At 47.4% G+C, this 57,671-nt stretch carries 54 protein-coding genes (1 of these 54 running past the window's edge); 40 read left to right on the top strand and 14 right to left on the bottom strand.

Features of this window, described 5'->3' with window-relative positions; translation table 11 throughout:
* The first annotated feature begins 308 nt into the window (after positions 1 to 308).
* From trkA to larAH10 (ACZOWY_RS05760), 6 genes are all read left to right on the top strand, one after another.
* Positions 309 to 1,658 carry a Trk system potassium transporter TrkA gene (gene trkA / locus ACZOWY_RS05735; protein WP_484393717.1) on the top strand — a complete coding sequence of 450 codons (1,350 nt, stop codon included), beginning with the start codon at positions 309 to 311 and terminating at the stop codon, positions 1,656 to 1,658.
* A gap of 33 nt (positions 1,659 to 1,691) precedes the next feature.
* Positions 1,692 to 3,149: a TrkH family potassium uptake protein gene (locus tag ACZOWY_RS05740; RefSeq protein WP_484393718.1), complete on the top strand. Its 1,458-nt coding sequence runs from the start codon at positions 1,692 to 1,694 to the stop codon at positions 3,147 to 3,149.
* A gap of 11 nt (positions 3,150 to 3,160) precedes the next feature.
* Entirely contained in the window at positions 3,161 to 4,621 is a 1,461-nt protein-coding gene (locus ACZOWY_RS05745) for a TrkH family potassium uptake protein (protein WP_484393719.1), read from the top strand.
* 51 nt (positions 4,622 to 4,672) lie between these two features.
* On the top strand, positions 4,673 to 6,133 hold the full coding sequence (locus tag ACZOWY_RS05750) for a TrkH family potassium uptake protein (RefSeq protein WP_484393720.1): 1,461 nt from the start codon (positions 4,673 to 4,675) through the stop codon (positions 6,131 to 6,133).
* 180 nt (positions 6,134 to 6,313) lie between these two features.
* A complete protein-coding gene (gene larAH10 / locus ACZOWY_RS05755; RefSeq protein WP_484393721.1) occupies positions 6,314 to 7,612 on the top strand; it encodes an NPN-dependent 2-hydroxyacid racemase, LarAH10 family in 1,299 nt (432 codons plus the stop codon).
* A gap of 19 nt (positions 7,613 to 7,631) precedes the next feature.
* Positions 7,632 to 8,933 (top strand): NPN-dependent 2-hydroxyacid racemase, LarAH10 family, encoded by a 1,302-nt coding sequence (larAH10, locus tag ACZOWY_RS05760; protein WP_484393722.1) that lies wholly within the window; start codon positions 7,632 to 7,634, stop codon positions 8,931 to 8,933.
* Positions 8,934 to 9,082: 149 nt separating this feature from the next.
* Here larAH10 (ACZOWY_RS05760) and rarD read toward each other — a convergent pair whose 3' ends face one another.
* Positions 9,083 to 9,973, bottom strand: a complete 891-nt coding sequence (gene rarD, locus ACZOWY_RS05765) for an EamA family transporter RarD (RefSeq protein ID WP_484393723.1) — start codon at positions 9,971 to 9,973, stop codon at positions 9,083 to 9,085.
* A gap of 174 nt (positions 9,974 to 10,147) precedes the next feature.
* On the opposite strand from rarD, the gene trpS reads away from it, so the two are divergent.
* Positions 10,148 to 11,182 carry a tryptophan--tRNA ligase gene (trpS, locus tag ACZOWY_RS05770; protein ID WP_484393724.1) on the top strand — a complete coding sequence of 345 codons (1,035 nt, stop codon included), beginning with the start codon at positions 10,148 to 10,150 and terminating at the stop codon, positions 11,180 to 11,182.
* A gap of 243 nt (positions 11,183 to 11,425) precedes the next feature.
* On the opposite strand, the gene ACZOWY_RS05775 is transcribed toward trpS, so the two are convergent.
* From ACZOWY_RS05775 to ACZOWY_RS05785, 3 genes are read right to left on the bottom strand one after another with little or no spacing between them, the layout of a single operon-like run.
* Positions 11,426 to 13,399: a TRAP transporter permease gene (locus tag ACZOWY_RS05775; protein ID WP_484393809.1), complete on the bottom strand. Its 1,974-nt coding sequence runs from the start codon at positions 13,397 to 13,399 to the stop codon at positions 11,426 to 11,428.
* Positions 13,400 to 13,409: 10 nt separating this feature from the next.
* Positions 13,410 to 13,913: a DUF1850 domain-containing protein gene (locus tag ACZOWY_RS05780; protein ID WP_484393725.1), complete on the bottom strand. Its 504-nt coding sequence runs from the start codon at positions 13,911 to 13,913 to the stop codon at positions 13,410 to 13,412.
* Between the two features lie 8 nt (positions 13,914 to 13,921).
* A complete protein-coding gene (locus tag ACZOWY_RS05785) occupies positions 13,922 to 14,962 on the bottom strand; it encodes a TAXI family TRAP transporter solute-binding subunit (RefSeq protein ID WP_484393810.1) in 1,041 nt (346 codons plus the stop codon).
* 348 nt (positions 14,963 to 15,310) lie between these two features.
* Here ACZOWY_RS05785 and ACZOWY_RS05790 point away from each other — a divergent pair, with 348 nt between their 5' ends.
* From ACZOWY_RS05790 to ACZOWY_RS05800, 3 genes are all read left to right on the top strand, one after another.
* Positions 15,311 to 16,177, top strand: coding sequence for a hypothetical protein (locus ACZOWY_RS05790; protein WP_484393726.1), 867 nt, complete (start codon positions 15,311 to 15,313; stop codon positions 16,175 to 16,177).
* Between the two features lie 95 nt (positions 16,178 to 16,272).
* Positions 16,273 to 17,649: a sodium:solute symporter family protein gene (locus ACZOWY_RS05795; RefSeq protein ID WP_484393727.1), complete on the top strand. Its 1,377-nt coding sequence runs from the start codon at positions 16,273 to 16,275 to the stop codon at positions 17,647 to 17,649.
* Between the two features lie 6 nt (positions 17,650 to 17,655).
* Entirely contained in the window at positions 17,656 to 18,858 is a 1,203-nt protein-coding gene (locus ACZOWY_RS05800; RefSeq protein WP_484393728.1) for a CapA family protein, read from the top strand.
* An 83-nt stretch (positions 18,859 to 18,941) separates the two neighbouring features.
* Here ACZOWY_RS05800 and ACZOWY_RS05805 read toward each other — a convergent pair whose 3' ends face one another.
* Together ACZOWY_RS05805 and ACZOWY_RS05810 are read right to left on the bottom strand one after the other, a co-directional pair.
* On the bottom strand, positions 18,942 to 20,228 hold the full coding sequence (locus ACZOWY_RS05805; RefSeq protein WP_484393729.1) for a secretin N-terminal domain-containing protein: 1,287 nt from the start codon (positions 20,226 to 20,228) through the stop codon (positions 18,942 to 18,944).
* Positions 20,229 to 20,246: 18 nt separating this feature from the next.
* A complete protein-coding gene (locus tag ACZOWY_RS05810) occupies positions 20,247 to 20,939 on the bottom strand; it encodes a hypothetical protein (RefSeq protein WP_484393730.1) in 693 nt (230 codons plus the stop codon).
* Between the two features lie 271 nt (positions 20,940 to 21,210).
* Here ACZOWY_RS05810 and ACZOWY_RS05815 point away from each other — a divergent pair, with 271 nt between their 5' ends.
* The gene (locus tag ACZOWY_RS05815; protein WP_484393731.1) at positions 21,211 to 21,885 is read left to right on the top strand and encodes a GspE/PulE family protein; all 675 of its coding nucleotides are present in this window, start codon (positions 21,211 to 21,213) and stop codon (positions 21,883 to 21,885) included.
* A gap of 277 nt (positions 21,886 to 22,162) precedes the next feature.
* Positions 22,163 to 22,846, top strand: a complete 684-nt coding sequence (locus ACZOWY_RS05820; RefSeq protein ID WP_484393732.1) for a hypothetical protein — start codon at positions 22,163 to 22,165, stop codon at positions 22,844 to 22,846.
* A 263-nt stretch (positions 22,847 to 23,109) separates the two neighbouring features.
* Here the strand turns inward: ACZOWY_RS05820 and ACZOWY_RS05825 are convergent, their stop codons facing one another.
* The gene (locus ACZOWY_RS05825; protein WP_484393733.1) at positions 23,110 to 24,405 is read right to left on the bottom strand and encodes an ISL3 family transposase; all 1,296 of its coding nucleotides are present in this window, start codon (positions 24,403 to 24,405) and stop codon (positions 23,110 to 23,112) included.
* 278 nt (positions 24,406 to 24,683) lie between these two features.
* On the opposite strand from ACZOWY_RS05825, the gene ACZOWY_RS05830 reads away from it, so the two are divergent.
* The 6 genes from ACZOWY_RS05830 (at position 24,684) to ACZOWY_RS05855 (ending at position 30,186) form a co-directional block, all read left to right on the top strand.
* Positions 24,684 to 25,541, top strand: coding sequence for a hypothetical protein (locus ACZOWY_RS05830; protein ID WP_484393734.1), 858 nt, complete (start codon positions 24,684 to 24,686; stop codon positions 25,539 to 25,541).
* Between the two features lie 607 nt (positions 25,542 to 26,148).
* Entirely contained in the window at positions 26,149 to 26,511 is a 363-nt protein-coding gene (locus ACZOWY_RS05835) for a hypothetical protein (RefSeq protein WP_484393735.1), read from the top strand.
* A 247-nt stretch (positions 26,512 to 26,758) separates the two neighbouring features.
* Positions 26,759 to 27,223: a hypothetical protein gene (locus tag ACZOWY_RS05840; RefSeq protein ID WP_484393736.1), complete on the top strand. Its 465-nt coding sequence runs from the start codon at positions 26,759 to 26,761 to the stop codon at positions 27,221 to 27,223.
* Positions 27,224 to 27,931: 708 nt separating this feature from the next.
* Positions 27,932 to 28,201, top strand: a complete 270-nt coding sequence (locus ACZOWY_RS05845) for a hypothetical protein (protein WP_484393737.1) — start codon at positions 27,932 to 27,934, stop codon at positions 28,199 to 28,201.
* Between the two features lie 175 nt (positions 28,202 to 28,376).
* On the top strand, positions 28,377 to 29,483 hold the full coding sequence (locus tag ACZOWY_RS05850; RefSeq protein WP_484393738.1) for a hypothetical protein: 1,107 nt from the start codon (positions 28,377 to 28,379) through the stop codon (positions 29,481 to 29,483).
* Between the two features lies 1 nt (position 29,484).
* Positions 29,485 to 30,186 carry a metallophosphoesterase family protein gene (locus tag ACZOWY_RS05855; RefSeq protein ID WP_484393739.1) on the top strand — a complete coding sequence of 234 codons (702 nt, stop codon included), beginning with the start codon at positions 29,485 to 29,487 and terminating at the stop codon, positions 30,184 to 30,186.
* Between the two features lie 92 nt (positions 30,187 to 30,278).
* Here the strand turns inward: ACZOWY_RS05855 and ACZOWY_RS05860 are convergent, their stop codons facing one another.
* Positions 30,279 to 30,923 carry a hypothetical protein gene (locus ACZOWY_RS05860; RefSeq protein ID WP_484393740.1) on the bottom strand — a complete coding sequence of 215 codons (645 nt, stop codon included), beginning with the start codon at positions 30,921 to 30,923 and terminating at the stop codon, positions 30,279 to 30,281.
* 491 nt (positions 30,924 to 31,414) lie between these two features.
* On the opposite strand from ACZOWY_RS05860, the gene ACZOWY_RS05865 reads away from it, so the two are divergent.
* The 5 genes from ACZOWY_RS05865 to ACZOWY_RS05885 are packed head-to-tail and all read left to right on the top strand — an operon-like array spanning position 31,415 to position 39,571.
* Positions 31,415 to 31,624: a type II toxin-antitoxin system Phd/YefM family antitoxin gene (locus ACZOWY_RS05865; RefSeq protein WP_484393741.1), complete on the top strand. Its 210-nt coding sequence runs from the start codon at positions 31,415 to 31,417 to the stop codon at positions 31,622 to 31,624.
* 20 nt (positions 31,625 to 31,644) lie between these two features.
* Positions 31,645 to 33,825 carry a type I restriction-modification system subunit M gene (locus ACZOWY_RS05870; protein ID WP_484393742.1) on the top strand — a complete coding sequence of 727 codons (2,181 nt, stop codon included), beginning with the start codon at positions 31,645 to 31,647 and terminating at the stop codon, positions 33,823 to 33,825.
* Positions 33,822 to 35,018: a restriction endonuclease subunit S gene (locus ACZOWY_RS05875; protein ID WP_484393743.1), complete on the top strand. Its 1,197-nt coding sequence runs from the start codon at positions 33,822 to 33,824 to the stop codon at positions 35,016 to 35,018. The genes ACZOWY_RS05870 and ACZOWY_RS05875 overlap by 4 nt, the downstream gene beginning before the upstream one ends.
* Position 35,019: 1 nt before the next feature.
* Entirely contained in the window at positions 35,020 to 38,049 is a 3,030-nt protein-coding gene (locus tag ACZOWY_RS05880) for a type I restriction endonuclease subunit R (protein WP_484393744.1), read from the top strand.
* Positions 38,050 to 38,068: 19 nt separating this feature from the next.
* Positions 38,069 to 39,571: an ImmA/IrrE family metallo-endopeptidase gene (locus ACZOWY_RS05885; protein WP_484393745.1), complete on the top strand. Its 1,503-nt coding sequence runs from the start codon at positions 38,069 to 38,071 to the stop codon at positions 39,569 to 39,571.
* Between the two features lie 55 nt (positions 39,572 to 39,626).
* On the opposite strand, the gene ACZOWY_RS05890 is transcribed toward ACZOWY_RS05885, so the two are convergent.
* Genes ACZOWY_RS05890 through ACZOWY_RS05905 form a run of 4 tightly spaced genes read right to left on the bottom strand, consistent with a single transcriptional unit; the run spans position 39,627 to position 43,647 of the window.
* Positions 39,627 to 41,570, bottom strand: coding sequence for a DNA polymerase (locus ACZOWY_RS05890; RefSeq protein ID WP_484393811.1), 1,944 nt, complete (start codon positions 41,568 to 41,570; stop codon positions 39,627 to 39,629).
* Between the two features lie 53 nt (positions 41,571 to 41,623).
* Positions 41,624 to 42,184, bottom strand: a complete 561-nt coding sequence (locus tag ACZOWY_RS05895; RefSeq protein ID WP_484393746.1) for a DUF2815 family protein — start codon at positions 42,182 to 42,184, stop codon at positions 41,624 to 41,626.
* Positions 42,185 to 42,188: 4 nt separating this feature from the next.
* Entirely contained in the window at positions 42,189 to 43,310 is a 1,122-nt protein-coding gene (locus ACZOWY_RS05900; RefSeq protein ID WP_484393747.1) for a DUF2800 domain-containing protein, read from the bottom strand.
* Complete coding sequence (locus tag ACZOWY_RS05905; protein ID WP_484393748.1) at positions 43,303 to 43,647, bottom strand: rRNA biogenesis protein rrp5; 345 nt, start codon at positions 43,645 to 43,647, stop codon at positions 43,303 to 43,305. Before ACZOWY_RS05905 ends, ACZOWY_RS05900 begins: the two co-directional genes overlap by 8 nt.
* Positions 43,648 to 43,877: 230 nt before the next feature.
* Here ACZOWY_RS05905 and ACZOWY_RS05910 point away from each other — a divergent pair, with 230 nt between their 5' ends.
* From ACZOWY_RS05910 to ACZOWY_RS05985, 16 genes are all read left to right on the top strand, one after another.
* Positions 43,878 to 44,219: a DUF7768 domain-containing protein gene (locus ACZOWY_RS05910; RefSeq protein ID WP_484393749.1), complete on the top strand. Its 342-nt coding sequence runs from the start codon at positions 43,878 to 43,880 to the stop codon at positions 44,217 to 44,219.
* Positions 44,206 to 44,538 (top strand): hypothetical protein, encoded by a 333-nt coding sequence (locus tag ACZOWY_RS05915; RefSeq protein WP_484393750.1) that lies wholly within the window; start codon positions 44,206 to 44,208, stop codon positions 44,536 to 44,538. Before ACZOWY_RS05910 ends, ACZOWY_RS05915 begins: the two co-directional genes overlap by 14 nt.
* A gap of 15 nt (positions 44,539 to 44,553) precedes the next feature.
* On the top strand, positions 44,554 to 46,884 hold the full coding sequence (locus tag ACZOWY_RS05920; RefSeq protein WP_484393751.1) for a virulence-associated E family protein: 2,331 nt from the start codon (positions 44,554 to 44,556) through the stop codon (positions 46,882 to 46,884).
* A 238-nt stretch (positions 46,885 to 47,122) separates the two neighbouring features.
* On the top strand, positions 47,123 to 47,413 hold the full coding sequence (locus ACZOWY_RS05925) for a PDDEXK family nuclease (protein WP_484393752.1): 291 nt from the start codon (positions 47,123 to 47,125) through the stop codon (positions 47,411 to 47,413).
* Positions 47,403 to 48,758 (top strand): SNF2-related protein, encoded by a 1,356-nt coding sequence (locus tag ACZOWY_RS05930; RefSeq protein ID WP_484393753.1) that lies wholly within the window; start codon positions 47,403 to 47,405, stop codon positions 48,756 to 48,758. The genes ACZOWY_RS05925 and ACZOWY_RS05930 overlap by 11 nt, the downstream gene beginning before the upstream one ends.
* Positions 48,755 to 48,985 carry a hypothetical protein gene (locus ACZOWY_RS05935; protein ID WP_484393754.1) on the top strand — a complete coding sequence of 77 codons (231 nt, stop codon included), beginning with the start codon at positions 48,755 to 48,757 and terminating at the stop codon, positions 48,983 to 48,985. The genes ACZOWY_RS05930 and ACZOWY_RS05935 overlap by 4 nt, the downstream gene beginning before the upstream one ends.
* Positions 48,973 to 49,404 carry a DUF1492 domain-containing protein gene (locus ACZOWY_RS05940; RefSeq protein ID WP_484393755.1) on the top strand — a complete coding sequence of 144 codons (432 nt, stop codon included), beginning with the start codon at positions 48,973 to 48,975 and terminating at the stop codon, positions 49,402 to 49,404. The genes ACZOWY_RS05935 and ACZOWY_RS05940 overlap by 13 nt, the downstream gene beginning before the upstream one ends.
* A gap of 173 nt (positions 49,405 to 49,577) precedes the next feature.
* Positions 49,578 to 50,387, top strand: coding sequence for a peptidoglycan-binding domain-containing protein (locus ACZOWY_RS05945; RefSeq protein WP_484393756.1), 810 nt, complete (start codon positions 49,578 to 49,580; stop codon positions 50,385 to 50,387).
* Between the two features lie 584 nt (positions 50,388 to 50,971).
* A complete protein-coding gene (locus ACZOWY_RS05950) occupies positions 50,972 to 51,349 on the top strand; it encodes an HNH endonuclease (protein WP_484393812.1) in 378 nt (125 codons plus the stop codon).
* 156 nt (positions 51,350 to 51,505) lie between these two features.
* Positions 51,506 to 52,063, top strand: coding sequence for a P27 family phage terminase small subunit (locus tag ACZOWY_RS05955; RefSeq protein WP_484393757.1), 558 nt, complete (start codon positions 51,506 to 51,508; stop codon positions 52,061 to 52,063).
* Positions 52,060 to 52,236, top strand: a complete 177-nt coding sequence (locus ACZOWY_RS05960; protein WP_484393758.1) for a hypothetical protein — start codon at positions 52,060 to 52,062, stop codon at positions 52,234 to 52,236. The genes ACZOWY_RS05955 and ACZOWY_RS05960 overlap by 4 nt, the downstream gene beginning before the upstream one ends.
* On the top strand, positions 52,208 to 53,449 hold the full coding sequence (locus ACZOWY_RS05965; protein WP_484393759.1) for a site-specific DNA-methyltransferase: 1,242 nt from the start codon (positions 52,208 to 52,210) through the stop codon (positions 53,447 to 53,449). The genes ACZOWY_RS05960 and ACZOWY_RS05965 overlap by 29 nt, the downstream gene beginning before the upstream one ends.
* 116 nt (positions 53,450 to 53,565) lie before the next feature.
* Positions 53,566 to 54,285, top strand: coding sequence for a virulence protein (locus ACZOWY_RS05970; RefSeq protein WP_484393760.1), 720 nt, complete (start codon positions 53,566 to 53,568; stop codon positions 54,283 to 54,285).
* A 1-nt stretch (position 54,286) separates the two neighbouring features.
* On the top strand, positions 54,287 to 54,529 hold the full coding sequence (locus ACZOWY_RS05975; RefSeq protein WP_484393761.1) for a DUF4314 domain-containing protein: 243 nt from the start codon (positions 54,287 to 54,289) through the stop codon (positions 54,527 to 54,529).
* Positions 54,519 to 54,914, top strand: coding sequence for a DUF5049 domain-containing protein (locus ACZOWY_RS05980; protein ID WP_484393762.1), 396 nt, complete (start codon positions 54,519 to 54,521; stop codon positions 54,912 to 54,914). Before ACZOWY_RS05975 ends, ACZOWY_RS05980 begins: the two co-directional genes overlap by 11 nt.
* 58 nt (positions 54,915 to 54,972) lie before the next feature.
* Complete coding sequence (locus tag ACZOWY_RS05985; RefSeq protein WP_484393813.1) at positions 54,973 to 56,574, top strand: terminase large subunit; 1,602 nt, start codon at positions 54,973 to 54,975, stop codon at positions 56,572 to 56,574.
* Positions 56,575 to 56,604: 30 nt separating this feature from the next.
* Here ACZOWY_RS05985 and ACZOWY_RS05990 read toward each other — a convergent pair whose 3' ends face one another.
* Entirely contained in the window at positions 56,605 to 57,240 is a 636-nt protein-coding gene (locus tag ACZOWY_RS05990) for a hypothetical protein (protein WP_484393763.1), read from the bottom strand.
* Positions 57,241 to 57,273: 33 nt separating this feature from the next.
* Positions 57,274 to 57,537 (bottom strand): hypothetical protein, encoded by a 264-nt coding sequence (locus ACZOWY_RS05995; RefSeq protein WP_484393764.1) that lies wholly within the window; start codon positions 57,535 to 57,537, stop codon positions 57,274 to 57,276.
* A gap of 111 nt (positions 57,538 to 57,648) precedes the next feature.
* Between ACZOWY_RS05995 and ACZOWY_RS06000 the strand changes: the two genes are divergently transcribed.
* Positions 57,649 to 57,671 carry the 5' portion of a phage portal protein gene (locus ACZOWY_RS06000; RefSeq protein WP_484393765.1) on the top strand. Its footprint extends 1,240 nt past the window's final position, so only the first 23 of its 1,263 coding nucleotides appear in the window; it begins with the start codon at positions 57,649 to 57,651; the stop codon falls past the right edge of the window.

Raw genomic sequence — 57,671 nt, forward strand, 5'->3', positions numbered from 1 at the left:
CAGTTAAGCTCTCACGCGTCGAAAGTACTTGGCTGGAAGCGGCCCGGGAGGATAGATTGTTGCCGGTTAAGACAGAAGCCCCCGCACAACACGTGCGGGGGCTTTTTGCGTAAGTAAAAGTAAGTGAATATGTATGAATCCGTTTTATAGTTAAAAATTCAGCTTTGATCTGGAATCTTTATTTGTAGTTATTTCTTTTATCATCCAAATGTTGTATAATTATCATGTATATTTGTGTCCATTTTTCTTCTAAATTATTAAATCTATTTTGATTTTCAAAGGATTATAGTAAGTAAGCAGGTGATTTTATGCGTATTGTAGTAGTTGGTGCCGGTAAGATGGGCTATAGTATTGCCAAGCTGCTGGCTGACGGTTCGTACGATGTTGTGGTGGTGGAACAGGATGATGAGCGCCGTCAGGTAGTAAAAGACTCCTTGGACGTTCTGACTATTCAGGGTAACGGGTGTACGCCGGATATCCTTGATATGCCGGAGGTGCGAGGTGCAGATTTTTTCATTGCCGTAACTGACAGCGATGAGGTAAACCTGGTAGCCTGCCGCATGGCGAAAGCGTTTGGCGCCCGGCATACGGTTGCCCGTGTGCGTAACGAAGAGTATACGAATTCGGAGCCGCTGTTATTGAATGAAACGCTGGGCGTGGATTTGAATTTAAATCCGGAACGAATCACGGCCAATGAAATCAGTCATATATTGATGACGCCTGCTGCGTTGGATGTGGATGATTTTGCAGATGGCAAGGTAAGAATGTTCGGTGCCAGACTTCCTAATGATTTTAAGTTCCTGGGTGTTCCGTTGAAGAATGTGAGACTGCCCGGCGGCATTCTGATTGCAATGATCTTCCGCAAGAATAAGATGATTATCCCCCACGGTGACGATATCCTGGAACCGGGTGATAACGTCTATTTTGTCGGCAGCCAGGAGGTTATTAAAAAGTTTGAAGTTAATTTTGAGGCACGTTATGATAAGCTGGAGCGCGTACTTCTGATTGGTGCGGGCCGTGCCGGACGTATGTTGGCACAGTTATTGGAAAAACAGGGAGTTTTTGTAAAAGTTATTGAAAAAGATAAGGAGCGCTGCCGGGTTTTGTCGGAGCAGCTGAATAACGGCCTGGTGCTTTGCGGAGACGGAACGGATATCGATCTGCTGACGGAAGAAGGGATTACGGAGGCGGATTGTGTCGTCTGCCTGACAGATGATGATAAACTGAATTTATTACTGGCACTGCTGGCAAAACATCTGGGCGCCAAAAAGACTATTGTACGGGTGGCGCGAAACGAATACGTGGATTTAATGGCCAAAGTCGGTGTAGACATTGCGTTATCCGCACGCATGTTAAGTGCTGCAGAGGTTATGCGCTTTGTCCGTCAGGGAGGCTTAGTATCTGTAGCACTTTTAGAGGGGGCAAAAGCGGAAGCTTTGGAATTGAATGTGCAACCCGGATGTAAAGTGGACGGGAAGACACTGATCCGGGCAAAACTGCCCCGTGAATGCCTGGTTTGCGGCATCGTGCACAAAGGAGAAGCCTCGGTTCCGAATGGGCAGAGTATGCTGAATGCCGGCGACAGGGCTATCGTTTTTGCACAGACTGAAGTAGTCCAGGATGTCATGGATATGTTTGCCGGAAGCAAAACGGTCTGATACTGATGTTAAAGATTGTGAGATAACAATTCTATGGAAGAGAAATTGGTTTTGCGCATGACGGGTCTCGTGTCCCTGGGAATGGTAATAGCTATGCTGCCTTCTCTTGGCTATGCGGTGAATCAGGAACCGGAGATGGTCGCCCCGTTTTTGGGAACGATTCTGATCGGCCTTGCCTTTGGCGCCTACGCGTTACGGACGACCTTCTCGCAGCGTAAGATGCGCCTGTCGATTCGGGGCGGTGCTGTGTTTTTAGGTTTATCCTGGCTTTATACCAGCATTTTAGGAGCTGTTCCGTATATTGCTTCAGGGGATTTTTCTGTGCCAAAGGCTTTGTTTGAAAGTGCCTCTGCCCTGACTACTACTGGTGTAAGTTCTGTATTGGAAGGCGCTCCCTATCCGTCCAGCCTTTTGTTATGGCATGATATCAGCCAGTGGCTGGGCGGTATCGGGGCCATCATTATTTTTGCTGTAATTATGCCTCAGTTAGGTTCCAGTGCGGCGAACCTGTTTTCGGCGGAAGTGCAGGGAAACTCGGCGGAACGTACAATGCCTCATATCCGGGAAGCGGTCCGTGTCCTGATTTTTTTATATGTTGGCATGACTATACTGATGACTCTCATTTTGCTGCTGCTCAGGCAGCCGCTGGAAATGGCGGTAAAGTTGGCGGCTACTTCTATTTCTACCAGCGGGTATCTGCACTACCGGACCTATCTCATGGAATGCAATAATCCTACATTGGAGCTTTTTTTAATTCTGTTTATGATTTTAGGAAGCTGTAACTTTGTGCTGTATTACCGTATGATGCAGAAACGTGTGGATGTTTTCTGGCGGGATACGGAACGAAGATGGTATTTCGGACTGATTATCGGAATCGGATTGCTGGTGACCTGGAATCTCTGGAGGAGTCATTATTATGATATTTTCCAATCGTTCCGCTATGCCTTTTTCCAGGTGACAGCCGTCATGAGTACAGCTGGTCTGGCAACACAGGATTTCAGCCACTGGCCTGCATTTAGTCGTTTGCTGCTGTTTTACGCAGCGATTATCGGCGGTTGCTCCGCTTCTACTGCAGGCGGGGTAAAGGTGTCCCGTGTGGTTGTATTATTAAAGGTCTGCTGGCAGGAAATCAAACGTACCCTTCATCCCAGGATGGTCAGTGTAATCACGATGAGCGGACGTCCGGTGCCGGTGCAGGCGATTATCGGTGTAGGCCGCTACTTCTTCCTTTATTTTATTGTATTTATTGCTCTTTCCATGCTGTATTCCCTGACTGGCAGTGATATGCTGGAATCCATGGCGACCGTTGTGGTATTTTTGAGCAACGTAGGTTCTGCCTACGGTATTATGGGAGAAGGGACCACGTTTGAAGCGCTGAGCAGTTTTGGTTATCTGATTTTGTATGTAACGATGATTATGGGCCGTATTGAATTATTTGCATTTGTAATGTTCCTGCACCCTGATTTCTGGGCGAAGAAACGCGGCTGGTAAGAGGTGTCGGCTTGGATATACGCATAGTTTTTTATTTAATGGCCCGGATGGTTTTCTGTCTGGGTGCTGTTTACTTTATTCCCTGGGGGATGTCTATGTATCTGGAAGACGGATGCGCTGACGTCTTTTTCACCTGTGTTTTTCTCTGTAACTATGTTGGATATTTGCTGAACCATTATGCCCGGTTTAACAAATATACACAGACGATCACCAACCGGGAAGGGATTGCCACAGCGACTTTTTCCTGGGTTTTATGTGCGGCACTGGCTGGAATGCCATACTGGATGACCGGAGAGCTGGATTTGTTCGCCTCATTTTTTGAGGGAATGTCTGCTGTGACGACGAATGGGGTTACTGTTATTGAAAGTTTACAGGCCTTGCCCCGCAGTGTTTTATTTTGGCGCGGTATTACGCATTGGCTTGGTGGTCTGGGTATCATCGTGATTTTTATCTCGCTGTTGCCCCGTATGGCCAGCGGAGCCTTCCATCTGTTTGTAGCAGAAGCAACGGGCTTTAATGAAGACCGCTTGCTGCCGCGGCTGCGCACTACGGCGCAGATTCTTTTTATCATCTATTCGTCCCTGACCCTGGTGGAAGCCTTTTTGCTCTTTGTTTGCGGCATGGATCTGTTTGACGCGGTCAATCATGCTATGGCTACCATAGCAACAGCGGGCTTTTCTACTTATGATAACGGTCTTATGCATTATAATAATCCGTTGTTGGAGTTGATTGTTTTCGTCTTTATGGTACTGGCAGGCGCGAATTTCGCCTTGTATTACAGGGTGTATCACAGGGGCTGGCGCGTGCTGTGGAACGATGAAGAATTTCGCTATTTTATCTATTTCGTTCTGGCAACCTCGTGCCTGATCACCCTGTCAGTATATGCAGGGACAGATGACACATTCGTAGAAGCCGTACGCCACAGTTTTTTTATGGTTGCGTCCTTTTCTTCTACCACCGGTTTTGTTTCAACCAACTATGAGCAGTGGCCGGCTATTGCCAAGCTGACCCTGATGTTGCTGTATTTCACCGGAGGCTGTGCGGGTTCTACGGCAGGCGGTATCAAAATAGCCCGTTTTGTAGTTTTGGTACGCATGACCATAGTAGAACTGAAGCGGGTATTGCATCCCAAGATGCTGTTTTCGGTAAAGTTTGAAGGCAAGCCGCTGACCATAGCGGTATTGGCCTCTATCAGCCGGTTCTTCTTCCTGTATGTAATCAGTGTCGTAGTGCTTTCCGTTCTGTTTGCAGCCACTGGTGTTCCCCTGACGGAAGCTATTTTCGGCGTGATGGCCTGTATCAGCAGCTGCGGCGCGGCTTTTGGCGGCATTGGGCTGGAAGGGGAATTTGTCCATATTTCAGATGCCGGGAAAATGGTACTGTCGCTGGCTATGCTTTTGGGGCGCCTGGAAATCTATACTGTTCTGGTCATGCTGCGCAAAGAATTCTGGCATATGAACAGCCGCTGGTGATATACAGCATTGGTTAATTAGTGTTTACCTTGCTTTTTTGGAGGTATTACATTGAATGGAAGAGTTGTTTTATATTTAATTGGGAAAATCCTGTGTTTTCTGGGAGTGGTCTTTGCCGTGCCCATGCTCCTCGGTTTTGGGTGCCAGGACGAAGGAGGGAAAATTTTTTCTGCCTGTATGGTGGCATCTTTTATAACCGGTTATGTTTTCCAGAAACAGGGCATAAAGATAAATGAATATTATAACCTTACGAATCGGGAAGGTATTTTAACGGTTGTATTGGCATGGATCGCTGCGGTTTGTTTTTCGTCTGTACCATTTGTGGCATCCGGCATGCTGCCTCCGACAGATGCATTCTTTGAAGCCATGTCAGGGCTTACGACCACTGGCGCTACGGTACTTCCGGATATTGAGATATGGCCCCGCAGTCTGTTGTTTTGGCGTGTCTGGATGCATTGGATCGGTGGATTGGGGATCATTGTCATCTTTATCGCGTTGCTGCCCAGGATCAGTGGGGGAGCAGCGCATCTTTTTAACGCGGAAAGCAGCGGCTTTGAGGGGGAAAGACTGTTGCCCCGTCTGCAGAAGACTGCCCAGGCCCTGTTCCAGATTTATATCTTTATTACAGGCTGCACCACCATCCTGCTGCTGTTCTGCGGTCTGGATCTGTATGACGCGGTGGTCCATGCCATTTCGGCAGTTGGCACCGGAGGATTCTCCAGCTATAATGACAGCATTGTTCATTTTAACAGTCTGCCTGTGGAATTGGTGCTGGGGGCAGCCATGTTCCTGGCGGGAGGAAACTTTTCTCTTTATTATAAAGTAAAATGTAACGGTCCCGGTGTGCTGTTAAAGGATGATGAATTCCATTGCTACTTATTAATGTACCTGACCTTGGTAATCCTTGTAACAGTATCACTGGCAACGGAAGGTTTTTCGCTCTTCAGAGGGTTTCGGGAAGCGTTTTTCCAGGTGGCATCCTTTATTTCCACTACCGGCTATGTTTCTGCAGATTTTGACCGGTGGCCGGCCTTTCCGAAACTTTGCCTGCTGTTGCTTTATTTTACCGGCGCCTGTGCGGGATCCACATCGGGTGGAATTAAGATTTCCCGGCTTATCGTTCTGGCCCGGGGTGTGAAGGAAGGCGTGGTAAAGGCACTGCACCCCCAGGAGGCCAGACCGATTCTGTTCAACGGGCATAAGATTGAAAACAGTGTGTTTGCTCTGGTTTTATCCTTTTTCTTTACGTATATCGTCATTTTCGTCCTGTTTTCTCTTGCAGTGACTGCTACGGGCGTGGATATTAAAACCGCGGTGACCGGTGTTCTCGCCTGTCTTAGTAGTATCGGCCCGGGTTTCGGTCCTGTTGTTGGGGCAACCGGAAATTTTACATCTCTTCCATCGGCCGCAAAATTGCTGCTGGCCTTTACCATGCTGCTGGGGCGGCTGGAGATGTATACCGTGTTGATCCTGTTCCACCGGAAGTTCTGGAACGGTCGCAGCCGGTGGTAACGTGGCAGATTTTATGATATAATATTTTATAATTTGTCTGTCTGATAACCATGTTTACATTGCAATCCTGAAGCTTTCGGCTGTGTCTTGCATCGCATTCTGTGCTGTAGCGTGCGTGCGGCATCAGTCGGGTACTCACAGATTTGTTTTTTACGTAACAGTATTGGAGGAAAACAACGTATGAAAACCTATGAATTTGCGTATGGCAAAGGAACACAGAAAGTTGATCTTCCGGAAGAGCATATCATTTACGATCTGCACGGGAAAGAGGTAGCTGTGGAAAAGGATATTGCAGCGGCTGCGTTTAAGGCGATGCGCAATCCCATCGACAGCAAGCCTCTGGCAAAGATTGTAAAACCCGGGGAAAAAGTTGCCATCGTGGTAAGCGATGAGACGCGCCTGTGTTATACGGATCAGTTCCTGCCGGTGATTGTAAAAGAATTAAACGAACAGGGAATCCCTGACCGTGATATTGATATTGTCATTGCCACTGGAACACATCGGGCGCAGACGCCGGAAGAGGATGTTCTGGTATTGGGAGAAGAAATGGTAAAACGGTTCCGTGTTCATCAGCATGATTGCAGGGACACGGAAAACCTTGTGTATAAAGGAACGACGTCCGGAGGTAACAAAGTTTTTATTAATAAAATCGTGGCCAATGCGGACAAGGTGATTGCTACCGGTGCTGTGACCCTGCATCCCATGGCCGGTTTTGGCGGTGGACGTAAGGCCATCGTGCCCGGTGTGGCGGGACTGGAGACAATTAATCACAATCACGTGCTGGCATTGGCGGAAAAGCCGGGAGATGGCTGTAACCCGAATGTAACTACGGCAAAACTGGAAGGGAATCCGTTCCATGAAGACCTGATGGAATGTGTGGAATTTGTGAATCCGGACTTCTTGTTAGACGTGGTTCTGACCAGTGACGGGGAACTGTATGAAGTAGTAGCCGGTAACTGGAAGTCCGCATTTTATAAAGGATGCAGGGACTTATTGGAAATCAGCGGTATTCCCATTAAAGAACTGGCGGATGTGGTCATTGCCAGCGGCGGCGGCTATCCCAAGGACATCAACCTGTACCAGGGTACCAAGAGCCATATGAACGTAGCGGACGCGGTGAAACCAGGCGGTATCGCCATCATCATGCTGGAATGCCCGGACATCAAAGAACCGGCCGTGTTTACGGACTGGCTGATCAAGAGCGATTTGAAAAAAACGGAGCAGGAAGTGCGGGACAACTTCTACATGGCTGCCTTTGTCGCCTACAAGAGCCGCTGCATCATCGAAGACCATACCGTGTATCTGGTGACCCGCAAGGAAAACTTTGATTTTGTCCGCCGGACCGGACAGATTCCGGTGGAAACCGTGGCGGAAGCCTGGAAGCTGGCACAGGAAAAACTGGAAGCAGAAGGTAAGACGAATTACACGATTACGCTGATGGGTCATGCACCTGTGACGCTGCCGGTACTGTCGGAGTAAAGGAAAGGGTGTTAACTGCATGGAATACAGAGTTCCTTACGGAAAAGGAGAACAGGTTGTTGAACTGCCAGAAGAACATGTGGCACAGATACTGCTGCCGCCTGTAATCGATAAACCGCAAACAGTAGAAAAGCTGATGGAAGAGGCTCTGTCCCATCCTATTGGTACACCAACGTTAGACAGATTGGTGAAAGCCGGGGATCAAGTGGTTCTCATTGTCAGCGATATCACCCGGGCCTGGGCCCGCTTTGATCTGTTCCTTCCGATTCTTGTTGACAAACTGAACCAGCTTGGGGTGTCAGATGGGGATATCAGCATCATCATCGCTACCGGAAAGCATCGCCTGAATTCCGATCAAGAGAAAGAAGAAATCATTGGCAGCGACCTGTTCCGTCGGATCAGAGTGTATGACCATAATCCGGCCACAGAAGCCTGCGTGTTTCTGGGTACCACAAAGCGAGGGACGCCGGTGTGGATCAACAAACAGGTGGCGGCTGCCGACAAGGTGATTCTTACCGGAGGTCTTTCTCCTCACATTTATGCCGGTTTCGGTGGCGGCCGTAAAAGCGTTTTACCCGGGGTTGCGGGAGTGGAATCTATCAATCACAACCACAATATGGCGCTCACGGATGAAATCGGTGGCGGGGTGAATCCGGATACCAGCATCATGCGGCACTTGGGAAACCGGCTCAGCGAAGACATGTGCGACGTGGCGGCTTTCCTGAACCCCTGCTTTATGGTGAACGCAATCATGGACGCAGAAGGGAACTTCTATAGGATCATGGCAGGCCACTGGTACGAGGCCTGGCTGCAGGGCACGGAAGAAGTCATGAAGCTGCAGGGCGTGGCCCTGAAAGAAAAGAGCGACGTGGTCATCGTATCCGGCGGAGGGTACCCCAGGGATATCAGTCTGTACCAGGGTATGAAATGCTACGCACCGGGGGCTGCGGCCCTGAAAGAGGGCGGTATCCTGATAGCGGTGCTGCGCTGTCAGGACATGACAGAACCGCCTGCCTTTTTTGACAGCTTCCGCTACACGGATCTGAAACAGATGGAACTGGACGTGCGGGCTGACTTTACGGTTCCGTTCTATGTAGCCTTTTACATGTGCTGCCTGGCACGGCATTTTACGATTATTCTGGTAACAGAGCCGGAAAATTTTGCCAACGCGAAGAAAACCGGGGCGATACCTGCGGCAACACTGCAAGAAGCGTGGAAACTGGCAGAAGAAAAACTGCAAGAGCAGGGCAAAACGGACTACACCGTCAACATTATGCCCTACGGAGGTGACACGTTGCCGGTGCTGACTACGGAAAAATGAGCTTTAAAGAAGAAAGTCGGAAAACATAACTGATGGGAATATAAAAAATAAGGCCGGTCAATGTGTCTAAATTACGTAAACACATTGATCGGCATTTTTGTATGAGAAGGGGATTACAGGAAAAATACATGCTGAAGGCAGCCGGGTTCTTACGACCGGCTCGCCTTCCATTCCGAGATCGTGAACACGATTAGGGCCAGCCAGATAAACCCGAAGGTGAACAGCTGAGTTGTGCCAAAAGGTTCGTTGAAAAAGAAAATTCCCAGAAGGAGAGTCATGGAAGGGCTGATGTACTGGAAGAAGCCAAGCACGTTCAGGGGCAAAAGGTTGGCACCGTAAGAAAACAGAATCAGCGGTACTGCGGTGGCAATCCCGCAGCCGGCGAGGAGCAAGCTGAGGAGTGGCGTTGCCGGGCCGAAATGGGCGGCGCCGGTAGCCGTAAGGTTTGCCACATAATAAAACGCAAAGGGAAAAAGCAACAGTGTTTCCAATGTAATACTGGTAAAGGGATTCAACTTCAGCATCTTCTTTAACGCGCCGTAGCTGCCAAAAGTGAGGGCCAAAGCTACAGATACCCAGGGCAGCTTGCCTATCTGCCAGGTCATCAGAAAAATACCGGTGGCGGCCAGGACGATGCTGAGTTTTTTAGGCGCCGACAGATTTTCGCCGAAAATCGCCACGCCGAAGAGTACGTTTACCAGCGGGTTGATATAGTACCCGATACTGGTCTCGATGACATGATTGTGATTGACGGCCCAGATATAGGTGAGCCAGTTCACGCTTATGATAACAGCGGCAGCCACCAGCAGGGTGCCGCGCTTTTTGTTCTGCCACAGTTCGCGGCAGTCCTTTTTTAACAGATCCAACCGCCGGGTTACGACCAGTACGATCAGCATAAAGACCACCGACCAGAGAACACGGTGGGCCAGTATTTCGTTGGCCTCCGCCTCTGCCAGCATGTGCCAGTACAGGGGCAGGATACCCCAGAGGGCGTAACAGCCGAAGGCCGCCAGATAACCGAAATGTTTGTTTTGCTGCATGGATATCCTTCTTTCGGATAGAGAATTCTATCTAATCATACTATCTCATTGATTTTTTTGCAATGTTTGTTGTCAATTTCTCCGGATTTATTATATAATATATTTATTATACAACGCATTCGTAGTTATACAGGCATTTGCATATTCAGAATTTACAGATTGGAGTGTTACAACTTGACAGAAGAAATAAAGCAGGAAGTACAGAAACCGGAAAAGAAAAAGAGTATCCTCAGCGGTATCCAGCCTACGGGTGTGTTTACGCTGGGCAATTATATTGGCGCGGTGCGCAATTGGCAGCAGCTGCAGGAAGATTATCAGTGTGCGTATTTTATTGCGGATCTGCATTCTTTAACAGTGCGGCAGGAAGCGGCAAAACTGCGTAAACAGAGCCTTGAAGCGTTTGCCCTGCTGCTGGCCTGCGGAATTGATCCGCAGAAGAGCCTGCTGTTCATTCAGAGCCATGTCCATAATCATGCGGAATTGGGCTGGATCCTGGCATGCAATTCCCTGTTCGGGGAACTGTCCCGTATGACCCAGTTTAAGGATAAATCAGCAAAACATGCAGACAACATTAACGCCGGGTTGTTTACGTATCCGTCGCTGATGGCTGCGGATATTCTGTTGTATCAGGCAGACTACGTACCTGTGGGAGCTGATCAGACGCAGCATCTTGAATTTACCCGTAACGTAGCCCAGCGTTTTAATAACCTGTACGGTAATACCTTTAAGCTTCCGGAAGCCTATCTGCCGCCGGAGGGGGCCAAGATTATGTCCCTGCAGGAACCGTCTAAGAAAATGTCCAAATCGGACACGAATCCGAAAGCATTCATTTCCATACTGGACGACCACGATACCATTATCCGCAAATTCCGCAGTGCCGTTACTGACAGCGAAGCCAAGGTCATGTTCAAAGAAGGGAAAGACGGGATCAATAATCTGATGACCATTTATTCTGTTGTGACCGGCAGGAGCTACGAACAGATTGAAGACGAATTCACGGGAAAAGGTTACGGTGATTTCAAACTGGCAGTTGGGGAAGCGGTATCTGAAGAACTGCGCCCGGTACGGGAAAACTTTGCCCGCCTGATGAAGGACAAGGCGTATTTGGAAGAAACCTACAAGGCCGGTGCTGAAACAGCGCAGCGCATTTCGGACCGGACCCTGACAAAGGTGAAGAAAAAAGTGGGCCTGCTGGCCAGCCCGTTTTAATAACAGTGTGAAACAAACAGGAAATTATAGATCAATCAGCGTTTCCTGTGTCTGATAAGATGAAAAACGAAAATTGAATCTTATGTACTTGAAGGAAGAGAGCAGCCTTACCAGGCTGTTCTTTTTTATGGGGGTAACCGGATTCATTAGCTTTCGGATCAGAGGAGAATATTTATAATACCTTGTAAAGAAAAAAGCAGAATGATTAAAAACCATTCTGCTTTTGGATAAAAAATGATGTACTTAACTGTTCTGACTTTTCTGTTCTGCCTTCTGACGTTTCTTCTGCAGGAAGAGTATCAGCGCCAGCACGGCGATACCGATGATGTCGGTCTCAACGCCAGGCTTCATCAGTAACAGGGCACCGGCAGCCGCAATGATCCGGAGCCAGGCTGGCATAAAGGTGAAAATGTAGCCTTCGACTGCAGTACCGATCAGGAATACGCCCACGCAGGCGGTACCGGCCGTCAGCAGGCCTTCTGCCAGGGTGGTATTAATCAACATCAGCTGTGGCGAATACACAAACATGAACGGGACGATAAACCCGGCAATGGCCAGTTTGACCGAAGCTACACCTGTCATCATGGGATTGCCTCCGGAAAGACCGGCGGCAGCGAAAGAAGCCAGAGCGACCGGCGGGGTCAGGTTGGCGAACATGGCGTAGTAGAAGGAGAACATGTGAGCAGCACCTGCCGGGATGTTCAGTTTTGCCAAAGCCGGAGCTGCAATAGTCGCTGTAATAATATAGGCCGGAATAGAGGGAAGGCCCATGCCAAGGATCATACAGGTGATCATGGTGAAAATCAGGGTAAAGAGGATGCTGGTTTTACCGAGGGAGATGATGGTGTTGGCCATGGTAAGCCCGAACCCGGTCTTGGAGCATACGCCGATGATAATGCCCACGCAGGCGCAGGCAACGGCTACAGAAACCGTCTGCTTGGCGCCGTCAGCGAGGGCGTCAAGCAAATCCTTCAGGGACATGCGGGTCTCTTTCCGGATAAAGGAAACCAGAATTGTAACCACGATGGTCAGCACCGCGGAGAAAATAACGGTCGTACCGGAAAAGAACAACATGTACAGCAGGAAGAAAACGGGAATCAGCAGATGGCTGCGCTTCGCCATAACGTCACCGGTCTTGGGCAGTTTGTCCTTGGGCAGGCCGGTAAGGCCGTCCTTACAGGCGCGCAGGTGTACCTGGATGATGATGCTCAGGTAGTACAGCAGTGCGGGGATGGCAGCCCAGGTGATGATGTTGGAGTAGGGCACGCTGATCATTTCAGCCATGATGAAGGCTGCGGCGCCCATGATAGGCGGCAACAACTGTCCACCTACGGAAGCCGAGGCTTCCACCGCACCGGCAAACTCTTTGGAGTAGCCGGTTTTTTTCATCAGCGGGATGGTGAAGGCACCGGTGGTTACCACGTTAGCTACAGCGGAACCGTTGATGGAGCCCAGAAAGCCGGAGGCGATGACCGCGACCTTAGCAGGACCGCCTTTCGTGTGTCCTGCCAGGGCCAGCGCAATATCATTGAAGAACTGGCCCATACCGCATTTGTGCATGACAGTGCCGAACAGGATGAACAGGAAAATGTAGCTGGCTGCGACGCTGACTGATGTGCCGTAGATACCTTCCGTGTTGGCGAAGAAATGATTGGACAGAGAAGGCCAGTCGTAGCCCCGGTGCATGAACATGCCGGGAAATTCACGGCCGAAGAGTCCGTATACAATAAAGACCAAGGACAGGATTGTCAGGGCATTGCCCGTGACCCGGCGTGAACATTCCAGAACCAGCACTACCAGCAACGTGGCCATGAACAAGTCTGTCTGGTTCGGGTTGCCGGCCCGTTCCACTACGCCCAGATAATCGTGCCAGATGTAAAAGGGAACAGTGAAACAAAGTAACGCCAAAATCCAGTCAATTATAGAAGGCTTGGAGTGGTCGCTGCTTTTGAAGCAGGGGTACATCAAAAAGCCCATGGCGGTAATCATCGCTACGTGAAGGGAACGGTGTACCAGCGTTACCGGAGGTCCGAAAGATGCGGTGTACAGATGGTAACCGGAAACCAGCAGGCAGAGGATGTAAAAGAATTTCGCCATCTTGCCGGTAAATTTGCGGGTGGCGGATTCCTTGTCCAGTTTCTTTACAATCTCCTGTGACTTGGCTTCCAGTTCCTGCTGGGTCTTTTTGTCTAAAAATTCATGTTCATTTGTAGTCATTTCGTTAGTATTATTGATGTTTTTCTCTTCCATCAAAATACCTCCTTTTCACGATTGCCAGATTGACCCGCGTATGCTCGGGAAGGGTTGCCCCCTGGGCGATGAGCCGGTCGTTAAGCTTAATGTCGCGGGTGGCAAAATGTGAATTGATCCAGGTAAACTCATGGAAAACCTGGTTGATATTGCCCATATAGATCATGCCGTCTTTGATCCAGACTTTGGTTCCCTTGTTCTCGGGAATGCCGGCCCCAAAGGCGGGGAAGGCGATTGTGTCCAGAATCAGATCATGGTTGGCGTCAATGTGGTAGTATTCATGCCAGGGGATTTTCTCCCACGAATGAATCCAGCCAAAGAAAAGCTTGTCGCCCTCTTTGGCTGGTACTTCAACATAAATTTCTTTGGTCTGGTAATCATAGATCCGGAGCACGGTCTGCGCCGAATATTCATTGAACACAAACAAAGAAGCGAGAACAAGAAAAAATACGGCAAGCAGCTTTATGTATTTTTTCTTCATTTCATTTATTATTTCAGGATGCCTTTATCCTTATAGAATTTCTCTGCGCCCGGATGGAGCTGTACGGAGGTGCCTTTCAGGCCGCGCAGCGCGGTATCCAGTTTGATTTCCCGTTTGGCGGTTGCATGGGATGCGCCAATGGTAGCCAGGCCTTTTTCGGAGTAGAAGCCATCCAGCAGGTCATATACTACTGCGTCCGGTAATTTCTTGGAAACCAACATGATGTTCATTACGGCTGCGGTGGTGGTGTCCGCATCAGTTCCGTAGGTAGCTTTCGGAATCTTCCATTCAACGTAGAACGGATATTTTTTGGTCAGGTTCTGTAATGCTTCGCCTTCTACCGGGACGAATACGATTTTCTTGGTGGTGCCCAGTTCTTTAATGGTAGCGTTGCCCAGACCGGAGGTTACGAACGCAACATCGCACTGGCCGTTCTTCATCTGGTCGATGGCTTCGCCGTAAGACAGGTAGTCGACTTTGGCGTCTTTGTAGGTCATGCCGTTGGCTTCAAAGATCATGCGGGCATTCAGTTCTACACCGGAATTCGGTGCGCCTACGCCGACTCTCTTGCCTTTGATATCTTTAAAGGATTTGATGCCGGAATCAGAAGTAGTAACAATCTGTACCACGTTCGGCCACAGGCCCATCATGGCACGCAGGTCGGTAGCTTTCGGTTTGCCTTCGTAAGCGCCGAAACCTTCCACGGCCTGGATAACAGAGTCAGACATGGCAATGGCCAGTTCGCCCTTGCCCGTCAGGATGGCGTTGATGTTTTCGCCGGTAGCACCGGTAGCCGTAGCGCTGGTCTTGTAGCCCATTTCACCCACAACCTTGGAGAACGCGCCGCCAATCGGGAAGTAAATACCGCTGGTAGGACCGGTCAGCACCGTGATAAACTCTTTGCTGCGGTCTACTTTAGCCGTTGCGGTAGCAGCCGGTTTCGCGCCGTCTTTCGGGGCGTCTTTCTTCTTGTCTCCGCCGCCGCAGGCTGCAACGCTTAGAGCCAGTGCTGCGATCATAGCGGCGCTCACAATTTTTTTCATCATAATTCTCTTCCCCCTTTTTGCGATAGCATAATTGTTGCTGAATCCGGAAACATTTGTTCTTTCATTGATTGTTCAGGCAATCTTACAGAACGGGTGTTTCCTTTTAATGCTATAAATAGCATATTACTGTATAAATTATATCATATTTATAACCTATTGTGTTAATCCGGGAATATTTTTTTATGTTTTTTATAAAAATGAAAAACTTTTGTTGCAGGTGAAACAAAACGGAGCAGGAACAAAATGTTCATCAGGTTCCGCGTGATAATATTTAATTGAAGTTTTCTTAATTAAACTCTCTTTTCGTGTTATAATATGCATTAACATTAATACCATACAGGAGGCAAAGAAATGCGAAAGAGAGTAAAGAGACATTTCATCCGTTTTGCAAGTTTGATTTCTGTCTGCCTGCTGTCACTGTTCCTGTTCGGCAGTTTCGGCTGCGCCCAGGATAAGTCCATTGTGTTTGATTACGCGTCCCAGCCGGAAGAGTTTGTGGTAAAACTGAAGCCGAACCGGAAATATACAATTGTAAGGGGAAAAGATTCGTTTCCTTTTTCCCTGGCTTTGAAAAATGATATAATCGGCGATCACGGAACATCCCACCTGATTTGGAATCGGATTGACAGGAAAGCGAATATGTTGCGCGCGAAAGAACGGGTACCGTACCTGATTCATGCTGACGGGAAAGACTATTTATATATCTACGGTGCCGGAAGCGGCGATTTGAATTTTATTGAGCTTTCCGATACGAACAGTGTGAAGGGAGCCGATAACGCCCAGCTGTATTTTTATGAGGAACCGAAGGATCCGAACAATCTTCCTGTCCGGATCAGCATTTCTGTGCTGGGGCCGGCAGCTTCAGAACTGCGCTATCATGTAGGGAAGCTAGGCAAGCCTACGCCCAATGAGGATCCGGAAGGGTACCGCTATTGTGTCGAAGCAGACCGGAAAGAAAAACTTGTGACGACGAAAGACGCACAGGTCCTGATTTTTGCAAATGCAGAGACAACCGAAGGGAAAGTGGAAACGCTTCCTTCCGGCAGCGTGTTTACAAGATTGCGCACCAGCAAAGGGCTCTATACAGACCTGCTGTTAGAGGATGGCCGGGTAATCCGGGTAAAAGAACGGTATCTGTTCAGCGAGCCCCATGCCATAATGGATGTAACAGATTTTGCGGACAAACCGTTTGAGTATAAGGTGCTAAAAAATAAATAAAGATGAATGCGTCGGCAAAACTCGTTTTGTGAAAAATTATTTTGTTAATATAGCGGGAACATATATAGTATCCTGAAAGTTTGGAGGCCTTTTTCTTGACGTTAGATATTACGTTTCTTCATTTGATTATCATGCTGCTGACAATAGCAGTAGTGATTTTTGGCGGTATTTATGCTGCGCGGGCGGTAAAGAGTGCGGAGGGTTACAGCCTGGGCGGCCGCAGCGCCGGGTTCCATCTGGTAGCGGGAAGCATCGCGGGGACAGTTATCGGTGGCGGTGCCACGGTGGGCACGGCCCAGATGGCTTCTACGGTGGGCCTTTCAGCCTGGTGGTTCACCCTGTCCAGCGGTATTACTTTTATTGTCATGGGATTTTTATATGCCCGCCCCCTGCGAAAAACGGGGCTTGAGACCATTTCCCAATATCTTGTGCTGAATTACGGAAAGACGACCGGCTCCATTGCCAGCTGGGTGACTACCATTGGCATATTCTTCAGTGTGGTGTCCAGTTGTTTGCCTGGTATTGGTATCATTTGTGCCGTGTTTGGAGTGTCTGTCTGGACGGCAGCTTTGATTCTGATCCTGTTAGTTGCCAGCTATGTGTTTTTTGGAGGCATGAAGAGCGCCGGGGTGGGCGGCATACTGAAGATGCTGATCCTGTTTGCCAGCCTGTTTGTGGCAGGATGGGCAGCCTTTTGGGCAATTCATACGGACCCCGCAATTAACGCAGCGTTACCGGATTTCCCCTGGTTCAGCATGGTGGGAAACGGGGTCGGCAGTGCGGCATCGAACCTGCTTTCCGTATTTGTTGGAATCATTTGCACCCAGACATATATTCAGGCTCTTTTCTCTGCTAAAGATCCGGCGACAGCTTCTTACGGGGCCTTTGCTGCGGCCTTGGTTGCCATCCCGGTAGGTCTTCCCTGCGCTATGATCGGCATGTACATGCACGCGGTGGAACCTGATGTGTTGCCGCTGCTGGTACTTCCTACGTATCTTTTGCACCATCAGCCGGCCCTTATCGGCGGCATGGCCATGGGCGGTATCATCATTTCCCTTATCAGTTCCATCGGCGGCCAGTCTCTGGGGATGGGGACCATTATTTCCAAAGATATCCTGGCGCCTCTGTTCAATATTAAGAAAGACAGCACCCTGTTAAAACTGAACCGCTTTACCTGTGTCCTGATCATGGTCATCGGATGCATTTTTTCTATTATTTACCGAGATACCCAGATTTTGTTCTGGAACTATTTATCCATGGGACTAAGGGGCGGCGGCATCTTTCTGCCTCTTACGCTGGCTGTGTTCAGACCCAGGTGCGTCAGCGGCAGATGGGTGGTCATCTCCATGGTGGCCAGTACGGCGGTTGCAATTGTTGCCACGATTATGCAAACCTCTGTTAAACCCATGTTCCTTGCGGTGGGGGTGAGCCTGCTTCTGTTGCTGCCGGGAATGGCAGGTAAGAAAGGGTGAGAGGGCATGAAAGATAAAAAGCTTTTTCCTAACATTCATTTAATAAGAACCATGGCGGTTGTGCTGCTTTTGCTTCTGTTGTGCAGTGTTACAGGCGTAACGTGGGCAAAGGTGGCTGATGAAAACAGTTTTTCCAAAGACAAAACCGGGCAGAGCGGGACTCTTAAGAATTCTGCGGTACAGCAAAAGGTTATTCAGAAAGCTGCAAAGGAAAATTCAGCAGATCATTCGGACACAACCGTCAAAACTCCTGCGGCAGTACCTGCAAAACCGCCGGTTCCCTCCATTGTGCGCAAATCCGTTAAGATTTCTGCAGTTGGAGACTGCACTATCGGCTGGGATGACCGTTATGCGCCCGGGAACCGTTTTGATGCGTATCTGGAAAGCAACGGCGGAGATTACGGATATTATCTGGCAAAGGTGCGGGATGTGTTCCGGGAAGATGATTTTACCATTGCCAATCTGGAAGGGACGTTTACTTCTTACCCCGTAAAAATGGAAAAGACGTTTAATTTTTCCGCGCCGGAGGCCTATAAAAATGTACTGATGCTGGGCTGCGTGGATGCGGTGAGCCTGGGCAACAATCACACTTATGATTTCGGTGAAAGAGGCTATCTGGATACCATGGCTGCGTTGGACAGCATTGGTATCCCGTATTTCGGTCACGAAAAGTATCTGGTAAAAGAAGTCTGCGGGGTAAAAATCGGCTTGTTCTCGTTGCTGGATTATGGCTGTCAATTTTATCACGAAATTGACAAGGCCCTTGCATATCTGAAAAGCCAGAAATGTGACTTGATCATCGCCTGCATGCACTGGGGCGTGGAGCATACCTACGAGCAGACCTGGGCCCAGGTGACCATGGCCCACTACCTCGTGGATAACGGCGCAGATCTGGTGCTGGGCAGCCATCCTCACGTATTACAGGGGATTGAAAAATATAAGGGGAAATATATCCTCTATTCCATGGGTAATTTCTGCTTTGGCGGAAATACCGATCCGGACGACAAAGACACGATGATTTTCCAGCAAACTTTTACATTTGTGAACGGCGAACTGCAGCCGGACGATTATATTAAGATCATCCCGGCTTCTGTTTCCGGCGTGAGCTATTGCAACAATTACCAGCCGGTTGTACTGGAAGGTGCGGAAAAGGAACGGGTGATGCAGAAGATCATGAGATACAGCAGCGGCTTTGCGTACAGGGAATAAAAGATAATAAAACGTTGCCTGACAAGAGGAATATCCGTGTCAGGCAGCGTTTTTTATTTGCGGCGAAGCATGTAGAAGCATGGTTAATGTTGGCCCGTTTTTTCGCGTAACCGGGACTCACCGTCCCCAAAAATTGCGGGCGAGGTTCCGGCCTCGGACAGATAAGGTGTCAGCAGCATGATGACCTCCGTTTTGCTTTTGCTGCTGTAGTGGTTTTTGAACAATGCACCTAATAAGGGAATCTTTGATAAGAAGGGAATCTGTTGCAACTGTTTTTGTTCTTCTTCGCTGATGAGACCGCCGATGACAAGTGTTTCACCATTGCGCATCCGCACGTTAGTATCGGCGGTGCGGCTGTTGATGCGGTAATTTTTTAATTCACTGATCAGGGTCGGCGTGCTGACCTCCGTGTGTACGGATGATGTGATATAACCGTCCCGGCTGACGACCGGGGTATAGGTTAATTTGATCCCTGCGTCCACATATTCAGTGGAATACGTGGATTCTCCGTTGTTATGTTTTTCGGTGACGACCGGGATATGGCTGCCGATGAAGATGCTGGCTTGTTTTCCCGGAATCGTGATTAGGGAAGGTGTGGCCAGTACTTTTGCTTTTCCGCTGGCGATCAGGGCATTCAGTGTGGCTGTGTAACAGAAACTGGCCTGAGAGCGGTTCGTCAGACGCAGATGTCCCTGATGGGAAGAGTGGGTTGAATTGCCGGTTGCTTTTGTATCAGTGTCTCTGGACTTAGGACTTGTAATATATTGAGGCAGTGTATCCCAGTTCCACTGCAGCCCCAGATTTTTTTCTTCGGACTTTTCAATGGAAAGGATTTTGGCTTCTAACGTAACCTGCTGCGTTGCGGTGTCAAGTGTTTGCAAAGCTTCCTTAATTTTACGCGTTTCTGCCGGGCTGCCGTTGAAAAGAAGACTGTTGCTGCCGGAATCTGCCGCCAGTTTTCCGCTGGTAAGAATAGCTGATAACGTTTTTTGGATGTCTTCCGCTTTGGCGTAATTCAGAGGGAAGGTGTAAAAGCCGGCGGCCAGCTTTTTTGCATTTTCTTCTCTGGTAATCAGTATAACGCCGTTCTTTTCTACATACGTGAGCCCCTGCGTAAGTGTAAGTGTGTCAAGCGCCGTAGCAAGGGAAACATTGTTAAGCTGCAGCGTTACCGGTTCGCTGAGTTTTGTGTCGGCAATGACATTCTGGCCGGACATTTTAGTCAGCGCCGCAGCTATTTCTGACAGGGTTGCGTTTTTAACGGAAAGTGAGATGGCCGGTCCGGCGCTGCAGACCGTTGTAAGTGGAATTACAAGCAATGTAGTGACGAACCAGATTGTAATAATTTGCAATATATGAATTGATTTCAAAGAACAGATACCTCCTCATTATAATGTTAACGTGATCGTATTTGAACGGCTTCCATTATGTTGCGGGCAAAGCAAAACAGATGTGGCTTTGATTTCTTTTATGTAGTATCCATTCCCCAATGGTTCGCCGGAATGGAAGATTCCCTGTATCTGCCGCCAGTGCAGCAGTACAAATTTTTCTTTTCCGTTGTCAAAGATGCCTGCGATACGGGGCTCCTGTGTATTGACAGGGTCAGCGGGTTGGTTTTGCATACCGGGTATATGCTTTTGCTGCAATTGATCTGGTATTATCTGCTGTGATGATGCTAAAAATTTCTGTCCCTGCGAAGCAGGAAGCGGTTCTTGCAGTATTGCGGGCAGGGCAAACGGATCACGTTGTGTATTCCTTTGAATTACGGCAGTGCCTTTTGTGTGGCTGGAAGAAGAGACAGGACTGCTTTTGGACAATAAAAGGCCAGAGGCATCACTTTTTAACGATGTCTCCGGCCTTTTTTGTGTTTTCCCTGATTTGAGCTCTGTAACGGTGCCTGATTCCGTGGTGTTGCGGGACAGGCTGTCTGAAGCTTTGCTGGCTGTTTCTTTTTTTACCGTGACTTGTGAGACCGGGACTGGCTCATTCCCGTTATGACATCCCGATACAAAAAAAGAAAAAGCCAGAAGGACTCTGATCTTTCCAAAAAATGATTTAGAAAACTGAAAAAAATTGTGCATGCGCATTCTCCTTAAGGTACGCACGCAATGTCTGTACAGTTATGGCTTTTCACATAACAGTAGTATTATAGCCCTGCCTTTACAAAAAGAAAAGTATTTGACAAAAAGTTCATAAATTATTTACTAAATGTCCTGTTTTTTGCGAAAACCGGGAAAAACACGTTTTTGACAGTATAAAATTCATATAAATTTCAAAAACTCCGGTAACAGACTCTTTGCTTTTTGGAAACATGGTATTACAATCTATTGACATAGTATGGAGGTGATTTCATTGTTACAGTATCAATTGAAAATGGAAGATGCGCCCATTTTGCGTCTGCTGGATTCCATCGTCACAGAAGGACTGGAAGCGGGTAGCAGCGATATCCACCTGGAGCCGGGAACAGGATTTAGCCGGATAAGATATCGGATTGACGGTGTGTTGCAGCAGGCGCAGAAGCTTCCTATGGAGCGCCATCCGGCCCTGGTTTCCTGCGTGAAGCTGATGGCAGGCATGGATATTGCGGAAAAACGGAAGCCGCAGGACGGCAGGGCGCAGGTCAGTCATGCAAATAAAATGATTGACCTGCGGGTATCTTCCCTGCCAACGGTTCTGGGTGAAAAGGTTGTTATACGTATTCTGGACCCGGATGCAAACCGGCTTCGTCTGGAAGGTATGGGATTTACGGAAAAGAACCTTGCGCTTTACCGGTCAATGTGTCAGGCGTCCTACGGGCTGATATTGGTGACCGGTCCTACCGGGAGCGGGAAGACGTCGACGTTATATGCGACGTTGCAGGAACTGAACCGGCCGGAACGGAACATCATTACGGTAGAGGATCCGGTCGAATATTCAATGGAGGGTGTAAACCAGGTGGCGGTCAATACAAGAATCGGCATGGATTTCGCCAGTGGGTTGCGTTCCATTTTACGTCAGGACAATGGTAGCTCAATTCCTATACAATAGCAATTGACGAGGGACTTTGGTGCAGTCTGGTCGACTTCGTAACCGTCGGCAGGAAAAAGGAAATCAAGGTGAGGTTTAGAGACGGGACGGAGATAATGGCGTAACAGAAAGCAAAACACCCTGTCTATCGCTAATAGTTGAAAGCGGTAGACAGGGATTTTTTAATTGTTATTTAATTGCAAAAGTGGTAAAATATAATAATAAAGTTAACCTGAAAAAGACTGTACACATATATTATATTACGGACAAAATGAAATGAAAGAGGAGGGTAATTAGTATGGGAAACAACGGCATGAATATCTTAGCGAAAGAAAGAAAACATGTATGCTTAATTTTACTATTGATACTGTGTATGCTGTTTATGGTTGGATGTGGAAAACTGGGGGAAAAAGAGGCAGAGAGTATTGTAAAAAAGGCATGTCGTATACCAGACTCTTTTGTTAAGGTCAATTATCAAGTTGATGAAAAAACTGGATTGGCGTTTTTAGATTTTAAAGCCAAGAATGCATTAGGCGTTGAAATTCCAGGTAGAGCCTATTTCAAGGTAACAAAAGACAAAGTTGAAGGTATTGATACAGAAGGCGTTCCTCCTAACGTAGTCGAAGCGTTTGCTAAAAATAATCCTAATGAGTTTGCTGAATGCGTAGCTTCTTACAAAAAATTAGAGTCTATTGTAAATAAGAGTGATTTTGACTTCAAAATGTTTCGTAGTTCATTAGATGATCTTGAGGTCAATAATAATAATTATTTCACTTGGAGTTCTTTAAAGAAGCAAACACTTGTTATTAACAGGAGAATAAAGCAATTTAATGAAGCTGCGAAAAATGCGCCTCCATCGGTTCTAAAGCATTTTGAAAAGTTCCCAAGAACATATTTTAATGTTATTCTCAATGGTGATTATATGAGTGGATGGAATGCGGAATTTAAAAAAGGTTTAACAGAGTATCCTAATAAGGATTAATAGTGAAAATGCAAATGTATTTTGCTATAAAAGCACATTACTGTCTATCACTAAGTGGTAGACAGTTTTTTGTTAAGGGTATGTAAATAATCCTGTGGTTGACCCTCTTACGGCATTGTGGTCGGACCTATAACCAGTCTGTGGTCAGCCTATAAATTATCCTGTGGTCGGGCTATAAATTATTGTGGTTTGGCTATCAATAATCCTGTGTTTTCAGAGGTAAAAAGCGAAATTTCGCTTTTTACCTCTTTTCCATTCATTCCCTAAAACTTGTATGTGTCATGTTTATTAAGGCAATATAAGATTCGGTTTCTGGTTCGTTTAAAGTTACTGAAACCGTTCCCGTTGTAAAGCAGCTTCTCTAAAATTCTGTTTTTCGACTCAATAAAACTGTTGTTAATACGGATTCCGTTAATGGTAGTGAAAGAATTTATAATCTCTGTACGCCAGTTGGTCAGCATTCCGTAAAACGGTTCAAGTTCTTCTATCCCGGCATTTGCAAAAATAGAAATGGCTTTATCGATAGCTTCTGGCGCATCCTGTATGGAACAGGTTTTGTTCAGACGAATGTAGTATTCTTTCAGCTCATACGCTGCTTGTAGCTCAGGGAAAAAGGAAAACATCATGTCCCGTAAGTTTTGGTAGTTAAGATAACGGCCCAGCCGCCGGTTGTACTTTGGCTCATTGTCCAGATACAAATTATGCTGGAAAACGAATTTGAATTTTGAAAGCAGGTATTGCAGGGTTTCATTCTCTGTTCGGTTCCGGCAATTCAGCCGGACTTTCCGGAAACAATCTGTTAGATGTTCCAGTACATGAAAGCTGTCCGCGCAGACGAGTGCTTTCGGAAAATAAATAGTTGCAATATCTCGAAAGGGTTCATGCAGATCAATGGAAACGTATTTCACCCGGTTTAATTCGCTTCTCTGAGTTGTATAATCCAGCGTATCCCGCTTTATCGAACTGAAATACTGCATCAGATACTGTTTTCGCCGGTCTGGTAATACGTCAATCACTTCGCCGTTTTGAAAATTCATAAGAAGACAGCAGTACAGGGAATCATAATCGGATTCAGGGAAATAGTGCTCGTCTATAGATAAGACTTCCGGCAAAGGCTTTCTGGGGATGGAAACGTGGGTGTCAAATAAATGCATAACTTTGGTAACAGAAAGATTATAGCGCCTGGCTACGGATGTGTACGTTGCTTCCGGATATTTTAGATCTTTCAGTACGTTCAACTTTGTTTCATACGTCAGGCATTCACTGGAATTAATGAATGGATTCGGTTCATGGAAGGTCAGTTCGCAGGCTTCACATCTGTATCTGCGCTGCTGGTAAAGGATGGTACATTTGCGATTGGCGAAGGTAGAATGTGTCAGCTTTCTGGGATAATAGCCATGAATTTTAACTATGCCTCCACAAAGAGGGCAGACCGTTGGTTTCGGCTTCAACTTCAGTTTGAATTCGATACTCTCGTCTGACTTTTCCAGAGAAACCAGCTCTTGTAAATCGCTTTCTTTCAAATTCAACAATTTCGTGATAAACTGTTCCAAAGACATTTTGTCTTACCTCCTCTTTATTATGGTTGATAGGGTATCTCCATTGTAAAGCAGGAGGTTTTCATTTTAAAAGAAATGAGCCGACCACAATATTGTTATAGGGTCGGCCACAGGATTATTTACAGGAAACCACAATCTGGTTATAGGGAATTACGACCACAGGATTGTTTATAGGGCCGACCACACCACAGAATTGTTTATGTTCCTTTTGTTAATTACTACTAAAAATGATATAATTATTCTATAGATTACTTTATAATTGGGAAGGAGTGTATAAGTTGAAATACCTGAAATCATTTTTTATGTGCGTTTCCTTTTTGGTGGCTTTTCTTTTTTTCAATTCTACTATTGCAGTTGCTCATAACTGGGAATGGTTCAATGCTGATGACGATTTTGGAAGATTTGTAGATACTCAATCTATACAAGTGACCAGATCAAAATATACAAACGAAATCGAAAGTGTTGAAGCTTGGGTTAAAATTGCATACTCTTACCATGGAGCTGTGCTCGAAGTTGATAGTTTTGAGGATGAATTAGGTAAAAGAATTGATCCAAGTAAACTATCATATAGTTTAATAAGAGTTGTGTTGAATCCAAAAAGTAACGAGTTAGTTCGTAAACAAACAGTATTTTATAGTAAAGATGGGGAATGCTTGGGATCAGCTAATAGAATATTTACAGTTTATGTTGATACCAGCCAATATTATGGAAATTTTTATTATCGAATATTGGATATCGTTACAAAACGAAATGAGTTAAAAGCCTTTACTGATGAAAGTTACTGGAGGCTTATTGGACAAAACAAGCCCGGTCAGAAAACATATAAATTGGCTCTTGATTTGTTATCAGTAAGAGATGATGGCGGTTCCTATGTAAATGTGGATAAATACTATTATAAACAGAATAGTGATGGGAGTTATTCTTTAATTATTTACCGTGAAAGTCATAATAAAGAAAAACCCGAATGGAAATCGAGACTTGTTTATAGTGGTACTACAAATGGGCAAAATAATGATGCAGGATATCAACCTGAAAAATATCATACGGCAATTCCAGGATCAGTAGGTGAATATGCACATAATTTTGTTTTAAAGTATGCAAAGGAAAATCCCGGTTTTATAAATCGTTATAAATGATTTTATCATTTTTGTTTTCTTTAATACTTATGTAGTATAAACGGGAAAAAATAGAATCAATAAATGCGTTCTGCCCGTCTGAGCAGGACGCACTTTTTTTGCCTCCGTTTACGGGAAAATCCGCATCAAATCTGGATTCCGAGGGGTGGGGTGCAAATGCACCCCGGGGGTGCATTTTTTGGAAAACTGTAAATGCTATCGTTATACCGTATCAGAATTGGAGTCAATGGCGATGTCCCCAGCACCATGACGATACTCCATAGTGGGGCGGCAATCAGCGCGAGAAACCGCTTAACACCGCAGTATATGGGCTTTCTGTAAAAATAGAACCTTTGCAGGAAGCCCAATTTTTTATGCCCGTTTTCCTGATTGGCGTATCTCCATGACATGAATGGGTGTGCTTATATAATTTTTGCACCCCTCCGTAACGATAGGTAGTCCCGTAACGACAGCAATATAGCTACCGTTACGGGGACAAATGGATATTGCTTAATTGACAAATCCTAAAGTATTGTTTTATACTGTCTATAGAGCGACCAACCGAAACTGGGCTGGTAGTTTTAATTGGTAGAAGCCTCTTGGTATCGTCCATCCGAAACTCATCCAATTGTTTATCAGCGAAAGCCTTTTGGCGCTCTTTAAAATGATTGATGCTGCTGGCCAGGCTCTGTGGGATTCGTATTTTTACGGGTTACAGCTGGGAGAGCATCAATTTTTTACCAGCATTATCTTTGCGAGCGAACGAACCCTCTGGGAATCCGGCATATTTTCCGCAGGGGTGAAAAACGCACCGTCGCCGGTGGCGGGGTCTGGGGTTTCGCTCCCAGCAAAAGATAATGCTACAACATCACCATTGGTGTACAAGCGAATGTCTCCTTTGGTGGTGTTTCCTATTAAGAGTAAGCTGAAATGGTCGTCCCTGCGGCCCGTTTATCGGTGTCCGAAAGGCGCCCATACGAGCTTTCTCTAAATACCTCTCATGGTGATTCCCTCCGGCCATGGCTGCCGGACTGGCTTGATCCATGCAGGTAATTTAAAAGAGCGATTCCTCTTGACTGTACCTGTTCTTTTTGATTAGGAGGCCAAGATATGGTTTTGCTCACCAGCATTATCTTTGCGAGCGAGCGAATCTCCTCTGGTTCCGGATTCAATGCCAGTGGGAGTGAAAAACGCACCGTCGCCGGAGACGGGTAATGGGGTTGCGCTCCCATTAAAAGATGATGCTGCAACATCACTACTGCCAGGTGCGCTTAATCGACAGTGGTGGTGTTAAACTCTTCATGGCACCCCCGGACTCGATCTCCGGTGTGGCGAGCTGTGAAGAGTTTTTTATTGAAGTGTTTTTCAGTTTTTGCTATAATTATCATAGTAAAAGAAGCTACCCAGAATCCGGTTTTGTTGCTTTTTGGCTCAACTCCCAACGTCTGGGAGTTCTTTTATCAGCATGTCGGGGCAGGATCCGTTTTGGACGTAGAGGCTGGGGATTTTGCATCAGTCGCCTGCGTGGACATGATGTTGAGAGCGCCGGAGGATTCAGAAGTGTCTATGAAGATATCCGGGTACGCCGCGACATCAAAAGTGCGACTACATCACCATTGGCAGACACGTTATTTGCCAGTGGTGATGTTTTTGTTTTATTGCATAAACGCTCTTTTGTTGATATTATGCCGGCAAGTTGTTAAGTACGCCGTTAATAGCGGTTGTGAACGTACTTTTTACCCAATAAGCGATTCCTTGCATGTGTTTGGATGCTTTGCTTCTAGACGTTGCGCCTTGATGGAATCGCTTATTTTTTGCGAGAAAAAAAGCGACTCATATCGTGGCCCCCTCCTTAAAAGGTGGTACAGACACGAGGCATCGCTTCTTATAAGTCATTTTAAGATGTAAAACGCTTTTGCAAAAATAACGAAACTGCCATGGAGTCGTACGACGCGTGTAACAAGAAACTTGTTCCGACTTCGTACCCAATGGCAGATTCTAAAATTATTATAACCGAAAGATTAAATTAATGCAAAATCTTTACATTTGCGCCCGGTACACGGCAGGTTCTATTTTTAATTTGATTTGTATTTTTAAACTTTATGATTTATAATAAATTATAGCAGAGTCGTTTCGGACGTTGGGCCGGCGGGGCACATTGTGCATCGTGGCATCTGCTTCAATAGGTGCTTGCTCCTTTACGCCCGGGTCAATAACCCGGAAACGACCGGGAGAAGTACCTAAAAAAGCCTTTCATGGCAGCCCCTGCATTGGAAGCAGGACCGCCGAGCTGTGAAGGGCTTTTTTTTTGAAAAAATTTTATAAAAAAGGTTCCGCTTTTTCATTTTTTGCCGGATTACCATATTGAGAACGAGAATTCCGAAATATGGTTATCAGGGAGGGCGATGAACATGAAAAGCAAACGCCGGCGCCGAATGCGTAAAATGACTTCTGAAAGGGTTTTAATGGATGGGTATGGTCAGGAGTACCATATCGTCGAGAAACGGCTTCCAGGACGGCATAAAAGCGTTTACGATACATATGTTGTAAGGCAAAAGAGGACGGGGAGAGATTGCCTGGTAGAAATCATGCTGCAGTGGCTGATCAGGCTGATAGCCAGTCTGCTGCCGGTGGGGGATTGGTCATTTTCGGAGTGGGGTTGCATTGATTTGTATTTCTGAAACCCAGACAGGGAGCGGAGTGGGAAAACATAAATCGCTGAAACGTAGACGCCGTGCAGGGTTTGACGGAGGGGATTTTTGGACTCGGGATGTGGTATAATTAGATTAGATAATACAGACGGTAAAGAATACCCAAGCTGAACTTGAAAAGGAATCTTGGAAGGAGGGTTTATTTATGAGTGACGCAAATGTTGTAGAAAAAAATAATAAAAGCAGATTATATATAATTGCTGGGATAGTTGTTTTAGCTGTTATTGGTTTGTTGTTTTATTTTTTATACTGGGTTAAGACGCCAGCGTATTCTCTGAATTTGATTAGAGAAGCTATTGAAAAACACGACCTTGTAAAATTTGAGAGACATGTTGATACTGAATCATTGTATAATCGTGCTTTTGATGAAGTTGTTCAGAAGAACTTGACTAATAGTGGTTATGAAAATAATCAACTTGTCATGGGTTTGATTGGAATGCTGAAGAAAACGGCAGTAGATGAGCTAATTAATCAGACCAAGAAATATGTTGAAACCGGCGATTTTGAGATCCCCGGTCAGAAAGCTGCGCCTGCAAAAACCAATCAGCCTGATGGGAAAGAAGTAGCAAACAATTTAAATAAAAATGCCGGCATTTCCTATATTCAGTTTAAAGGTGTTGAAAACACGCAAAAAGACGGGAAGATTGCTGTGGTTACAACAAAAGTTTATGACAAACGGGTTGATAAAGATTTTGTTGTAAAGCTTAAAATGAGAGAGTTGGAAAACGGAGAATGGAAGGTAGTCGAAGCTGCAAATTTGACCGAGTATTTAGAAGAACGAGAAAAGGCAATTGTGGAAAAATTAAATGCGCTAAATAAACCTATACAGGAACAAATTGACAAATTAATACAGATTGTTGGTGCTGAGGCAGAAACGATTAACGAAAACTCGTTTTTTCCTATATATCGTTTAAAATATACCGTTAGGTTTAAATTGGCACAGGCAGAAAAGAAAATCAGAAATCTTTATGGAGTGTTTTTAATTTGTGATGACAAAGGAAAAGAATTCTATGGAACAAGAGTGACCCATGATAAATTGTTAGCTATATATGAACACAAAGGATATGCGCCAGAAAAAGTATATAGGTTTACATTTTATTCTGTAGGTACTCTGAATCCATTTATTCCAAATGAAGATAAAATAATAAAACAAGGTATTAATTCTTTTAAGCAACAGTTTAAAGTGTATAAAATTGAGCTTGAAGATGGCAAGGTATTTGAATTGTTGACAGATATTCCAGAACCTAAATAACATGAAAAACCTATTCGGTTATTCCCGTGTACTCGCCGTAGGCGATATCCACGGTATGCATGAAAAATTAATAACACTGATGGAAAAAGTCCAGTTTGACCCGGAGGAAGATTTGCTGGTATTCCTTGGTGACTATATTGACCGGGGGCCGGATTCCGCCCAGTGCCTGCAGTATGTTTATGATTTGCAGCATTCGTTCCCGGATTCCGTGATATGCCTGCTGGGTAACCATGAGGTAATGATGTCATCCTACCTCATGCAGAAGCGCAGCAGCTATAATACATTGATTGCTGATTATGCGGATTCTTGGCTGGAGAACGGCGGGTTTGAAACCTTGCAACAGCTGAACGGGCTGGACAAAGATAAACGGGAAGAACTGGTCGAATGGGCGACAAACCTGCCAATCATGTTCCGGTACCAGGAATTCTTTTTCTGCCATGCCGGGGTAGACCCCGATGTGCCGTTGCCAGCGCAGACGGAGTTTGACATGCTGTGGAGGCGGCAGCAATGGTGGGAACAGTACAAGGGCGTGGAAACCATTGTGGTCGGCCATACCCCGGTACAGAAGGTGAAGAAACGGGCAAGGTTTGCGAAACCACTGTTCCTGCCGAACAATATCATTATGTGCGATACCGGCGCATACATGCCCGGCGGAAAGCTGACATGCGTGGATGTGTTAAGCCAGGAATTCTGGCAGGCATAGAAGTTAGGATCAGCATCCAGAGGTAAGTTAAATTATGGAATAGTAAAAAGACGGTACCGGGATGTGGAGTCCCGTTACCGCCTTTTCCTGTTTTAACTGTCTTGTTTTTCTTTGTAGGCTTTGGCAATTTCATGGGCGCGGGCAATCAGATTGCTTACGCGCGACGAGGAAATGCCAAGTGCGGCCGCAATTTCGTTGCCTTTATATCCGAAATGCCGCATCATAAAGGCCTTGGCGATACGGATGTCTTCGGCATCCATCAAGGTGCGGAGTTCATTCCAAACTGTCTTGGCGATGGCCTGCTCTTCTGCGGGGGTCGTTGCTTCCGGCTCGTAACCGGAAGCGAGTAACTGGTCCCAGCTGATGAAGGGCGGCTTGCGCTGGTCCTTGAAGGGGCAACACGCACAGGAGTTGGTATCGGGGCACCGTACCCATTCTTTCTGCTTCCCGGGAATCCAGCAGCGGTTGTTCCTATAACCGCGGCGATGCTGGGAATCAAGGTAGCTCCACTGGTACTCGGCGAGCTCGCGGCTATCCACCATCAAAAAGTAAACCGTTACTTTTTCGCTGCCGTGGAAGTTCAGCGTCCGGCAGGCATCCCAGCCGACCCTATAATTATTCAAGTCAGCCTGGGTTTTGATTTCCATCGGGCAGGCGTACAGGATTTCTCCATTGCTTCCGATGCTCGTGTAGTGCCTGAATTGGGCTTCAGGCGCAGCCTTTTCGATTTTTGCCATTTAGGTTGGCTCCTTTCTGACTATGCAGAACGGAGCGAACCCCTTTGGCGATATACGTTTTTCTCATTTTGGCCACTCCGTTCATGCTGGAATGGCCAGCCGCACAAGTTTGCTGGCTTTTATTAGGTTGGATCACTCGCGTCGGCCTTGTGCGCTTTGGCTCCGGAACCGCCGCGCCGCCGTGAGTGATGTTACGATAGAAGCGCACTTGTTGTTTGCTTCTGTCTACTGTTATACACCAAGTGATGCTAAAACCCTGAATCTCAGCAAGTTATAAAAAAGCCTGATTTTATGCTATTTTTGTACAAAGACGAAACATAAAATCAGGTTCTATGCAGGGAGCCTATAACTCACTGAGTTAGTAAAATTTTAAATAATTTGGAGAAACTCAAATGTAACTAAAATTACTATTACAATATTAATTGAAATAGTAATTACAATTTGATAAAATAATAATACATACCACGAACTGTTTTTGAGGAGGAATACCGATGACTGAAAATAAAAAAAGCATTAATCCAATGGAACACTATAATATGTCGGATTTTTTGCGCGGACAGGCTTCAAAAATTGTTACTGCGGTTTCTGAAGAAGATAAAACGGGGTTTATATTAAAAAATGGAAAGCCTTTAGCAATCCTCATGTCAAACGATAGGTATGAGAGACTGCTCAAAGCAGGAATTGATATCAACGAATTTTGAACAGGGGGTATGATGATATAATGGCTGGAAATAGAATCACCCAGGTGATGATGGATGACCAAGCAATTGATGCCTCAAAAGAAATAGCAATGGTTCTGTCTATAGCAAATACATTACGTGGTCCATACCGGGCAGAAAGATATAAGGATGTCATTATTCCAATGATTATCCTGCGTAGGCTGGAATGTGCTCTTGATGTTAAAGATACGAAGGGGAAGACCAGTCGTGAGAAGGTTCTGGCCGAATTAAAGAAAAACCCGAAGGCACCGGATCAAGTTTTGGTAAAGAAGTCGGGATATCCTTTTTACAACAAATGCGAATTTACGTTGGCTAACCTGCTTACCGAGGCTCCTGCTATTGTAGATAACCTGACTTTCTATATTGAATCATTTTCGGCGAATGTGCAGTCAATTTTTGAAGAGCTGAAATTCAAAGAAGAAATCAAGACACTTGATAAGCATAATCGTTTGTTAGGTGTGGTAAAGAAGTTTTCGGAATTGGATTTAAACCCCGAAACAGTGGATAATGTGAAAATGGGCTATATGTTCGAGGACATCATCCGCAGATATTCTGAGAATGCTGATGCAGGTGACCATTATACCCCACGTGAGGTAATCCGGCTTCTGACAAGTATTCTGCTTGCTGAAGGATGCAATGATGTTTTTCTTGAAGGTAAGGAAATTACCGTATTGGATATGGCCTGCGGCTCCGGTGGCATGCTTTCCTGCTGCCATGATTTCATTATGCGTATGAATCCCGATGCTAAGGTACGTCTTTTCGGTCAGGAGAACAATCCTGAATCCCATGCTATCTGCCTTGCGGATATGCTCATCAAGAATCAGGCGGCAGAAAATATACGATTTGCAGATACCATGAAGACAGACTGCTTTGAGAAAACGGATATGCGATTTGTAATTGCAAATCCGCCGTTTGGTCAACCTTGGGGTGGTAAAGACGCAGGTGATGGTGTGGAGAAAGCGGTTCGTGATGAGCACAAAAAGAAAAATGGTCGCTTTCCGGCCGGGCTTCCTGCAACAGGTGATATGCAATTGCTCTTTATGCAACATGCTGTAAGCAAACTTAAGAAGGATGTTGGTCGTGCTGCCATAATTACAAATGGTTCTCCGCTATTTTCCGGCAATACCACAAGTGGTGAAAGCCAGATTAGGCGCTGGTTGCTGGAAAATGATTATGTTGAGGCTATAATCGGCCTGCCGTCTCAGCTCTTTTATAATACCGATATTGCTATATATGCTTTTATCATTTCGAAGAACAAGGCGCAGGAGCGCAAGAACAAAGTTCAGCTCATTAACGCTACCGATGTGTGGACGCCGATAAAACGGTCACTTGGTAAAAAGCGCAGGGAGATTGATCGAAATCAGATGAGGCTGATTACTGAGGTATATTCTGACTTTAGGGAAGAAACCCGTACCCAGTGGAACGAGAAACGAAAACATAACTGTAAAATCGAGAGTCGTATTTTTGATCGTGATGAGTTCCTGTATAAAGAGTGGGCTGTTTATCAGCCGCTACAGCGCCGTGGTGTTATCAATGCAGAAGCCATTGAAAAACTTCGTACAAGCGCCTTTTTCACGGCCAATTCAAACATTTTTAGTGAGGGTACATTTGAGGAACTGGAGCAGACCAATCCACGTGACGGTAAAGCTGAAAAACAGTATCAGAAGATGCTCCGTGGACGTGAATTCACTATTGCCGTTATCAAAGAACTGAAGAAGCATGAATCTGATGAAGTTTTTATGGACTATGGTAAGTTTGAGAACAAGCTGAAAACCATCCTTTCTGAAGTCGAGGGCTATTCCGCATCTCGGCTAACAGGAATAGCTATGGCTATGACTGTAATTGACAAGAATGCTGTTATACAAAAGGATCGCAAAGGTAACATTTTAATTGATTCAACGACCAAAGATACTGAGATTATTCGACTTAATCAAGATGTAAAAGCCTACATGGACGCAGAGGTTTATCCGCATGTTCCTGATGCAATTTATCGGTACGAATATGATCCGAAGAAAGCAGACAGTTCTACTAATAAAGAAAAGCTCGGAGCGGAATTCCCGTTTACCCGGTATTTTTATGAATATCATGAGCCGGAAAGCGCAGACGCACTATTGGCACAGTTTATGGAATTGGAGAAATCTCTGACCAAAAAGATTGCTGCTTTACAGAAAGGTGCGGAATGATGGACGGAATGAAACAAACAGGTATCCGTTGGATAGGTGAAATTCCTGTTGATTGGAATATCAAACGAGTTAAATACATGGCTAACCTTAAAGGTCGTATCGGTTGGCAGGGTTTAACGTCAGAAGAGTATCAAGACGAAGGAGCTTTTCTTATAACAGGTGTCGACTTTCTGAATGGCCGTATAAACTGGGAACAGTGTGAGCATGTTCCTATGAAACGCTGGGAGGAAGCCAAGGATATTCAAATACAAAACGGTGATTTGCTTATAACTAAAGATGGTACTGTTGGCAAAGTGGCAATCGTTTCTGATTTACCAGGAGAGACATCTCTAAATAGTGGTGTGCTGCGTATCTTGCCTATTGAAGGCTACAGTAGGCGTTTTCTATATTGGGTATTACAGTCAGAAGTGTTTTGGAATTGGTTCAATTTTAGAAATGCCGGTAACAGCACTATCATTCATCTGTATCAAGGAGATTTTGCAGAGTTTATTTATGCTTTTCCTAAGTATGATGAACAAGAGAAAGTTGCGGATTTGCTGGACAATGAATGCGCCAAACTGGATGTAATAGCGAAAGATCTTGAAGAACAGATATCACTATTAGAAAAATACAAAAAATCAGTTATATATGAGGCAATTACAAAAAATTCAAATAATTGTAAATACGGACGAATCAAAGATTTAATGACACTCCAACGTGGGCAAGATCTGCCACAAGAAGATTTTATAGACGGCAATATTCCGGTATACGGCTCGAACGGAATAATAGGATTTCACAATAGAAAAACTACAGAAGCTCCATGTATTACAATAGGGCGAAGTGGAAGCGTTGGAGAGCTTAATTATATTGATAATGATTTTTGGGCTCACAATACTTCTATCTATGTGAAAAATGCCAAAGCCAATAACATGCGGTATTTGTTTTATGTTCTATCAACTATTGATATTAAAGAATTGGCAAATGGCTCAGCGGTTCCGACTTTAGATAGAAAAAATGTTGAAGCGGTGCATCTATGGTTTATTCCAGATGTTACTCTACAAAAGCATTTAGCTGAAATGCTTGATAGATTATGCGAAAAGGTAGATGTGGTAATTAAGGCTAAGAAGGACCAGATTGATATTGTTAAGCGCCAAAAGCAATCTTTTATATATGAATACGTGACAGGCAAAAAGCGCATAAGGGAGGTAAGGTAGGATGCCGATCAGAGCAGACCAACTTCAGGAAAAGAAAGACTATCAGCGGTTAATTATTGAGCGGTTGGTGCAGGATAATAAGTATCGTGAGAGACCTAACACTGTTTATCGCGCTGGTCTCGCCATGGATACGGAAATACTCATAGAATTTCTGGAAAGCACCCAGTACAGGACAATGGAACAACTCCGTCGCATGTACAATGAACGTACTGAGGAAACCGTCATCAACACCATAAACAATGAAATCAATAAGGAAAGCCGCGGACTAATTGATGTCATAAAAAACGGTGTAGAGTTTGATAATGGTGCTACTCTTAAACTTATGTACCGAAAGCCTGACAGCACTATTAATACCGAGGCCGTGGAAAATTATAAGAAAAATATTTTCACGGTCATGGAAGAAGTATGCCATAAAGCAGATGAACGTGTTGACCTTGTCCTTTTCCTAAATGGGTTAGCTCTATTTGCAGTTGAGTTGAAGTGTAATACGGCTGGTCAGAATTATGATGATGCGATTAATCAGTATAAGAACGAACGTGACCCCAACACGCGCCTTTTTAAAGCGAAGGTTGGTGTTCTGGCCGCTTTTGCCATGGATCTCCAGGAGGTCTATTTCACTACTGAACTGAAGCGCAGGGATACTTTCTTTAATCCGTTTAATATCGGTGTCGATAATGGCAAAGGTAATCCTGTAAATATAGACACAGGTATACGTGTATCCTACATGTGGGAAAAAATCTGGAAGAAGGATCAGGTTCTATTCCTGCTTGAACGCTTTATTTATATTAAAAAGAAGAGCCGCCGGGATGCTGATACCGGAAGAGAGATTAAAAGTAAAGAGCTCATATTCCCTCGCTTCCATCAATTGCGCGCCGTGGAGCGTGTGATGAATGATGTTATCAAAAACCACACGAGCTGCAATTATCTAATCGAACATTCTGCTGGTAGTGGTAAAACAGAAACCATTTCCTGGCTTGCCCATATTCTTTCGACCATACACGATGACCAAAATATTAATATTTTTGATAACATTCTGGTAATTACCGACCGTATTGTCGTTGACCGTCAGTTACAGGAAGCTATTCTCGGTATCCAACATAAGAGCGGCCAGGTCAAAGTTATGGATGACCAATGCGATTCAGAAGACCTTGCTATTGCTCTGTCTGGCAACACCAAAATTATCGTTACAACAATCCATAAGTTTTACTATATTTTAAATAACGATCTTTTGCGTAATCTGGATAATAAAAAGTTTGCTGTTCTTATTGATGAAGCACATTCATCTACAGAAGGTACCTATATGCGTTCTGTCACAAATGTCCTCGGCACTGTAGAAGTTGCTGAAGAGGGGAGTGAAGACGATCAGAAGACTGAAGAAGATCATATTTTGGAAGAAATCAGAAAAAGCGGAAAACAACCTAATGTATCTATGATAGCATTTACTGCTACTCCTAAACCAGAAACCTTACAGCTTTTTGGTACTCTCAATGCACAGGGACACAAAGAGTCCTTTGATTTATATGCTATGAAGCAGGCAATTGAGGAAAAGTACATTCTTAATGTGTTGGATAACTATGTAACCTGGAAAACCTATTGCCATATTAATAAGGCTATCCAGGATGACCCGGAACTCAAATCTATAGCGGCCAAAAGGAAAATGGCCCGTTACATAGACTTGCATGATACCAATATTGCCCAGAAGGCTGAGATTATTATTGAACACTTCCGTGCAAATGTTGCAGGTTGTCTTGGTGGCAAAGCAAAGGCGATGGTAATCACATCATCCCGGCCTGCGGCTGTAAAGTACCGTCAGGCTTTTGATGACTATATTGGCGCAAAAGGTTATACGGGAATAAGAGCTCTTGTCGCGTTCTCTGGCAAAGTAAAATTGACAAAAGATGGTGAGGAGTATACTGAAGTCAAAATGAATGGCGGAATCAAAGAAGAAGATTTACGTTATGAATTTGATCGAAGTTGTTATCAGGTTCTAATTGTAGCTGATAAATACCAAACTGGGTTTGACCAGCCAAAACTGGTGGCAATGTATGTCGATAAGCGTTTGAGAGGTGTTGCCGCAGTACAGACACTGTCGCGGCTTAACCGCGTCTGTCCGCCTTATGATAAGACTACCTTTATTCTCGATTTCAAAAACAGTTATGACGATATAAAGGCTGCATTTGAACCCTATTACAAAGAAACTATTCTGTTTGAAACCCTCGTTCCTTCGGACATTCGGGATATGGATCGAGTTATTGAAGAACACGAATTCCTTGATTATGATGATGTTGTAGAGTTTAATGGCTATTTGTATCAAGAGACGCGTTCTATCCGTGATAAACAACGCATGTGGCTCTTACTTGATAAAGCCTTGAAAAATATTACACGCCGGCCGGAAAAGGAGCAGATGGAAATCAAAAAGGATATAAAGAGTTTCTTAAAAGGCTACTGTTTCCTAATCCAGGCAACTGCATATGAAAATATTGAACTTCATAAGCGTTATAACTTCCTAACTTATCTGGTGAAGGAACTTAATCCCGGTGGCGGCGGTAATAATTTTGATATCGCCGACAAAATTACTGTTAGCGATTTCCGGCAAAAGAAACTTGATGAGCATAAGGAAGAAAAAATTGACGCCAAGCCTGAAGTAAAAATTAAGAAACCGAAGCCCGCATCTATTGAGGAACAGCAAAAGAAACTGCTTTCCCAGATTATTGATGAAGTCAATGTGCTGTATGATAAAGATTACGAGCCTGACTTTACAACGAAAGCGGCTATGCAGATTCGCGATCTTTTACTTAAGAGTGCAGATATTAAAGAGCGCTTGGAAAAGAGCGCAAAAAGCAATACTATAGATGAGTTCAAATTTACTTATGATGATTGTGTCCAGGATGCTCTTGTGGAAGGCTTCGATCAGAATGTTGATTTCTACACCTTGCTTCTTAATAATGAAGAAGTACGCGCAAAATTTGCGGCTGTATTTATGACAGAAGTATACAGAATACTGCGTGGTGAAAATAACACCAATGAATGATGGGGAAAGGAGCTTCTCCGTGAGCATCAGGAAAAATCCGTTCTTAGCGTATATTAATGATTTTGAGGCGGAAGCCGAGAACTTCCTCCGAAAATACAAATGCGAGGATGCAATTACTGATCCTCAGCCCATTCCGATTGACAAGATAGCGCTGCGATACATGTCGCTGGGAATTATCAATACGGAATGCCTTTCTCCGGATGGGAGCGTTCAGGGGGCAATTACTTTTGCTAAAGGAATTGTAGATGTTTATGACTGGAATTCTGGGGAGTATGTCGGGCTTGGTGTACCTGGACCTACAGTGTTTATTGATGCCGACATTATCAATGAGGGACGTATACGAAACACACTCGCACACGAATGCTTTCATTGGTATAAACATCGGAACTATTTCAATTACAAGCGTACTCACGAGAATGGAGTAGAATTTGGAATCCGGTGTGATAAGAAATTGCTGCAGCGCGATGGAGAGCAAAGTCAATGGACTGCTATTGAACGCATGGAATGGCAAGCGCGAACAATCGCTCCCAAAATATTAATGCCGCGGATTGCAACCAAAGAAAAAGTCCGGCAACTGCTTTTTGATATAAAACTTGAAGGCGGCTGGAAAAATCGAGAGGAAATTGCTAAAGTCTTAGTAGAAAGATTGGCAAATTTCTTCAATGTATCACGTCAAGCAGCGGTGTTAAGGTTGAAAGAGTTGGGCTACCAAGGGATAGAACTTTACTATTCCAAAGCAGTTCTGCCGGAAGTTAACCGGCAGAAAAAGTATTATTCCAAAGCAACCCGCCATCGGCAGCCCATATCTAAAATTGAAGCTTTTAATCTTTATCTTGAAAACGAGTTCTTAAGGGCCACTATAGATACAGGTGCGTTTTGTTATGCGGATGGGTATTTTACTCTCAAAACTGACAAATACGTTATTTGCGGAGATGATGGGACTTTAACACTGACTGAATACGCAAAGGCGAATCTGCATGAGTGTACCCTTGATATTTCATGTAAACTTGTATGTGAGCAGCACCAAGGTCATGATGCTGCAACTCACACTATGTTCCGCTCGGATACTGTTTTTAAAGAGAAAGCAACATTTGACAGTAACCCCCAAAACACAGAACTGTATAATAAGGCCAAGGAATTTGAACGGCAATTTGCACGCTCAAAGAAAAACCACAAATCTGCAAGTCAGATGCTCAAAGATTTGATGAAGGATGCCCATTGGAATTCTTCGACTTTCCAGCTTAAAACGGAACTCGATGCAATGACATATTCAAGAGTACAAAACGATTATGATAAATTTACGTTTAGACCTCTTGTTAATATGGGATATTGCTTGGGACTTGACGTAACGGAAATGGAAGAAGTACTTCATGCTGCGGGGCTGGCTTTTAATCCTACAGATGAAGAATCACAGGCTTATAAGTTTCTCTTTACTGCTTTTCCTAATAGGGATATAGCAGAAGCCAACGAATTTTTAGCAGCAAAGGGATTTCACCTTTTAGGCTCACAGCCAAGGAAATAGAGAGAACGAACAATTACAGGTAGTGCTTATCATTGCGATAAGCGCTGCCCGTTTTTTATTCCTTTTTATAAAACATGCACTCGAACCCGTCTGCCCGGAGTTCCAGCCCCGGCAGCCACGGAGGCGTCCTACCCATCTGCCCGGTGATGGTATCCAGCGGGGTATCTTTGCTGACTTCGATAATCAGCTCATCATGAACGTGGCCGACGATACGGCAGTGTGAGAGAGTGAGCATGGCGTAGCAGAGGATGTCCCGGCTGATTGCCTGCGTTATATTTTCTACAAATTTAGGACCGTAGCTTTCGATTCTGCTCCAGTGCTTGGTACCGTCAACGCCCATGTACGTTACGGACTCACCGCCGAACCGGTTCTCACCAATCTGCGGTTTCACGTAGGAAAGGCGCCGGCCGCTGGGCAGGTGGATGAACAGCATCCCGTTCCGGGCTTCAAAACGGACGCAACCGACCTTCGAGGGGACTTTATCCTGTACGGCTTTTTTCACGGCGGCGTCAACGTCCCACCAATACTGCACAATGTGCGGGTTTGCGCGCCGCCACATGTTGACCAGCGGTTGCAGTTCCTCTTCGGCAAGGCCCATATCCAAGGCTCCCATAGCTTTGAGCGCCCCCACAGATCCTCCGTAACCAAGGGCCAATTCACTGATTTTGCCTTTTTGCCGAAGGTGTGAGTTTTGCCCATTTTTTTCTACGATACAGCCGAACATACGGCTTGCGGTTTCACAATAAATGTCACGGCCATGGTGGAATACGTCCATGCGCCACTTTTCCCCTGCCAGGTAACTAAGAACCCGAGCTTCTATGGCGGAGAAATCACTGACCACAAATTTGTAGCCGGGAGTGGGGATAAAGGCGGTGCGGATCAGCTCTGACAGCACGTTTGGCACAGACTCATACAGCATGGACAGCATTTCGTAATCACCCCGCCGTACCAGTTCCCGTGCCTGCTCCAGATCGGGCAGGTGGTTCTGGGGTAAATTTTGCAGCTGCACTATGCGGCCTGCAAAACGCCCGGTTCTGTTTCCACCGTAAAACTGGAACATACCATGGCAACGGTCATCATTGCAGACTGCGTTTTGCATCGCGGTATATTTCTTTACGGAGCTCTTGGCCAGCTGCAGCCTGAGAGACAGAACCCGCGCCAAATCTGCCGGCGCCACATTTATCATCGTGGCTACTTCCTTTTTGCCGATGGTGTCAACGTCAATGCCGTTTTGTGCAAGGTAGGATTTTAATTGCGCCACACTGTTGGGATTGGCCAGCCCGGTGCGTTTTATCATTTCTGCAGTCAGGCTGGATTTGGAGAGCTCATCGATGCGGATGGCCTGTTCCACCAGCCGGCGGTCGATCATGATGCCGCGGTCATTGATCTCCTGGTCGAGGCGGTATTCTTCCCAAACGCTGTCCGGCACCATGTATTTTTGAAGCCGGCGCAATATCTGCAGTTCGACTTCAACGTCACGTTTGTTGTAGGCTTTGAAGGTCTCCCAGCGGTCAGGCGCATGTTCCGGGAGATTCCATTTCCTGCCTTCCGTCCGGCTGGGCGTGCAGAAGTAGCGGACGAGATCGCGGCCTTCTTTTAACTTCTGTTCCTCAAAGCCAAGCACGGCGCCAACTTTCTCCAGGCTGAGGGGAAGGCCGTTGTAGGCAGCAAGCACCATGGTGCAGCGCCAGGACTTCGGATCAAGGTAGTTTCCGTTGAACAGGGCAGGGTAGTGTTTCCGCAGCCAGCAGGAGAGACAGACCCGTTCAAAAGCACAATTGTGCGCCCACTTAACTGTATTATCCGAAACCAGTGCATGGAGCACTTCGTCTGGCAGGATTTCCCCGGATGCCAGATCAATTACTTTTACTTCGCCGTCATCGGCGGCATACCCGAACAGCAGCATTTCAAAATCAGAAGAGGAGGCGTATTTGTATACGCCTCCCTTTCTTAAATCCACACTGCTCCGGGTTTCAATGTCAATGTACAAATTTTGCATCATATCCATTCTCCCGAAGGGCGGCAGGCACAAAGCCTGCCGCTTTTTTACTTTTAGTCCAGGAAGTCGTCCCCGTCATCCGCATCAGCAAAATCATCTTCAGGGCGGGTATGGCCACCGAGGGGAGTTCCGTCTTCCAGCTTCTGAAGATTGTTTAACCCGGCGGCGATGCCGCGGTTGCCGTTGCTGTTGAAGGCATAGAGATTAATGCTGGCGCGGCCAATAATGCCGGAATACAGTTCGCTGGTGTCCAGGATGGGATTGCAGTCAGCATCGACCACACCAGGCTTGGTGGTGGAATTCGCATTGATATACCAGCAGCCCTTGTAATTGGGGTCATCTTTCTTATCACCGTCACGCAAGGGCAGTTTCAGGTCTTCCAGTTTAGGGACGGACTTGCCGGTGCCGCGGAGCTTGCCCTGGCCTTCTTCATAGGCAGCCTTGGTAGCGGCCTGGATTTTATCGTAGGTTGCCTTGTCGGACTTGGGGATCAAGAGGCTGACGCTGTACTTCGGAGTACCGCCGCCCATCGGGGCCTTCGGTTCGTTCACGTTAAGATAACTAAATACAGTCTTTCTTCCAGTAATTACTTTGCACGGATTTTTCATTGCCATAATATTATTCCTCCATAAAATCGTTTGCCGCGGAATTCATTTCCGCACGTTTGTCTGAGGCCGGTACAAGTACCGGCTTGCCCTGGGGCTTGATTACAAGCCCGCCTAACAGTTCATCAAACTTTGACTTGCCAAGCTGCCTCTGCATCGCCGTAATGCCAAGCAGCTTCTTTTCATACGGGTCGAAACCCGCCCTGATGACGGCTTCGGCTACTGCCGTCTCATCAGTGTACTTCCGGATGCTCCGGCCTTCCACCAGCTTGAACCCGGGATACCGGACGCCGGAGAGCGCCTGCTGCAATGCCCACGACTTCACGTCCTCCGCCCAGGAGACCAGGGTGTCGATCTGCGGCAGGATGGCCGCAATCTCATCCTCGTCCAGGGTGGCGGGCTCGGTGAAATCATACTTTGCCAGCTCCATGGCGTACTCGGCGCGTTTCCGGCAGGTGGCCTTGACCCGGCAGAACTGGCAGTGTTCACCGGCGCAGAACTCGCCTTCGCCGCGGTATGCCAGCTTTGCGATGGGTGCCAGGACTGCGTCCGCCCAGCGGAGCAGTTCCGCCTTGCTGGTCTCCCAGGTGTCTACGTTCTCGCGCCGGGGCTGGAAGATTGTCAGCCGGATGCGGTCAAAATCGTAGAGGTTCCCGAAAGTGTCCAGCGCGCCCAGGCCGTAGCACATGAGCTGGGAATTCTGGTTGGCTTTGACCAGGATACCGACGCCGTACTTCAGGTCGATTACATGCAGCACACCGTCGGCCACGATGACGCAGTCGCCGGTGCCGTAGCCGTGTTCAACCCATTTGGAGTAGTCCAGCGACTGCTCAACGCAGATAAACGGGTCTTTGCACAGCGCCTTTGCCGTTTCCACCTGTTCCAGGACGAAGTCCCGGTAGGCTTCTGCCGCTTCCAGCATCTCCGCATCATAATAGGTCAGGTTCTCGGTTGGATCCTGGCATTCACGCCCCAGCGCTTTCTCCACCTGGTACTGTGCCAGTTCATGCGCACAGCTGCCCTGGATGGCGTATTCACTGGTCTGGTCTCCTGCCTGGGCGCAGAGCTTTGCGCTGGGTGGGCAGGCCAGCCAGCGGTGGCTGGCGGAAGCGGAAAGGTATGCATGGTTAGCCATGGCCGATCTCCCTCGCTTCCTCCATCATCACCGCCCAGGTATCGGGGTCGTCCACTTCGGAAAGTTTCTCAACACCGTACTTTGCCAGCATCACCTTGACTTCGGCCCGGAAACCGGACCGCGCTTTTTCCGCCAGGTAACCCCTGAGTTCCTCAAAGGTTACAGGCTTTGGCGCCTCTTCCGGTACCGGTGCAGGTTCGGATGCCGGTTCCTTGGCAGGCGCTTCCTGCGCCTTTGCCTTGGAGTCTGTGCCTTCCAGCACTGCGGCCAGATCCGCAAAGTCCTTTGACAGCTTCTTCAGCCCCTCGACCAAGGCCGTTTTGTCTTTCTTTGTCATGAGGTTTTTCCTCCTTTCTTTTGGTTTCATACTCCTATGCCCACAAGTGACAGATTTTTTTAGTCGTTTTTTAAAAAAATATTGGCAAACAAAAACAGCCGCTCCCGGAAATCTTCCGGGGCGGCTTGCCTATTTTAAATAAGGAAAAGAAAATTTTTTTCTAATTTCACTAAAAAAAATGGCCGGATGTGGGCATAGGAAATCAGAACGATGAAAGGAGCTGGTTTCCTATGGACATCAAAATCAGGGATTCACCCGTCGTTTACATCTGCTCACCGTATTCCGGTGACATCCGGCGCAACACGGAGATGGCAAGGCGGTACAGCCGCCTTGCCGTGGACCGGGGCAGGGTACCCATAACGCCGCATCTGTGGCTGCCGGGTTTTATATCGGAAGAAAGTGAGCGGGAACTGGCGCTGGGCATCGGCCTGCGGCTCCTGGACCTCTGCGATGAGGTCTGGGCCTGCGGAGACACAATCAGTGAAGGCATGCGGAGGGAAATCGCCCATGCCGCTAATACCGGGATTCCGGTCAAGTATGTGAAGGAGGAAGAATTATATGTATGCGATTGAAGAAAGCGAGAGAAAGATTAACGGTGTGGAAATAGTAACGTTCCAGCGTGATGTAGTGGAGGGCGATGCCATTCTGGAGGCGGAGGCCGGCACTACAGGATTCAAAGGAAGCGGTTGCCGGAAGGCGGGCGGCAGGACATTCCTGCAGATCGGCTGCGTAAATGGTGACATGCTGTTCAGGCCGATTTTCAATAATGAAAAGAAGTGCGTAGGCATCATCATCGCCGGCAGCGGGGACGACGCGTTGAACGCCATCCTGAAGGCCATGGGTTTCTGCCTGGCAGCGCTGGTGGACCAGTGTACCGAAGTCGATGACTGACAAGGAGGAAACGGTATGCGAAATCTGAAGCTGTCTGTCGCCAACACCCGGCTGGCGAAGTCATGGACGAACCGGGAGATATCGTGGGAGGCGTTGACACAGCGCCTCTCCACCACGCAGAAGACCGTCGAAAGCCTGGAAGAGTTCCTGGCCATGAAGAAAGGCGAGCAGGATGATATCAAGGATGTGGGCGGTTACGTCATGGGGCATCTCAGGCAGGGGTTGCGGCGCATCGGTTTCGTACTGTGCCGCAGCTGCGTCACGCTGGACATGGACTACGCTACGCCCGGCATCATGGCGTATGTAAAAGAAAAACTTCCTTATAAAGGATGTGCCTACGGTACGCATAAATATTCGCCGGACAAACCCCGCCTGCGCCTGATTTACCCCTTATCCCGTGACATCACGGAAGAAGAATACGAGCCGGTTGCCAGGATGCTGGCAAAGCAGGTGGGCATGGATTATTTTGACGATTCCACTTACGAAGCCAACCGGCTGATGTTCTGGCCGTCCACGCCGTCCAACATCGACTATTACTTCGAAGCCTGGGACGGCGGCCTCGTGGACCCGGATGCCATGCTGGCGATGTACGATGACTGGCATGATATCTCTACCTGGCCTACATCCGCCCGCCAGACCACGGTGATGAAGCAGAACGTGAAGAAACAGGCGGACCCGCTGACCAAAAAAGGCATCGTCGGCGTGTTCTGCCGTACATTCACTCCCCGTGATGCGATTGAGCGGTTCCTGCCGGATGTGTACCGTCCCAGCGTGATGGAAGGCAGGTATGATTACATCCGCGGGCAGGGATCCGCCGGCGTTGTGATTTACGATGAGAAGTTCGCGTTCAGCCACCATGCCACCGACCCGGCATACGGGAAGCTCCTGAATTCCTTTGACCTGGTGCGGGCGCACAAGTTCCCTGATACGGAAAGCGCGGAATCGTTCAAAGCCATGTCGGAGTTCGCTATGAGCCTGGATGAAATTAAGCTGGCCATCGCCGCAGAACGGGAGGCGGAGGCCAGCATGGATTTCGCGGAAGGGGACGATTGGAAGACACACCTGAAGTATGGGAAGAACAAGCAGCTGGAGAACAGCGTGTGGAACCTGCTGCTCATCCTGCGGAACGACCCTGCCTATGCCAACTTCGGCTATAACGAGATGGCGCGGATGGTGGAGGTCACCGGCCCCGTTCCCTGGGAGCGGCCGGGCGGCACCCGCTTCTGGCTGGATTCCGACAGCGACGGGCTGAAGTCCGAGCTGGACATCCATTATCTTTCCTTTTCCACCAGGAACCACGATGTGGCTTTTTCCCGAGTGGTGATGGAGCGCCAGTTCAATCCGCTGAAAAGATACCTGGACGGCCTTCCAGCATGGGACGGCGTTATCCGTATCCCCACACTGCTTATCGGCTACATGAAGGCGGACGATACAGAGTACGTCCGCACGGTGACCCGGAAGACCTTTGCCGCCGCCGTGGCGCGCGTATACCAGCCCGGTGTGAAGTTTGACTGCATGCTGGTTTTGGACGGCGATCAGGGGATAGGTAAAAGTACTCTGTTTAAGGAGCTGGTGGGGGATGAGTACTATTCCGATTCCCTCCAACTCAGCGACATGGACAGCAAGGCCGCCGCCGAAAAAATCCAGGGTTTCTGGATTTGCGAGATAGCGGAGCTGGCCGGTATGAAAAAAGCCGATATAGAAAAAGTGAAATCGTTTCTTCCCTCTTCCGACGATAAGTTCCGTCCCAGCTACGGCAAGACCGTGGAGAGCCATCCCCGGCAGGGCATCATGGTGGCCACCGTCAACGGTGACCGCGGGTACCTCCGGGACATCACGGGGAACCGCCGTTTCTGGATCGTTAAACTGCGGCAGACCAAACAGCAGAAATCATTCCATTTCACGGAAGAAGAACGTGACCAGATCTGGGCGGAGGCGAAGCATTACTGGCAGCAGGGTGAAAAGCTGTACCTGGAAGACTACCTGGTGGGAGAGGCCATGGAAGTACAGAAAGACGCCATGGAAGAAGACGAGCGCCGGGGCATGGTGGAAGTGTACTTGGAGACCCTTCTGCCCGCCAACTGGAACGAGATGGATTTGTATACCCGGAGGTCTTTCCTGCACGACGGTGATGACCCCACAATCGGCGCCGGGACTGTCCGGCGGGAAACTGTGTCCAATGCGGAAATCTGGTGCGAGTGTTTTTGCAAAAACCAGTCAGACCTACGGCCTTCCGATTCCTACGCCATCATGGCGTTGATGGAGAAAGTGGAAGGCTGGAAGCGCAGCAAGACCCGGAAGCGCATGCCAATCTACGGACAGCAGCGGATTTACGTCCGGGTTTAAACATCGGTGTCACTTAGCGGTTCATCACATGTTGTCTCCTGTCATGGGGGTTATCACAGGTAACCGTCATCGGCAAAACACCCCACGGTGGCTTTGCCGGTGGCGAGCCAGTGACAGTTAAGACAAGAATATTCTAAATAAATTGATTTTAATTTTAAAAGTACATATAGCGCATGCAAGTGCGCATAGCGCATATACGCGCGCGCGGGAGTGACCCCACTCGGGTCACGGAGGAAGAATGAAAGAAAAACAGATCGAACAGAAACTGGTACGGACCGTCATGGCAATGGGAGGCCTTTGCCCCAAGCTGGTGTCACCGGGCATGGATGGGATGCCCGACCGCCTGGTGCTGCTGCCCGGAGGCAGGATGGCCTTTGCGGAACTGAAGGCGCCGGGCAGAAAACCGAGGCCGCTGCAGTTGAGGCGCATGGCACAACTCAGCCGGCTGGGTTTCCGGGTGTTCGTCATTGACGGGCCGGAACAGATAAATGAAGTATTACAGATAATCGGAGGTACCAATGCAGTATAAACCACACAAATACCAGGAGTTTGCGAAAGAACATATCATCCGTCATGCGGTGGCAGTGCTGTTTTTAGACATGGGTCTTGGCAAGACGGTGATTACACTGACTGCCATAAAAGAGTTGATGTATGAGCGGTTTGAAATACAGAAGGTTCTGGTCATAGCCCCGTTGCGGGTCGCGCGGGATACCTGGCCTGCGGAAATCCGTAAATGGGATCATCTGGCAGGCCTGACGTATGCGGTGGCTGTAGGGACGCAGGCCGAAAGGCTGGCGGCCTTGCGGTCGAAAGCAGACATCCATATCATCAACAGGGAAAATGTCACGTGGCTCGTGGAAGAAAGCGGCCTGCCCTTTGACTATGACCTGGTGGTGATTGACGAGTTATCGTCCTTCAAATCTTACCGTGCGAAACGGTTCAAAAGCCTCCTGTCGGTAAGACGGACGGTAAAACGCATCGTGGGTCTGACCGGTACCCCGTCCAGCAACGGCCTCATGGACCTGTGGGCGCAGTTCCGCCTGCTGGACCTGGGTGAGAGGCTGGGGCGCTACATCAGCCGCTACCGCGAACGGTACTTCCTGCCGGACAAGCGCAATGCCCAGGTGGTGTTCACCTACAAACTGAAACCCGGTGCAGAGGAACAAATCTACAATGCCATATCGGATATCACGATTTCCATGAAGGCGGAAGATTACCTTGACCTGCCGCCCTGCATCCACAATGTTGTGAAGGTGGCGTTGTCCGATCGGGAACGGGAAGTGTACGAACGGTTCCGCAAAGAGATGGTCATCTCCCTGGGCGGGGAAGAAATAGATGCCATGAACGCGGCGGCGCTGTCCAACAAGCTGTTGCAGATGGCCAACGGAGCGGTTTACGATGACCGCCATACCGGCCACCAGATTCATGACCGGAAATTGGACGCCCTGGAAGATTTAATAGAAGCCGCCAACGGCAGACCCGTCATGGTGTGTTACTGGTTCCGGCATGACCTGGAACGGATCCGCCGGCGTTTTCCAATGGTACGGGAATTAAAGACCACAAAGGACATCGAGGACTGGAATGCCGGGAAGATTCCCGTGGCGCTGGTGCATCCGGCGTCAGCGGGGCATGGGTTGAACCTGCAGTATGGTGGTTGCACCTTGATTTGGTTCGGCCTGACGTGGAGCCTGGAACTATATCAGCAGACGAACAAACGGCTCCACCGGCAGGGGCAGAAAAGCACGGTGGTTATCCACCATATTGTGGCAGATGGAACGATAGATGAACTGGTACTGGCGGCGCTGCACCGGAAGGACCAGACGCAGACCGCATTGATAGATGCAGTGAAAGCTGTGCTGGAGGTTGGGGCATGAAAGATTTCGGTTATGTTGACGAAGGATACACACGGTTAGCATCCGCCATTATTATGCAGGCGCTGAAGGACTACAGGCGGATGGGAGGAACGGCTGATACCAACCCGGAAAAGGCGGAAATCATTGACTGGATACTGCACGGGTACTTTGGTGTCATCACGGACCTGGACCCGGTAGCGGTGGTGGAGCAGTTGCAGAAGGAGGACAAGAAGAAATGTCGGTTTTAGAAGTGTTATCCCAGGCGCATCTGTTAGATTTGCGAATCCGCATACGGCTGGAGCAGCTTGATTCGCTAAACTCCCTTGCTGTCAAGGCTACTACAACCTATGGCAACGAACCCGTCAGTGGTACCAGGGATATCCATAAGCGGGAAGACATCATCTGTAAAATCGTGGATTTGCAGAATGAAATCAACACCGAAATCGACCGGCTGGTGGATATGAAGCGGGAGATAAAGATAATGATAGAGACCGTACCGTTCGTTGACGGCAGAACGATTTTAGAAATGCGGTATGTTAATTTATGCAAATGGGAGGAAATCGCGGTTGGTATGCATTATGCGCTTCGCAGCGTTCATTACATCCACGATAAGGCTGTTCAGTATCTGGAAGAAAAATACGCTTCTGCCTTGACAGAATCTGAATAAGTGCTATAATTCAAAGCGTATTCCTCCGGTCATTTATATTTCGGAATACAGGAAGAAACTCAGGAGAGCCAGCCTGGGTTTCTTCTTTTTTATGTCCGTTTTTGGTATAATAGAACTACAAAAGCCGGATTAGCGGGGAAGAATCATTTATATGTTTATGTAAGGCGGTCACTATGAAAAAGATTATTGTTTTATTATTGTTAGCCTTGTCACTGTTTTCAACAGCGTTTTCTTCGGGAAAAACGTCTCAAGAAGCATCTCCGCAAACAGAAGCCTTTTTTAATGAAATGAGCCGTGTATTCCGTGAATGCCAATTAAAACCGCCGAGATGGGTGTATTTAACTACGCTGGATGAACAGGTCAACAAGATACTGTTTTATGACGAACAGTCAATTGTATCTCCATATCCATACGCCCAGGATGTGTGGGTAGGTGTTTTTTATCGTGGTAAAAGTCCATGTGCATATCCTGAATGCAAAGAAAAAGCTAAACCTCATTATCACTTGAGCCGGTGGCGACTTGATAGCAGGTTAATGCAGTTCACAGTATTATCAGTAGCTACAAGAGATGAAAATTACAATGTAGTTGATTCGGCTGATATTCCAAGTTATCTGCAAAAAGCAAAGACAATTGCGCCTGATACAGTCGGTGAGCAGTTATTAAATGAAATAAAAGGCGTTAGAAAGGAAACTTCTTCGGAAAAAGCGAATCGGTTTGATGTTCCGAGAATAGAACCTCCTACTGCTGAAAAATCTGTATATCAAATTGGGGACAAGGGTTGGAAGATAAAGCAGGCCCAACAGTACTTGTTAAAGCTTGGCTTTGATCCCGGTGAGGCAGATGGGAATTTTACAAAGTCAACCCGTATAGCCATTCGCAAATTTCAGAAAAGATATAATTTGAAGGAAACCGGTAATTTGGATAATGCTACTTATGAAGAACTGAAGTGGCAGGCTGTGGCAAAAGACTACAAGAAGAAGTAAATTTCATTAAAAGATGCCCATCTTGGAAACAAGGTGGGCATTTTTTTGTGTAACATAGGATGATGCGGCATCTTTAAAAAAAGATACCGAAAACGAGCACAACGCAACACAAGACGGTACGTTGTAAACAAGGCGGGAATTTTAGGGGTAAAGATTTATAGAGGTGGAGTCTCTTTGCACATTTTGCATGGAATTGCACATTAAACCTGTGGTAATATTATAATAGCAAAAAGCGTAAAATACAGAGCGGCCCGCGGGAGAGCGTATCTTCCGTGGGCTTTTTCTATGCCCGGAAACGTGCCGATGTTGCCAATAAGCTGGGCATAAGCAGGCATGATATCGGGCAAGAAGCTATCTTGTCAACAACGTGGGCAGGTTGTGGTATAACAACCGGCAACGTGCTACGTTGTAGATAACATAGGCAGATTACGGTACAACATCGGACAAGCTGCCACGTTGTAGATAAGATAGACGGATTGCGGCACAACATCGGACAAGAAGCTATCTTGTCAACAACATGGGCAGATTACGGTACAACATCGGATAACGTGCCACGTTGTAAACAACATTCGGAGGTGATGGCATTGCCAAGGAAGCCCAAAAGACCGTGCAGCTACCCTGGCTGCCCGAACCTGACTGAGGAACGCTACTGTGAAGAACATAAAAAGTTAGCGAACCGGCAGTACGACAGGTACAGCCGCGACAAGGCGGCGCGGAAACTGTACGCCAGTAGTGAATGGAAACGGATACGCGCCCGGTTCCTGGCAGCGCAACCGTTGTGTGAGCAGTGCCGTAAGGAAGGTCGGCTGACCAAAGCCACGGAAGTGCATCACATCCTGCCGCTGCGGCGCGGAGGGACTCATGCAGATGAGAACCTTATGCCTCTGTGCAAGCCTTGCCACTCCCGTATCAGCGTCAGGGACGGCGATCGGTTTGCACCACAATCGTTACGGCAGGAATGAAGGAGGGGCCTTACCCGGGTATAGGCCGGATGATTTAAACGCGCCAGGGGGCCGTTAAATCTCTGTGAGGCCTGTTCGCTACACCGGGCGGGGGGTCGCGTAAATAAAAACGCAGATTCAAAGGGGTAATAGCCCCAGGACAGGAGAAAAGGAAAAATGGCGAAGGACGGAACCAACCGTGGAGGCGCCCGACTGGGTGCTGGGGCCAAGAAAAAACCGCTGGCAGATAAGATTGCGGAAGGAAATCCTGGCAAACGCGCTATCACGGTCATCAACTTTGAAAACGCTGAGAAGTTGGAAGGACAAGAGATGCCGAAACCTTCCGAGATGCTGTCGGCGGTACAGAAGGACGGGAAAAAGTTAATAGCGGCTGAAATATATGAAAAGACATGGGAGTGGCTACAGGAACGTAGCTGCTCCTCTTTAATTTCACCACAACTTTTGGAGCGGTATGCCATGAGTGCAGCGCGGTGGATACAGTGCGAGGAGGCTGTGACGGAGTATGGTTTTCTGGCAAAGCATCCAACGACCGGAAACGCGCAGCGGAGTCCTTACGTCGCCATGGCTCAGGACTATATGTCACAGACGAACCGGTTGTGGATGGAGATATTTCAAATCGTCCGGGAAAACTGCGCCAGCGAATATGGTGGAGAATCTCCGCAGGATGACCTGATGGAAAAACTGCTGACGGCCAGGAAGGGAAGAATGGGATGAATGTGTATGAATTTATGCACCAGCTAAAGCTGTGCAAAAAATACCTGACACTGCAACAGTACAGGACTTTGAAGGGGCAGGCTGTCAAAGGCAATGTGGCTGATGCGGAAAAGGGATTGCAGCGCCTGCTGCAAAGGAGGCAATATGGAAATCATAAAAAAACGGTTGGATGAACTTATCCCGGCAGACTACAATCCGCGTAAAGATTTGCAGCCGGGCAATCCGGAGTATGAAAAGCTGAAACGCAGTATCCAGGAATTCGGCTATGTGGAGCCAGTGATCTGGAATAAGCAGACCGGAAACATCGTGGGCGGCCACCAGCGCTGGAAGGTGCTGAAGGAGCTGGGCATTACTGAACTGGACTGTGTAGTAGTAGACTTCCCACCGGAAAAGGAAAAGGCGCTCAATGTCGCCCTGAACAAAATCTCCGGTGACTGGGACAAAGGAAAGTTGCAGGCGTTGATTTACGATTTGCAGGCAGCGGATTTCGATGTGTCGCTGACCGGCTTTGATGCCGCTGAGCTCGATGATCTGTTTAAAGACGACATAAAAAATGGCATCAAGGATGATGATTTTAATGTTGACGCAGAACTGAAGAAACCCTGCATGACCCGGCGTGGCGACCTGTGGAAATTAGGCCGGCACCGTCTGTACTGCGGGGACAGCACAGATGAGAAATCTTACGATACCTTGATGGGTGGCCACAGGGCTAACCTGGTTGTGACAGATCCGCCGTATAACGTCAACTACGAAGGCAGCGCCGGGAAAATAAAAAATGACAATATGGCCAACGATGATTTTTACAAATTTTTACTGGCCTCCTTCGAATTAATGGAAGAGAATATGACGGACAATGCCAGCATCTATGTGTTCCACGCAGATACAGAGGGACTCAACTTCCGCAAAGCTTTTAGCGATGCGGGTTTTTATTTGTCCGGAACCTGCATCTGGAAGAAGCAAAGCCTTGTTTTGGGACGGTCTCCGTACCAGTGGCAGCATGAACCCATCCTGTTCGGCTGGAAAAAAATCGGAAAACATGAGTGGTACACGGGACGGAAGGAATCGACGATCTGGGAGTTCGACAAACCGAAGAAAAACGTGGATCATCCGACCATGAAGCCTGTGCCGCTGTTGGCGTATCCGATTCTGAATTCCAGCATGTCCAACTTTAATGTCTTGGATCCGTTCGGTGGCAGCGGTTCGACACTTATTGCTTGTGAACAGACCGACAGGATTTGCTACACCATAGAGCTGGACGAAAAATTCTGCGATGTAATAGTGAAGCGCTACATTGAGCAGGTAGGTACTTCTAAAGATGTAGAACTCATCCGGGACGGCGCGAAATATCGGTATGAAGATGTGAAAATCGATGAGGAAAAACTATAGAGTTGTGTTCCTCAAATACCACGAAAAATATATCTAAAATTTGAAAATACAACTTGACTTTATGTGCGTTTAGAGTGATATATACACTAACCAAAGAACAAAGGGGGATTACAAGGATGAACATAACGACAAGCGCACAGGGCAAGGACAGAAAGAACCTGGTAAAGGCCATCGCCGAAATTACCGGCCAGGAGGCCAGGTACAACGGGGCGCCGGCATTTACCTACACAGTGGGGAACTACACGGTGGAACGGGATGGCAGCATCACAACGGAAAATGAAGTCGGGATGCAGAACCTGGCGGCGGCACTTCGGGAACAGGGATTCGAAACCGAGATGCCGGAAATAGCGGAAGAACCCAAGGTTGAAGAAACCGAAAGCGAAGCAGAGGAAGAGATGACCACGGATTCCTGGACACTGACGATGCCGAGGGAAGACTTCACGGAAACGCAGGTCGACAACCTCGAAAAACTCATCGCTAGCAAGGCAGGCCTGATCAAAAAGGCACTGGAATGCGAAGACCCCATCGTGATCCTCGCGGAGGACAGGGTGATGTTCCCCTGGTTCAAGCGGATGCTCGGGAGCGGGGAGAGCATGGCGGTCATGCAGTTCATCACGGCGCTCTGCCAGAGGGCAAAAAACGCAAAACGAATAACGGCAAAAGTGAAGGAAGTACCGAATGAGAAATACGCATTCCGGTGCTTCCTTCTTCGTTTGGGATTCATCGGAGCGGAATACAAGGAGACCCGCAAACGGCTTTTAGAGAGATTGGAAGGTTCCTCCGCATTCCGCATGCCGGAAGAAGAACAGACCGAAACGGCAGAACAGGAGGCGTAAGATGATTTTCCCGAGCAGAGAGACAGTAAAGCAGATCAGAAACGAATTTCCCAAAGGAACGCGGGTCGAACTGGTCAGCATGGATGACCGGCAGGCCCCACCTCCGGGCACTAAAGGCACGGTCATCGGGGTTGACGATACCGGCAGTCTACTGATGCGGTGGGACAACGGTTCCGGCCTCAATGTAGTGTACGGCGAGGACGTGGTACGGAAGATAAGCGAGGTGCAGAACGATGACAGATAAGGTCAGGGAACAGATCTTGAAGGTCCGGGAAACGGGCAAGACCAACATGTTCGACATTTACACGGTGCAGCGCATCGGCCTCAAGATGGGATTTTACGACATGGTGATTTTCATCGAAGAGAACAAGGGAGAATACGTGAACTTCATCCTGCACGGGGATGAGAAGTCCAGGCGGGAAGCTGCAAAGACCCGGTTTGAAAAGGACTACGCCACCGTGATGGAAGGAGAGGACGATTCGGAAAGTATTATTCTCCGCCGGAAGGCGGAAATCACCGGCCTGCAGCGGGAAGGGCGTCAATGCCGGAACGGGTTCCGGATGAAATGCATCCAACAGGAGCTGGAACGTCTGGAACATGAACTGGAAATTCTGATAGATTTGCTGTAAAAAATAAAAACGAGGACTTCCGGGAGGAGGTCCTTTTTTAGTTGGGGAGGTGAGGATGGTGCGGAAACTGAGGGGATACAAACCGACAAAGTTCATGTCGAAGGGGTCGAAGTACAGCAAGGCCCACGCGGATTATGCGGTGCAGTTCATACAGTGCCTGAAACACACGAAGGGCACATGGGCCGGCAAGCCGTTTGAACTCATCGACTGGCAGGAGCGCATCATCCGCGACATCTTTGGTATTCTGAAGCCGGACGGTTACCGCCAGTTCACGACTGCCTATATCGAGATACCCAAGAAACAGGGCAAGAGCGAACTGGCTGCAGCGGTCGCACTGCTGTTGTGCTGTGGTGACGGGGAGGAACGGGCAGAGGTGTACGGCTGCGCGGCAGACCGGCAGCAGGCTTCCATTGTGTTTGAGGTGGCTGCCGATATGGTGCGGATGTGCCCGTCGCTGAACAAACGGGTAAAGATACTGGCATCACAGAAACGGCTGATCTATCTGCCCACCAACAGTTTTTACCAGGTTCTGTCGGCAGATGCTTATTCTAAGCATGGGTTCAACGTCAGCGGGGTCATCTTCGATGAGCTGCATACCCAGCCGAACCGGAAGCTATTTGACGTTATGACGAAGGGCTCCGGCGACGCCCGGATGCAACCGTTATATTTCCTGATTACCACGGCAGGCACCGACACACACAGCATCTGTTACGAGACGCACCAAAAAGCGAAGGACATATTGGAAGGCCGGAAGATAGACCAGACATTCTATCCCGTCATCTATGGTGCGGATGAAAGCGAGGACTGGTCAGACCCGAAGGTGTGGAAGAAGGCAAACCCGTCCCTGGGTATCACGGTGGCCATGGAAAAAGTGAAGGATGCGTTCAACTCCGCACGGCAGAACCCCGGCGAGGAGAATGCTTTCCGTCAGCTCCGGCTGAACCAATGGGTGAAGCAGAGCATACGTTGGATGCCTATGGACAAGTGGGATGCCTGTGCGTTTCCGGTGGATGCGGATGAGCTGGAAGGACGTGTCTGTTACGGCGGCTTGGATCTGTCCAGTACCACGGACATCACGGCCTTCGTGCTGGTGTTCCCGCCTTTGGACGAAGATGACAAATTCCAGGTCCTTTCCTTCTTCTGGATACCGGAAGAGAACCTGGAACTGCGGGTACGCCGTGACCATGTTCCCTATGATGTATGGGAACGGCAGGGTTTCCTGCAGACCACGGAAGGCAATGTGGTGCATTACGGCTATATTGAACAGTTCATCGAAAAATTAGGTGAACGGTATCACATCCGGGAAATCGCCTTTGACCGCTGGGGAGCTGTGCAGATGGTGCAGAACCTGGAGGGCATGGGGTTCACCGTGGTTCCTTTCGGGCAGGGGTTTAAAGATATGAGCCCGCCGACCAAGGAACTGATGAAGCTGACCCTGGAACAGCGGATCGCCCATGGTGGACAGCCGGTACTGCGCTGGATGATGGACAACATCTTCATCAAGACGGACCCGGCTGGGAACATCAAACCGGACAAGGAAAAATCCACGGAGAAGATTGACGGGGTGGTAGCTACGGTCATGGCGTTGGATCGGGCTATCCGCTGCGGGAACGATAGCGGTGAGAGTGTATATGATGGCAGGGGGTTATTGCTCATATAAAAAAAGCCGGGGATTCCGGCTTTTTTGCCCTCAGGTTTTCAATAGGGCTTTGCTTTTTGGATGCCACTCGTTGGTATTCTTTGCTATTTCGTTCAGCCGTTTCCATATTTCGCGCCGTTCTTCATACAGTTTTTCAGCATCTGCTAATGCCTGCATAAATTCTGGCCAAAGTTTATTATGATTGTTTATAACGACATGATTATTGGCGCTGACGACGATAGCGTTATCAAATTCTTTAGGTTTGATATGAGCGATTTGAAATGTACCGTAGCTGTGTCGCCCAATAGGAAAATGAAGGCCGGAGAACTGGGTAAGTACATATTTATTTTGTCCATCTCCACAGGATAACTCAGTAATGGCAGGCGTGTAACGACCTCCGTATGTAGAACAGTGCAATAAGATAAGATCAGGGCCTTTTGAGGAGCAGAGAAAATCCAGTTTTAAGCGATAACCGCCAACATTGTGCTCAAATAATTTGAATAGCGCTTCACCATTATATTGCCCTTTTGTATTTTGGCTGATAGTTATTTTTACCCGTCGGGGATGTTTTGCTACATACTCATCCACATACTCGGCTGCAACTGTATTGGGCGGTAACAGGAACCCCAGTATGGCAACAAGAAGTAACATCTTTTGCATGTGATAACGTGATAAGATAGTATCCATTTATTTAAACCTACACCTTTAACGCCTTTTATTTTAGAAAATATGCTCTATATGTCGGTGGCCATGGAGGTCACGCCAGACTCTGTCCAGATGTCTGTGGCCACGGTAGTCAAGCCACTTGTGTTCTCTCACAAGAACATAACCATGATGGTGGCTGAACTGATGCAGAGGTTTGTGATGTTCCACTTTAACTGGATACGGTGGCGGGGATTTATGCTTTGGGGCGGCTTCTACGCTTGATATGCTCATGATGCCGGCCAAGGTTACAACGGCTAATACTCCTAACATTTTCTTCATATCAATCAACCTCCTTCGTTTTTGTTGTTTATACTATAACGTAATAATCGTTCAAAACTATGGCTAAAGTAGTACGTTTTTTTGTCTTGCTTTTAAGGAAAGAGGTGTCGTATGTTCAAATTCTTTGAAAAGTT

It is taken from the genome of Succiniclasticum sp. (genome assembly GCF_056977735.1).

Coding starts and splice junctions, on each gene's coding strand:
- trkA (WP_484393717.1), top strand. CDS start 309: ATGCGTATTGTAGTAGTTGGTGCCGGTAAGATGGGCTATAGTATTGCC.
- ACZOWY_RS05740 (WP_484393718.1), top strand. CDS start 1,692: ATGGAAGAGAAATTGGTTTTGCGCATGACGGGTCTCGTGTCCCTGGGA.
- larAH10 (WP_484393721.1), top strand. CDS start 6,314: ATGAAAACCTATGAATTTGCGTATGGCAAAGGAACACAGAAAGTTGAT.
- larAH10 (WP_484393722.1), top strand. CDS start 7,632: ATGGAATACAGAGTTCCTTACGGAAAAGGAGAACAGGTTGTTGAACTG.
- rarD (WP_484393723.1), bottom strand. CDS start 9,973: ATGCAGCAAAACAAACATTTCGGTTATCTGGCGGCCTTCGGCTGTTAC.
- ACZOWY_RS05775 (WP_484393809.1), bottom strand. CDS start 13,399: ATGACTACAAATGAACATGAATTTTTAGACAAAAAGACCCAGCAGGAA.
- ACZOWY_RS05780 (WP_484393725.1), bottom strand. CDS start 13,913: ATGAAGAAAAAATACATAAAGCTGCTTGCCGTATTTTTTCTTGTTCTC.
- ACZOWY_RS05790 (WP_484393726.1), top strand. CDS start 15,311: ATGCGAAAGAGAGTAAAGAGACATTTCATCCGTTTTGCAAGTTTGATT.
- ACZOWY_RS05800 (WP_484393728.1), top strand. CDS start 17,656: ATGAAAGATAAAAAGCTTTTTCCTAACATTCATTTAATAAGAACCATG.
- ACZOWY_RS05810 (WP_484393730.1), bottom strand. CDS start 20,939: ATGCACAATTTTTTTCAGTTTTCTAAATCATTTTTTGGAAAGATCAGA.
- ACZOWY_RS05820 (WP_484393732.1), top strand. CDS start 22,163: ATGGGAAACAACGGCATGAATATCTTAGCGAAAGAAAGAAAACATGTA.
- ACZOWY_RS05825 (WP_484393733.1), bottom strand. CDS start 24,405: ATGTCTTTGGAACAGTTTATCACGAAATTGTTGAATTTGAAAGAAAGC.
- ACZOWY_RS05840 (WP_484393736.1), top strand. CDS start 26,759: ATGATGCTGCAACATCACTACTGCCAGGTGCGCTTAATCGACAGTGGT.
- ACZOWY_RS05845 (WP_484393737.1), top strand. CDS start 27,932: ATGAAAAGCAAACGCCGGCGCCGAATGCGTAAAATGACTTCTGAAAGG.
- ACZOWY_RS05850 (WP_484393738.1), top strand. CDS start 28,377: ATGAGTGACGCAAATGTTGTAGAAAAAAATAATAAAAGCAGATTATAT.
- ACZOWY_RS05855 (WP_484393739.1), top strand. CDS start 29,485: ATGAAAAACCTATTCGGTTATTCCCGTGTACTCGCCGTAGGCGATATC.
- ACZOWY_RS05860 (WP_484393740.1), bottom strand. CDS start 30,923: ATGGCAAAAATCGAAAAGGCTGCGCCTGAAGCCCAATTCAGGCACTAC.
- ACZOWY_RS05865 (WP_484393741.1), top strand. CDS start 31,415: ATGACTGAAAATAAAAAAAGCATTAATCCAATGGAACACTATAATATG.
- ACZOWY_RS05870 (WP_484393742.1), top strand. CDS start 31,645: ATGGCTGGAAATAGAATCACCCAGGTGATGATGGATGACCAAGCAATT.
- ACZOWY_RS05875 (WP_484393743.1), top strand. CDS start 33,822: ATGATGGACGGAATGAAACAAACAGGTATCCGTTGGATAGGTGAAATT.
- ACZOWY_RS05880 (WP_484393744.1), top strand. CDS start 35,020: ATGCCGATCAGAGCAGACCAACTTCAGGAAAAGAAAGACTATCAGCGG.
- ACZOWY_RS05890 (WP_484393811.1), bottom strand. CDS start 41,570: ATGCAAAATTTGTACATTGACATTGAAACCCGGAGCAGTGTGGATTTA.
- ACZOWY_RS05895 (WP_484393746.1), bottom strand. CDS start 42,184: ATGGCAATGAAAAATCCGTGCAAAGTAATTACTGGAAGAAAGACTGTA.
- ACZOWY_RS05900 (WP_484393747.1), bottom strand. CDS start 43,310: ATGGCTAACCATGCATACCTTTCCGCTTCCGCCAGCCACCGCTGGCTG.
- ACZOWY_RS05905 (WP_484393748.1), bottom strand. CDS start 43,647: ATGACAAAGAAAGACAAAACGGCCTTGGTCGAGGGGCTGAAGAAGCTG.
- ACZOWY_RS05910 (WP_484393749.1), top strand. CDS start 43,878: ATGGACATCAAAATCAGGGATTCACCCGTCGTTTACATCTGCTCACCG.
- ACZOWY_RS05915 (WP_484393750.1), top strand. CDS start 44,206: ATGTATGCGATTGAAGAAAGCGAGAGAAAGATTAACGGTGTGGAAATA.
- ACZOWY_RS05920 (WP_484393751.1), top strand. CDS start 44,554: ATGCGAAATCTGAAGCTGTCTGTCGCCAACACCCGGCTGGCGAAGTCA.
- ACZOWY_RS05925 (WP_484393752.1), top strand. CDS start 47,123: ATGAAAGAAAAACAGATCGAACAGAAACTGGTACGGACCGTCATGGCA.
- ACZOWY_RS05930 (WP_484393753.1), top strand. CDS start 47,403: ATGCAGTATAAACCACACAAATACCAGGAGTTTGCGAAAGAACATATC.
- ACZOWY_RS05935 (WP_484393754.1), top strand. CDS start 48,755: ATGAAAGATTTCGGTTATGTTGACGAAGGATACACACGGTTAGCATCC.
- ACZOWY_RS05940 (WP_484393755.1), top strand. CDS start 48,973: ATGTCGGTTTTAGAAGTGTTATCCCAGGCGCATCTGTTAGATTTGCGA.
- ACZOWY_RS05945 (WP_484393756.1), top strand. CDS start 49,578: ATGAAAAAGATTATTGTTTTATTATTGTTAGCCTTGTCACTGTTTTCA.
- ACZOWY_RS05955 (WP_484393757.1), top strand. CDS start 51,506: ATGGCGAAGGACGGAACCAACCGTGGAGGCGCCCGACTGGGTGCTGGG.
- ACZOWY_RS05960 (WP_484393758.1), top strand. CDS start 52,060: ATGAATGTGTATGAATTTATGCACCAGCTAAAGCTGTGCAAAAAATAC.
- ACZOWY_RS05965 (WP_484393759.1), top strand. CDS start 52,208: ATGGAAATCATAAAAAAACGGTTGGATGAACTTATCCCGGCAGACTAC.
- ACZOWY_RS05970 (WP_484393760.1), top strand. CDS start 53,566: ATGAACATAACGACAAGCGCACAGGGCAAGGACAGAAAGAACCTGGTA.
- ACZOWY_RS05975 (WP_484393761.1), top strand. CDS start 54,287: ATGATTTTCCCGAGCAGAGAGACAGTAAAGCAGATCAGAAACGAATTT.
- ACZOWY_RS05980 (WP_484393762.1), top strand. CDS start 54,519: ATGACAGATAAGGTCAGGGAACAGATCTTGAAGGTCCGGGAAACGGGC.
- ACZOWY_RS05990 (WP_484393763.1), bottom strand. CDS start 57,240: ATGGATACTATCTTATCACGTTATCACATGCAAAAGATGTTACTTCTT.
- ACZOWY_RS05995 (WP_484393764.1), bottom strand. CDS start 57,537: ATGAAGAAAATGTTAGGAGTATTAGCCGTTGTAACCTTGGCCGGCATC.